This is a genomic window from Streptomyces sp. NBC_00178 (assembly GCF_036206005.1).
Lineage (GTDB): Bacteria > Actinomycetota > Actinomycetes > Streptomycetales > Streptomycetaceae > Streptomyces.
Genome location: NZ_CP108143.1, coordinates 4,442,737 through 4,499,291 on the forward strand (window position 1 = coordinate 4,442,737; position 56,555 = coordinate 4,499,291).

At 72.5% G+C, this 56,555-nt stretch carries 52 protein-coding genes and 1 riboswitch (2 of these 53 only partly in view); of the genes, 37 read left to right on the plus strand and 15 right to left on the minus strand.

Annotation, left to right across the window (positions count from 1 at the left end):
- From OHT61_RS19550 to OHT61_RS19575, 6 genes are all read left to right on the plus strand, one after another.
- Window positions 1-722 carry the end of an NAD(P)H-hydrate dehydratase gene (locus OHT61_RS19550; RefSeq protein WP_329040059.1) on the plus strand. It extends 730 nt beyond the left edge of the window, so the window shows 722 of its 1,452 coding nt (coding positions 731-1,452); the start codon falls outside the window, past its left edge; the stop codon is at window positions 720-722.
- Between the two features lie 85 nt (window positions 723-807).
- Window positions 808-1,182 (plus strand): DUF488 domain-containing protein, encoded by a 375-nt coding sequence (locus OHT61_RS19555; protein ID WP_329040060.1) that lies wholly within the window; start codon window positions 808-810, stop codon window positions 1,180-1,182.
- A gap of 61 nt (window positions 1,183-1,243) precedes the next feature.
- The gene (gene alr, locus OHT61_RS19560) at window positions 1,244-2,398 is read left to right on the plus strand and encodes an alanine racemase (protein ID WP_329040061.1); all 1,155 of its coding nucleotides are present in this window, start codon (window positions 1,244-1,246) and stop codon (window positions 2,396-2,398) included.
- Window positions 2,399-2,451: 53 nt separating this feature from the next.
- Window positions 2,452-3,660, plus strand: a complete 1,209-nt coding sequence (locus tag OHT61_RS19565) for an alpha/beta fold hydrolase (RefSeq protein ID WP_329040062.1) — start codon at window positions 2,452-2,454, stop codon at window positions 3,658-3,660.
- 19 nt (window positions 3,661-3,679) lie between these two features.
- Window positions 3,680-4,213, plus strand: coding sequence for a tRNA (adenosine(37)-N6)-threonylcarbamoyltransferase complex ATPase subunit type 1 TsaE (gene tsaE / locus OHT61_RS19570; protein ID WP_329040063.1), 534 nt, complete (start codon window positions 3,680-3,682; stop codon window positions 4,211-4,213).
- A gap of 170 nt (window positions 4,214-4,383) precedes the next feature.
- The gene (locus OHT61_RS19575; RefSeq protein WP_329040064.1) at window positions 4,384-4,569 is read left to right on the plus strand and encodes a hypothetical protein; all 186 of its coding nucleotides are present in this window, start codon (window positions 4,384-4,386) and stop codon (window positions 4,567-4,569) included.
- Between the two features lie 20 nt (window positions 4,570-4,589).
- Here OHT61_RS19575 and OHT61_RS19580 read toward each other — a convergent pair whose 3' ends face one another.
- Window positions 4,590-5,180: a hypothetical protein gene (locus tag OHT61_RS19580; RefSeq protein ID WP_329040066.1), complete on the minus strand. Its 591-nt coding sequence runs from the start codon at window positions 5,178-5,180 to the stop codon at window positions 4,590-4,592.
- A gap of 135 nt (window positions 5,181-5,315) precedes the next feature.
- On the opposite strand from OHT61_RS19580, the gene tsaB reads away from it, so the two are divergent.
- The 8 genes from tsaB (at window position 5,316) to OHT61_RS19620 (ending at window position 10,505) form a co-directional block, all read left to right on the plus strand.
- Window positions 5,316-5,954, plus strand: coding sequence for a tRNA (adenosine(37)-N6)-threonylcarbamoyltransferase complex dimerization subunit type 1 TsaB (tsaB, locus tag OHT61_RS19585; protein WP_329043322.1), 639 nt, complete (start codon window positions 5,316-5,318; stop codon window positions 5,952-5,954).
- Complete coding sequence (gene rimI, locus OHT61_RS19590; protein ID WP_329040067.1) at window positions 5,951-6,439, plus strand: ribosomal protein S18-alanine N-acetyltransferase; 489 nt, start codon at window positions 5,951-5,953, stop codon at window positions 6,437-6,439. The genes tsaB and rimI overlap by 4 nt, the downstream gene beginning before the upstream one ends.
- On the plus strand, window positions 6,439-7,539 hold the full coding sequence (gene tsaD / locus OHT61_RS19595; protein WP_329040068.1) for a tRNA (adenosine(37)-N6)-threonylcarbamoyltransferase complex transferase subunit TsaD: 1,101 nt from the start codon (window positions 6,439-6,441) through the stop codon (window positions 7,537-7,539). Before rimI ends, tsaD begins: the two co-directional genes overlap by 1 nt.
- A complete protein-coding gene (locus tag OHT61_RS19600) occupies window positions 7,536-7,805 on the plus strand; it encodes a hypothetical protein (RefSeq protein WP_329040069.1) in 270 nt (89 codons plus the stop codon). Before tsaD ends, OHT61_RS19600 begins: the two co-directional genes overlap by 4 nt.
- 145 nt (window positions 7,806-7,950) lie before the next feature.
- Complete coding sequence (locus OHT61_RS19605; RefSeq protein WP_329040070.1) at window positions 7,951-8,307, plus strand: YciI family protein; 357 nt, start codon at window positions 7,951-7,953, stop codon at window positions 8,305-8,307.
- 76 nt (window positions 8,308-8,383) lie between these two features.
- Window positions 8,384-9,625: an RNA polymerase sigma factor gene (locus OHT61_RS19610; protein WP_443049481.1), complete on the plus strand. Its 1,242-nt coding sequence runs from the start codon at window positions 8,384-8,386 to the stop codon at window positions 9,623-9,625.
- 72 nt (window positions 9,626-9,697) lie between these two features.
- Entirely contained in the window at window positions 9,698-10,159 is a 462-nt protein-coding gene (locus OHT61_RS19615; RefSeq protein WP_329040072.1) for a VOC family protein, read from the plus strand.
- 73 nt (window positions 10,160-10,232) lie between these two features.
- Complete coding sequence (locus tag OHT61_RS19620) at window positions 10,233-10,505, plus strand: DUF1876 domain-containing protein (protein WP_329040073.1); 273 nt, start codon at window positions 10,233-10,235, stop codon at window positions 10,503-10,505.
- 73 nt (window positions 10,506-10,578) lie between these two features.
- Here OHT61_RS19620 and OHT61_RS19625 read toward each other — a convergent pair whose 3' ends face one another.
- Window positions 10,579-11,802 carry a THUMP-like domain-containing protein gene (locus OHT61_RS19625; RefSeq protein ID WP_329040074.1) on the minus strand — a complete coding sequence of 408 codons (1,224 nt, stop codon included), beginning with the start codon at window positions 11,800-11,802 and terminating at the stop codon, window positions 10,579-10,581.
- Window positions 11,803-11,884: 82 nt separating this feature from the next.
- Here OHT61_RS19625 and OHT61_RS19630 point away from each other — a divergent pair, with 82 nt between their 5' ends.
- The 3 genes from OHT61_RS19630 to groL all read left to right on the plus strand — a co-directional run bounded on the left by OHT61_RS19630 (window position 11,885) and on the right by groL (window position 15,174).
- Window positions 11,885-12,823, plus strand: coding sequence for a polysaccharide deacetylase family protein (locus tag OHT61_RS19630; RefSeq protein WP_329043323.1), 939 nt, complete (start codon window positions 11,885-11,887; stop codon window positions 12,821-12,823).
- 317 nt (window positions 12,824-13,140) lie between these two features.
- Window positions 13,141-13,449: a co-chaperone GroES gene (gene groES, locus OHT61_RS19635; RefSeq protein WP_003966899.1), complete on the plus strand. Its 309-nt coding sequence runs from the start codon at window positions 13,141-13,143 to the stop codon at window positions 13,447-13,449.
- A gap of 99 nt (window positions 13,450-13,548) precedes the next feature.
- Entirely contained in the window at window positions 13,549-15,174 is a 1,626-nt protein-coding gene (gene groL / locus OHT61_RS19640) for a chaperonin GroEL (RefSeq protein ID WP_250287895.1), read from the plus strand.
- Window positions 15,175-15,260: 86 nt separating this feature from the next.
- On the opposite strand, the gene OHT61_RS19645 is transcribed toward groL, so the two are convergent.
- Complete coding sequence (locus tag OHT61_RS19645) at window positions 15,261-16,034, minus strand: SDR family NAD(P)-dependent oxidoreductase (protein WP_329040075.1); 774 nt, start codon at window positions 16,032-16,034, stop codon at window positions 15,261-15,263.
- Between the two features lie 90 nt (window positions 16,035-16,124).
- The gene (locus OHT61_RS19650) at window positions 16,125-16,820 is read right to left on the minus strand and encodes an MOSC domain-containing protein (protein WP_329040076.1); all 696 of its coding nucleotides are present in this window, start codon (window positions 16,818-16,820) and stop codon (window positions 16,125-16,127) included.
- A gap of 81 nt (window positions 16,821-16,901) precedes the next feature.
- On the opposite strand from OHT61_RS19650, the gene OHT61_RS19655 reads away from it, so the two are divergent.
- Window positions 16,902-17,795 carry a LysR family transcriptional regulator gene (locus tag OHT61_RS19655; protein ID WP_329040077.1) on the plus strand — a complete coding sequence of 298 codons (894 nt, stop codon included), beginning with the start codon at window positions 16,902-16,904 and terminating at the stop codon, window positions 17,793-17,795.
- A 93-nt stretch (window positions 17,796-17,888) separates the two neighbouring features.
- Here the strand turns inward: OHT61_RS19655 and OHT61_RS19660 are convergent, their stop codons facing one another.
- Window positions 17,889-18,218, minus strand: a complete 330-nt coding sequence (locus OHT61_RS19660; RefSeq protein ID WP_329040078.1) for a WhiB family transcriptional regulator — start codon at window positions 18,216-18,218, stop codon at window positions 17,889-17,891.
- Window positions 18,219-18,640: 422 nt separating this feature from the next.
- Here OHT61_RS19660 and OHT61_RS19665 point away from each other — a divergent pair, with 422 nt between their 5' ends.
- The 4 genes from OHT61_RS19665 to OHT61_RS19680 all read left to right on the plus strand — a co-directional run bounded on the left by OHT61_RS19665 (window position 18,641) and on the right by OHT61_RS19680 (window position 23,124).
- The gene (locus OHT61_RS19665; RefSeq protein WP_003948568.1) at window positions 18,641-19,252 is read left to right on the plus strand and encodes a response regulator transcription factor; all 612 of its coding nucleotides are present in this window, start codon (window positions 18,641-18,643) and stop codon (window positions 19,250-19,252) included.
- A 424-nt stretch (window positions 19,253-19,676) separates the two neighbouring features.
- A complete protein-coding gene (locus OHT61_RS19670) occupies window positions 19,677-20,252 on the plus strand; it encodes a sigma-70 family RNA polymerase sigma factor (RefSeq protein ID WP_030123887.1) in 576 nt (191 codons plus the stop codon).
- A gap of 137 nt (window positions 20,253-20,389) precedes the next feature.
- Entirely contained in the window at window positions 20,390-21,895 is a 1,506-nt protein-coding gene (guaB, locus tag OHT61_RS19675; RefSeq protein WP_329040079.1) for an IMP dehydrogenase, read from the plus strand.
- A gap of 104 nt (window positions 21,896-21,999) precedes the next feature.
- Window positions 22,000-23,124, plus strand: coding sequence for a GuaB3 family IMP dehydrogenase-related protein (locus tag OHT61_RS19680; RefSeq protein ID WP_329040080.1), 1,125 nt, complete (start codon window positions 22,000-22,002; stop codon window positions 23,122-23,124).
- Window positions 23,125-23,188: 64 nt separating this feature from the next.
- Here OHT61_RS19680 and OHT61_RS19685 read toward each other — a convergent pair whose 3' ends face one another.
- On the minus strand, window positions 23,189-23,782 hold the full coding sequence (locus OHT61_RS19685) for a hypothetical protein (RefSeq protein WP_329040081.1): 594 nt from the start codon (window positions 23,780-23,782) through the stop codon (window positions 23,189-23,191).
- 106 nt (window positions 23,783-23,888) lie between these two features.
- Window positions 23,889-25,151 (minus strand): nucleotide sugar dehydrogenase, encoded by a 1,263-nt coding sequence (locus tag OHT61_RS19690; RefSeq protein WP_329040082.1) that lies wholly within the window; start codon window positions 25,149-25,151, stop codon window positions 23,889-23,891.
- Window positions 25,152-25,409: 258 nt separating this feature from the next.
- Here OHT61_RS19690 and OHT61_RS19695 point away from each other — a divergent pair, with 258 nt between their 5' ends.
- Window positions 25,410-27,116, plus strand: coding sequence for a glycerol-3-phosphate dehydrogenase/oxidase (locus tag OHT61_RS19695; protein ID WP_329040083.1), 1,707 nt, complete (start codon window positions 25,410-25,412; stop codon window positions 27,114-27,116).
- A gap of 46 nt (window positions 27,117-27,162) precedes the next feature.
- Here the strand turns inward: OHT61_RS19695 and OHT61_RS19700 are convergent, their stop codons facing one another.
- Entirely contained in the window at window positions 27,163-28,284 is a 1,122-nt protein-coding gene (locus OHT61_RS19700; RefSeq protein ID WP_329040084.1) for a serine hydrolase domain-containing protein, read from the minus strand.
- Window positions 28,285-28,400: 116 nt separating this feature from the next.
- Between OHT61_RS19700 and OHT61_RS19705 the strand changes: the two genes are divergently transcribed.
- The 5 genes from OHT61_RS19705 to OHT61_RS19725 all read left to right on the plus strand — a co-directional run bounded on the left by OHT61_RS19705 (window position 28,401) and on the right by OHT61_RS19725 (window position 39,106).
- On the plus strand, window positions 28,401-30,389 hold the full coding sequence (locus tag OHT61_RS19705; protein ID WP_329040085.1) for a serine/threonine-protein kinase: 1,989 nt from the start codon (window positions 28,401-28,403) through the stop codon (window positions 30,387-30,389).
- Window positions 30,390-30,579: 190 nt separating this feature from the next.
- Window positions 30,580-33,615, plus strand: coding sequence for a protein kinase (locus OHT61_RS19710; protein WP_329040086.1), 3,036 nt, complete (start codon window positions 30,580-30,582; stop codon window positions 33,613-33,615).
- Window positions 33,616-33,732: 117 nt separating this feature from the next.
- Entirely contained in the window at window positions 33,733-35,355 is a 1,623-nt protein-coding gene (locus tag OHT61_RS19715) for a serine/threonine-protein kinase (RefSeq protein ID WP_329040087.1), read from the plus strand.
- Between the two features lie 237 nt (window positions 35,356-35,592).
- Window positions 35,593-37,221, plus strand: coding sequence for a succinic semialdehyde dehydrogenase (locus OHT61_RS19720; RefSeq protein ID WP_329040088.1), 1,629 nt, complete (start codon window positions 35,593-35,595; stop codon window positions 37,219-37,221).
- 46 nt (window positions 37,222-37,267) lie between these two features.
- On the plus strand, window positions 37,268-39,106 hold the full coding sequence (locus OHT61_RS19725; protein WP_329040089.1) for a GMC family oxidoreductase: 1,839 nt from the start codon (window positions 37,268-37,270) through the stop codon (window positions 39,104-39,106).
- A gap of 802 nt (window positions 39,107-39,908) precedes the next feature.
- Here OHT61_RS19725 and OHT61_RS19730 read toward each other — a convergent pair.
- A complete protein-coding gene (locus tag OHT61_RS19730) occupies window positions 39,909-40,211 on the minus strand; it encodes a chorismate mutase (protein ID WP_329040090.1) in 303 nt (100 codons plus the stop codon).
- Window positions 40,212-40,524: 313 nt separating this feature from the next.
- On the opposite strand from OHT61_RS19730, the gene guaA reads away from it, so the two are divergent.
- From guaA to OHT61_RS19755, 5 genes are all read left to right on the plus strand, one after another.
- Entirely contained in the window at window positions 40,525-42,111 is a 1,587-nt protein-coding gene (gene guaA / locus OHT61_RS19735; RefSeq protein ID WP_329040091.1) for a glutamine-hydrolyzing GMP synthase, read from the plus strand.
- A 115-nt stretch (window positions 42,112-42,226) separates the two neighbouring features.
- On the plus strand, window positions 42,227-42,832 hold the full coding sequence (locus OHT61_RS19740) for a Uma2 family endonuclease (RefSeq protein WP_329040092.1): 606 nt from the start codon (window positions 42,227-42,229) through the stop codon (window positions 42,830-42,832).
- 42 nt (window positions 42,833-42,874) lie between these two features.
- Window positions 42,875-43,630 (plus strand): SAM-dependent methyltransferase, encoded by a 756-nt coding sequence (locus OHT61_RS19745; RefSeq protein ID WP_329040093.1) that lies wholly within the window; start codon window positions 42,875-42,877, stop codon window positions 43,628-43,630.
- Window positions 43,631-43,759: 129 nt separating this feature from the next.
- Entirely contained in the window at window positions 43,760-45,028 is a 1,269-nt protein-coding gene (locus OHT61_RS19750) for a hypothetical protein (protein WP_329040094.1), read from the plus strand.
- A 76-nt stretch (window positions 45,029-45,104) separates the two neighbouring features.
- Window positions 45,105-45,614, plus strand: coding sequence for a DoxX family protein (locus tag OHT61_RS19755; RefSeq protein ID WP_329040095.1), 510 nt, complete (start codon window positions 45,105-45,107; stop codon window positions 45,612-45,614).
- On the opposite strand, the gene OHT61_RS19760 is transcribed toward OHT61_RS19755, so the two are convergent.
- Both OHT61_RS19760 and OHT61_RS19765 read right to left on the minus strand, forming a co-directional pair.
- Window positions 45,521-45,784: a hypothetical protein gene (locus OHT61_RS19760; RefSeq protein ID WP_329040096.1), complete on the minus strand. Its 264-nt coding sequence runs from the start codon at window positions 45,782-45,784 to the stop codon at window positions 45,521-45,523. The genes OHT61_RS19755 and OHT61_RS19760 overlap by 94 nt on opposite strands.
- Window positions 45,771-47,105 (minus strand): PspC domain-containing protein, encoded by a 1,335-nt coding sequence (locus tag OHT61_RS19765; protein ID WP_329040097.1) that lies wholly within the window; start codon window positions 47,103-47,105, stop codon window positions 45,771-45,773. The genes OHT61_RS19760 and OHT61_RS19765 overlap by 14 nt, the downstream gene beginning before the upstream one ends.
- Window positions 47,106-47,301: 196 nt before the next feature.
- Here OHT61_RS19765 and OHT61_RS19770 point away from each other — a divergent pair, with 196 nt between their 5' ends.
- Both OHT61_RS19770 and OHT61_RS19775 read left to right on the plus strand, forming a co-directional pair.
- On the plus strand, window positions 47,302-48,588 hold the full coding sequence (locus tag OHT61_RS19770; protein ID WP_329040098.1) for a PspC domain-containing protein: 1,287 nt from the start codon (window positions 47,302-47,304) through the stop codon (window positions 48,586-48,588).
- Window positions 48,585-49,280 (plus strand): response regulator transcription factor, encoded by a 696-nt coding sequence (locus OHT61_RS19775; RefSeq protein WP_327115536.1) that lies wholly within the window; start codon window positions 48,585-48,587, stop codon window positions 49,278-49,280. Before OHT61_RS19770 ends, OHT61_RS19775 begins: the two co-directional genes overlap by 4 nt.
- Window positions 49,281-49,311: 31 nt before the next feature.
- Here OHT61_RS19775 and OHT61_RS19780 read toward each other — a convergent pair whose 3' ends face one another.
- The gene (locus tag OHT61_RS19780; RefSeq protein ID WP_329040100.1) at window positions 49,312-50,067 is read right to left on the minus strand and encodes a GNAT family N-acetyltransferase; all 756 of its coding nucleotides are present in this window, start codon (window positions 50,065-50,067) and stop codon (window positions 49,312-49,314) included.
- A 12-nt stretch (window positions 50,068-50,079) separates the two neighbouring features.
- Window positions 50,080-51,150, minus strand: coding sequence for a C40 family peptidase (locus tag OHT61_RS19785; RefSeq protein WP_329040101.1), 1,071 nt, complete (start codon window positions 51,148-51,150; stop codon window positions 50,080-50,082).
- Window positions 51,151-51,508: 358 nt separating this feature from the next.
- On the opposite strand from OHT61_RS19785, the gene OHT61_RS19790 reads away from it, so the two are divergent.
- Window positions 51,509-51,862 (plus strand): hypothetical protein, encoded by a 354-nt coding sequence (locus OHT61_RS19790; protein ID WP_329040102.1) that lies wholly within the window; start codon window positions 51,509-51,511, stop codon window positions 51,860-51,862.
- 106 nt (window positions 51,863-51,968) lie between these two features.
- Here OHT61_RS19790 and OHT61_RS19795 read toward each other — a convergent pair whose 3' ends face one another.
- Complete coding sequence (locus OHT61_RS19795; RefSeq protein WP_329040103.1) at window positions 51,969-53,123, minus strand: C40 family peptidase; 1,155 nt, start codon at window positions 53,121-53,123, stop codon at window positions 51,969-51,971.
- A riboswitch (cyclic di-AMP (ydaO/yuaA leader) is annotated at window positions 53,122-53,280 on the minus strand. Its footprint overlaps the gene before it by 2 nt.
- Before the next feature lie 256 nt (window positions 53,281-53,536).
- On the opposite strand from OHT61_RS19795, the gene pcrA reads away from it, so the two are divergent.
- A complete protein-coding gene (pcrA, locus tag OHT61_RS19800; protein WP_329040104.1) occupies window positions 53,537-55,975 on the plus strand; it encodes a DNA helicase PcrA in 2,439 nt (812 codons plus the stop codon).
- 1 nt (window position 55,976) lies between these two features.
- On the opposite strand, the gene OHT61_RS19805 is transcribed toward pcrA, so the two are convergent.
- Window positions 55,977-56,555, minus strand: partial view of a M23 family metallopeptidase gene (locus tag OHT61_RS19805; protein ID WP_329040105.1) — the 3' end only. 1,143 nt of this gene lie beyond the right edge of the window; the window shows 579 of its 1,722 coding nt (coding positions 1,144-1,722); its start codon lies beyond the right edge, outside the window; the stop codon is at window positions 55,977-55,979.

Consider the following 56,555-nt stretch of genomic DNA (forward strand, 5'->3'; position numbering starts at 1 on the left):
GCGTGGCCGCCGGGTCCGAGCGGTACCCGGGGGCGGCGGTGCTCGCGGTCGCCGGGGCGCTGCACGGCGGCGCCGGAGCCGTCCGGTACGCGGGCCCGGGCGCCGACGCCGTGATCGCCCGCTTCCCGGAGGTCCTGGTCCACCCGGGGCCGCCGTCGAAGGCGGGACGGGTCCAGGCCTGGGTCGTCGGTCCCGGGCTCGGCGACTCCTCGTCGGCCGCCGGCGCGGTGGCCGACGTGCTCGCCGCGGACGTCCCGGTCCTCGTCGACGCGGACGGGCTGCGGCTGATGGACGCCGGAGCGGTCCGCGCGCGGACCGCCCCCACCGTCCTGACCCCGCACGCCGGCGAGGCCGCCGCGCTGCTCGGGGTGCCGCGCGAGGAGATCGAGGCGGGACGGCTCGCCGCCGTGCGGGAACTCGCCGCGCGCTACGACGCGACGGTGCTGCTCAAGGGGTCCACGACCCTCGTCGCCGAGGCGGGGGACGCACCCGTGCGGATCAACCCGACCGGCACGTCCTGGCTGGCCACGGCGGGCAGCGGGGACGTGCTGTCCGGGCTGACGGGTTCCCTGCTCGCGGCGGGCCTCGCGCCCCGCGACGCCGCCTCCGTCGGCGCCTATCTGCACGGCCTCGCGGCGCGCCGGGCGTCGGACGGGGCGCCGGTCGCCGCACAGGACGTCGCGGACGCCGTGCCGGCGGCGTGGCGGGATGTGCGCGCCTGATCCAGGCTTGTCCCGGGCCGGTTCACGCCGGAGAGCGGAGAGCGCCGTGGAACGCCGGGGAACCGGGAAGGGACGGTGGTCGGACATGGGCAGTGCCGTACGCGTACACAGGGTGTACGACCCGCCGGAGGACGACGACGGCACCCGGGTGCTCGTCGACCGGCTGTGGCCGCGGGGGGTCTCCAAGGAGCACGCGGCCGTCGACGTGTGGGCCAAGGACGCGACTCCCTCCAAGGAACTGCGCACCTGGTTCCACGACAACCGGGACCGCTACGACGACTTCGTGGACCGCTACCGCACCGAACTCGGCGATCCGGCCCACGCCGGGGCCGTCGGCGACCTGCTCGACCTGCTGCGCGCCGGCGGCCCGGTCACCTTCGTGACGGCGGTGAAGGACGTTCCCGCCAGCCACGTCCCGGTTCTCGTCGACCATCTGGAGCACGCCCTCGGACAGCGGTGACCGCCTCACCGGGCACGGGAGGTCGAGGGCGCGGGCCCACGCCTCTGAGAGACTGGGCGCGATGAACGAGACAGCGACCCTGAGAGCCCGTGCCGAGATCGACCTCGCCGCACTGCGCGCCAACGTGCGCGCACTGCGCGCGCGGGCGTCCGGCGCGCAGCTCATGGCCGTGGTGAAGTCCGACGCCTACGGTCACGGGGCCGTGCCCTGCGCCAGGGCCGCGCAGGAGGCGGGCGCCGCGTGGCTGGGAACCGCCACCCCGCAGGAGGCACTCGCGCTGCGGGCCGCCGGGATCGGCGGCCCGTTGATGTGCTGGCTGTGGACGCCGGGCGGCCCTTGGCGCGAGGCGGTGGAGGCCGGCATCGACGTCTCGGTGAGCGGCATGTGGGCGCTCGACGAGGTCGTCGCCGCGGCCACCGAGGCAGGGGTACCTGCCCGGGTCCAGCTCAAGGCCGACACGGGCCTGGGACGCAACGGCTGCCAGCCCGCCGACTGGCCGCAGCTCGTCTCCGCTGCCCGCGCCGCCGAGACCGCGGGCGTCCTGCGCGTCACCGGCCTGTGGTCGCACTTCGCCTGCGCCGACGAGCCCGGGCACCCCTCGATCGCCGCGCAGCTGGACGTCTTCCGGGACATGGTGGCGTACGCGGAGAAGGAGGGCGTGACGCCCGAGGTGCGGCACATCGCCAACTCCCCGGCGACGCTCACGGTGCCCGAGTCGCACTTCGACCTCGTGCGCACCGGGATCGCGATGTACGGCATCTCGCCCAGCCCCGAGCTGGGCACCCCGGCCGACTTCGGGCTGCGCCCCGTGATGACGTTCGCCGCCTCGGTCGCCCTGGTCAAGCAGGTGCCGCCGGGGCACGGCATCAGCTACGGCCACCACTACACGACCTCCGCCGAGACGACCCTCGCCCTGGTGCCCGTCGGCTACGCGGACGGCGTCCCGCGCCACGCCTCCGGCCGGGGGCCCGTGCTCGTCGGGGGTGCCGTCCGCCGGGTCGCCGGCCGCGTCGCCATGGACCAGTTCGTGGTCGACCTCGAGGGCGACAGCCTCGAAGCGGGCGCGGAGGCGGTGCTGTTCGGGCCGGGGGACCGGGGCGAGCCGAGCGCCGAGGACTGGGCGGTCGCGGCCGGCACCATCGCGTACGAGATCGTCACGCGCATCGGTGCGCGCGTCCCCCGCGTCCACCTCCACGAGGACTCCGGCCGGGGCTGACGTCCCGGCCCGGCCCGCCGACGACAACGACGACGACGAAGGAGCACGGCACGGTGAGCGAGACCAGCGCCGAGGACGTCATGGCGACCGCGGCCGTCGCGGCGGCCGGCTGGCGCCGGGCGGGCGTCGCCGGGGCGGCGATAGGCGTCATCGCCGCGGGAGCCGCCGCCGGTGTCGCCGTCGAGCGGCTCACGGTGGGCCGGGGCATGCGGAAGAAGGCCCGCCTCGCGCTGGACGCCTCCGGCCCGTACGGGTCCCTGCGCGGCCGGCCCGGCCGCGCCGTCGCCGACGACGGCACCGAGCTCTACTACGAGGTGGACGAGACCGAACCGGACACCGGCGCGGGCCGGGCGAGCGCCCCCGCTGGCAGCGGGTCGCGCCGGCGCAGGCTCTTCGGCCGCAAGGACCCCGCGGCCGTCACCGTCGTCTTCAGCCACGGCTACTGCCTGGGTCAGGACTCCTGGCACTTCCAGCGGGCGGCGCTGCGCGGACTGGTCCGCACCGTGCACTGGGACCAGCGAAGCCACGGCCGCTCCGAGCGCGGCCGGGCGCAGGCCGAGGGCGTGCCGGTGGGCATCGACCAGCTCGGCCGTGATCTCAAGGCGGTCATCGACGCTGCCGCGCCCGAGGGCCCGCTGGTGCTGGTCGGGCACTCGATGGGCGGCATGACGATAATGGCGCTCGCCGACCGCTACCCGGAGCTGATCCGCGACCGGGTGGCCGCCGTGGCGTTCGTCGGCACGTCGAGCGGGAAGCTCGGCGAGGTGAACTTCGGTCTGCCGGTGGCCGGCGTCAACGCGGTGCGCCGGGTGCTGCCCGGTGTGCTGAAGGCGCTCGGCTCGCAGGCGGAGCTGGTGGAGCGCGGCAGGCGGGCCACCGCCGATCTGTTCGCAGGGCTGATCAAGCGCTATTCGTTCGGGTCGCGGGACGTGGACCCGGCCGTCGCGCGGTTCGCGGAGCGGCTCATCGAGTCCACCCCGATCGACGTGGTCGCCGAGTTCTACCCGGCGTTCACCGAGCACGACAAGAGCGGTGCGCTGCCCGCGTTCAGCAGCCTGCCGGTCCTGATCCTGGCCGGCGACAAGGACCTGGTCACGCCCAGTTCGCACAGTGAGGCCATCGCGGACCAGCTGCCGGACGCGGAGCTGGTGATCGTGCCGGACGCCGGTCACCTGGTCATGCTGGAGCACCCGGAGACGGTCACCGACCGGCTCGCGGACCTGCTGGTACGGATCGGAGCGGTTCCGGCCGAGGCGCGCTGATCCTCTAACGTGGGTCGGCATGGAAGCAGCGCACAACGGCCCGGCGGCCGGCACCGCCGCACCGGGCACCGTCACCCTGGCTCTCGCCGTCGAGTCCCCCGAAGAGATGAAGGATCTCGGCCGCCGGATCGCCGGTGTGCTGGCCCCGGGCGACCTGGTGATGCTCACCGGCGAGCTCGGCGCGGGCAAGACCACCCTGACCCGGGGTCTCGGCGAGGGCCTCGGTGTGCGCGGCGCCGTCACCTCGCCGACCTTCGTGATCGCCCGGGTCCATCCGCCGCTGGGCGACGGGCCCGCGCTGGTCCACGTCGACGCGTACCGGCTGGGCGGCGGTCTGGACGAGATGGAGGACCTGGACCTCGACGTGTCGCTGCCCGAGTCGGTGATCGTCGTGGAGTGGGGCGACGGCAAGGTCGAGGACCTCTCCGAGGACCGGCTGCGCGTGTTGATCGACCGCGCGGTCGGCGACACGGACGACGAGCGCCGCACGGTGACCCTGGTCGGGATCGGGGAGCGCTGGGCGCGGCTGCGCGCGGAACTGGCGGCTCGCTGAGGGCGCGGGCGAACGGCTCGCGGATGCGTCCGGCGGGCCCGTGCGGGGATGCTTTCCGACAGGGCGTCGGTAAAATGTTGCGCGGGGGAGCCCCGGCGTGGTCACATGGGGTACAGGGATGGGTTAGGTGTACCTAACCACGTCTCTCACCGAGGCCCGAGGAGGCATCCATGCCGGCACCCGAGCGTGAAGTGCAGCCCCAGTCGCCGCAGGCGGAGCCGCCGTCGCCCTCCGCGGTGTCGATGAAGGACCTGCTCGCCTCCTGCGCCGCCGCGACGGCGGTCTCGACGCCGCCGCGCGAGGACCGCGAGGACGCGGAGCCGGTGAGGCCGGGCGAGGACCGCGACGCCGCCTAGGCGGGGCGCGGACCCCGGGCTCACGGGACGACGACGACCTTCGCGCCGACCGTGGCGAACGTCCACATCGCGTTCCCGTCCGTGCGCTTCATGCGCACCCCGCCCGTCCTGACGGCGGGGTCGGGGCTCTTCATCGAGTTGTCCTGGGCGGCGCTGAAGCCGACGGACACGTCGTCCACGTTCGCGAAGCGCACGACGTGCTCGATCATGACGCCGTCCGAGCCCTTGATGCTGCCGGAGCGCGAGGTCACCTGGTACACGCCGGGCAGCGGGTCCACGGTGCTCGGCATGACGGTGAAGGTCCGCAGCGCCTGCTCCTGGCTGCCGACGATCCACACCCTGCGGTCCTTCAGCGCGTACACGACGCGCGCTCCGGTGTCGGAGTCCTCGGGAACGGCCAGCGGCTGCTTCGGCGCGTCGGGCTTCCCCGAGGGCTGCGCGGACGGCCCGGAAGCCTGGGCCGAGGGGGCGACGACCGAGTCGGGCGCGTTCGCCGACGCCTGGTAGGCGAGGAAACAGACCGCGGCCAGTGCCGCGGCGGTGAGCCCGGCCACGATTCCCGAGCTTCTCCCTGCCACCTGACGTCCCCTTTCGGATGCCGTTCGTCGCATGTCGTACAAGCGTTTACGTCGTACTCGCGTATCCCGGGCGACGCTACCAGCAGCGGACGGGCGGACCGGGACGCCGAACGGGCTGCCGTGGCCGCGTCGGCGGAGCCGTAGGCTGTTTGTGTGCTGCTGCTCGCCATGGATACCGCCACCCCCGCCGTCACCGTCGCCCTCCACGACGGGTCCTCCGTCGTCGCCGAGACCGGACAGGTCGACGCCCGCAGGCACGGGGAACTCCTGCTCCCCGCCGTCCACCGGGTCCTCTCCGAGGCCGGGGTGAGCCTCGACGACGTCACCGACATCGCGGTCGGCGTCGGACCCGGCCCCTACACCGGGCTGCGCGTCGGCCTGGTGACCGCCGCGACCTTCGGGTCCGCGCTCTCGCTCCCCGTGCACGGGGTGTGCACGCTCGACGCCCTCGCCCACGCCTCCGGACTCGAAGGCCCCTTCGCCGTCGCCACCGACGCGCGGCGCAAGGAGGTCTACTGGGCGCGCTACGACGACGTCCGCACGCGGGTGGGAGAACCCGGGGTCGACCGCCCCGCCGACATCGCCGGCTCCCTCGCCGGCCTGCCCGTGGCCGGCGCCGGCGCGCTGCTCTACCCCGAGGCGTTCCCGGACGCGCGCGGACCCGAGCACGTCTCCGCCGGCGCGCTCGCCTCCCTCGCCGCCGAACGCCTCGCCGCCGGCGCCGGGCTGCTTCCGCCGCAGCCGCTCTACCTGCGCAGGCCCGACGCGCAGGTCCCGAAGAACTACAAGGTGGTCACCCCCAAGTGACCACCGCGACCGCTGTGCTCCGGGAGATGCGGTGGTGGGACATCGATCCCGTCCTGGAGCTGGAGCACGAACTGTTCCCCGACGACGCCTGGTCGGCCGGCATGTTCTGGTCGGAGCTCGCCCGCGCCCGCGGGCCCCGCGCCACCCACCGCTACGTCGTCGCCGAGGACCCCGACGGCCGGATCGTCGGCTACGCGGGACTCGCGTCGGCCGGTGACCTCGCCGACGTCCAGACCATCGCCGTGAGCCGCACCCAGTGGGGCGGCGGCCTCGGCTCCGAGCTCCTGACCGACCTCCTCCGGCACGCCACCGCCTTCGAGTGCACCGCCGTGCTCCTGGAGGTCCGCGTCGACAACACCCGCGCGCAGAAGCTCTACGAACGCTTCGGCTTCGAACCCATCGGCTTCCGCCGCGGCTACTACCAGCCGGGCAACATCGACGCACTCGTCATGCGCCTGACCGTACAAGGAACAGAGACAGACTGATGGCTGACGAACCGCTCGTACTCGGCATCGAGACCTCCTGCGACGAGACCGGCGTGGGCATCGTGCGCGGGACCACGCTCCTCGCCGACGCCGTCGCCTCCAGCGTCGACACGCACGCGCGCTTCGGCGGCGTCGTCCCGGAGATCGCGTCCCGCGCCCACCTGGAGGCCATGGTCCCCACCATCGAGCGCGCCCTGAAGGACGCCGGGATCAGCGCCCGCGACCTCGACGGCATCGCGGTCACGGCCGGTCCAGGGCTCGCCGGGGCGCTGCTCGTCGGCGTGTCGGCCGCGAAGGCCTACGCGTACGCCCTGAACAAGCCGCTGTACGGGGTGAACCACCTGGCCTCGCACATCTGCGTCGACCAGCTGGAGCACGGCCCGCTGCCGGAGCCCACGATGGCCCTGCTGGTCAGCGGCGGGCACTCCTCGCTGCTGCTGGCCCCGGACATCACCAACGACGTACGGCCGCTCGGCGCGACCATCGACGACGCCGCCGGTGAGGCCTTCGACAAGATCGCCCGGGTGCTCGACCTCGGTTTCCCCGGCGGCCCGGTCATCGACCGGCTGGCCAGGGAGGGCGACCCGAAGGCGATCGCCTTCCCGCGCGGACTGAGCGGCTCGCGCGACCCCGCGTACGACTTCTCCTTCTCCGGGCTCAAGACGTCCGTGGCGCGCTGGATCGAGGCGAAGCGCGCGGCCGGCGAGGACGTGCCCGTACGGGACGTCGCCGCCTCCTTCCAGGAGGCCGTCGTCGACGTCCTCACCCGCAAGGCCGTCCGCGCCTGCAAGGACGAGGGCGTCGACCACCTGATGATCGGCGGCGGCGTCGCGGCCAACTCGCGGCTCCGGGCGCTCGCCGAGGAGCGCTGCGAGAAGGCGGGGATCCGGCTGCGGGTCCCCAGGCCCGGACTGTGCACCGACAACGGCGCCATGGTCGCCGCGCTCGGCGCCGAGATGGTCGCCCGCAACCGCCCCGCCTCGGACTGGGAGCTGTCCGCGGACTCCTCGCTGCCGGTCACCGAGACGCACGTGCCGGGCGCGCACGGCCACGACCACGACCACATCCACGAGGTCAGCAAGGACAACCTCTACTCATGACCGTCGCGCTGATGTGGGAGGCCCGCGCCGCGGAGGGCAGGGGCGCGGAGCTGCTGGAGTGGGCGCGGGCCAGGGCGGCCGGGCTGACCCGCGAGCCGCTGCGCAGCGAACTGCTGCGCGCGCCCGGCGACCGGGTCCTCGTGCTGACCTGGTGGGACGCGGCGTACGACGACGAGCTGCCGGAGCTGCCGGAGCCGGACGCCGGGCTGATCACCCGCGCCGTCCACCGGTGGCGCTTCGAGTCCCTCGGCCCCGCCGGCGGCTGATCCGGACCCGCCGGCCGCCGGACCGGGCACCCGCCGGAAAAGAAATCCGGGAAAAGCTCCCGGAGGTGTCGATCCAGGCCCCTCCCGTTCGACGCAGGAGTGAGAGGCGGGGAACGGCCCCGCTTCCCGAGTCCGAGGAGACACCATGCCGCGCTATCTGACGATGGTCCGCATCGACGAGCGGAACACCCCGCCCGGGGGCCCCAGCGAAGCGCTGCTGGAGCGCATGGGGGCGCTCATCGAGGAGATGACCAAGGCCGGTGTCCTGCTGGACACCGCGGGCCTCACCCCGACCTCGGAGGGCACCAGGGTCACCTGGTCGAACGGCGAGTTCACCGTCACCGACGGGCCGTTCACCGAGACCAAGGAGGTCATCGGGGGCTACGCGCTCATCCAGGCCAAGGACAGGGCCGAGATCCTGGAGTGGACCAAGCGCTTCCTCGCCGTCCACGAGCCGTACTGGACGATCACCTCCGAGATCCGCGAGATCGCCGAAGGCTGACCGGCACGGACGGCGGCGACCGGGGCGGGCGGCGGATCCTTGCCGCGCCCGCCCCCGGCTGCTCTGATGGGTGCCCGTGACAGCAACGAGCAGCGCCGTCGAGGCCGTGTACCGGATCGAATCGGCCAGGATCATCGCCGGCACGGCGCGCATCGTGCGGGACGTGGGCATCGCCGAGGAGATCGCGCAGGACGCCCTCGTCGCCGCGCTGGAGCAGTGGCCCGAGACCGGAGTACCGGACCGCCCCGGGGCCTGGCTCATGGCCACCGCCAAGCACCGCGCGATCGACCTCGTACGCCGCAGGGAGACCTACGCCCGCAAGCTGGCCGAGGTGGGCAGGGCGCTGGAGGACGTGCCGCCGCCCGAACCGGCCGGCCCGGACGACATCGACGACGACGTGCTCCGGCTGATCTTCACCTCGTGCCATCCGGTGCTCTCCACCGGGGCGCGCGTCGCCCTCACCCTGCGCCTCCTCGGCGGCCTGCGCACCGACGAGATCGCCCGCGCGTTCCTGGCCGGGGAGCCGGCCGTCGCCCAGCGCATCGTCCGGGCCAAGCGGACCCTGGGGCGCGCGGGCGTGCCCTTCGAGGTGCCGTCGGGGCCCGAGCTCTCCGCCCGGCTCGGCTCCGTGCTCGACGTGATCTACCTGATCTTCAACGAGGGGTACGCGGCCACCGCCGGGGACGACCTGCTGCGCCCCGCGCTCTGCGAGGACGCGCTGCGGCTCGCACGGCTGCTGGCCGGCCTGATGGACGGGGAACCCGAGGTCCACGGACTGGTGGCGCTCCTGGAACTGCAGGCGTCGCGCACCCGCGCCAGGACCGGCGCCGACGGCACTCCGCTCCTGCTGGCCGAGCAGAACCGCGCGCGCTGGGACCAGTTGCTGATCCGGCGGGGCTTCGCCGCCCTGGAACGTGCGCACGCGCTGGGCGGTGCCCCCGGTCCGTACACACTGCAGGCCGCGATCGCCGCCTGCCACGCCCGCGCCGTGAGCTGGTCCGACACCGACTGGCCGGCGATCGCCACGCTCTACGGCCGGCTGGTCAGGGCCGCCCCGTCGCCGGTGGTGGAGCTGAACCGGGCGGTGGCCGTCTCGATGGCCGAGGGGCCGGAGGCGGGCCTCGCCCTGACCGACGCGCTGCTGGACGAACCGTCCCTCGCGGGATACCACCTGATGCCCAGCGTGCGGGGCGACCTGCTGGAGCGGCTGGGGCGCGGGGAGGAGGCGCGAGCCGCGTTCGTCCGGGCGTCCGAGCTGACCCGTAACGCGCGGGAGCGGGAGCTGCTGCTCGCACGGGCCGAGCGCGTGTCCCGATGAGTTCCGGGTCCCGCCGCGGTCTACCGTGCACAGCGTCCTGAGGAGCGGCGCGGTGCACGGAGGAGAGAGACCATGCAGAAGATCAGGCCCTGTCTGTGGTTCGACGACCAGGCCGAGGAGGCGGCCGCCTTCTACGTCTCGGTGTTCGGCGGTGATTCCCGCATCGAGGACGTCACCCGCTGGCCCGAGGGGACGGAACTGGCCGGATCGGTCCTGACCGTCGACTTCGTGCTCGCCGGCCAGGAGTACGTGGGCCTCAACGGCGGCCCGCAGTTCACCTTCGACGAGGCCGTGTCGCTGAGCGTGGACTGCGCGGACCAGGAGGAGGTCGACCGGCTGTGGGAGAAGTTCACCGAAGCCGGTGAGGAGAGCCAGTGCGGCTGGCTGAAGGACAAGTACGGGCTGTCCTGGCAGATCGTGCCGCGCGAGCTCCCGGAGCTGCTGGCCGGCCCCGACCGGGCCCGCGCGCAACGGGCGATGAAGGCCATGATGGGCATGCGGAAGCTGGACATCCAGGCGCTCCGGGACGCCTGACCCCCCGGCCACGCCGTGCGCGGGCCGGGGAAGGAGCGCACCCTGGAAACAGGGACTCCGGGAGGTGACCGTCATGATGGAGACCACCGTCGGATGGCATGTCGAGCTGGAATTCGAGGAGGACACCCACCGCACCCGCGCGGCGGCCCTCGTACGGCTCAGCGACGGGACCGAGGTACGGGCCCACGGATACGCCAGCCGCCACCCCTCCGACGCGGAGCAGCCGCGGGTGGGCGAGGAGATCGCCGGTGCCCGCGCGCTGAACGAACTCGCGATGAAGCTGCTCACCAAGGCGCACGACGAGATCGACGACGCGTCCGGCCGCACGTCGTACCCGCTGACCTGACCGTCCGCACACGCGGGTGCCGGGCCCCGGCCGGCCGCTTTCGGTGACGCGGGACGCGTCCCCGGTGGAGCCCTCAGGAAGGCTTCACCGGGTGCCCGATCAGCATCGTCGGGGCCCCGGCCACCCGGGTCAGGAAGACGGTGGCCGAGTGCGGCCCCTGGAGCTTCATCCTGCGGCGCAGCTCCTCGGGTTCGACCGCGGAACCCCGCTTCTTGACCGTCAGGACGCCGACCTGACGCTCCCTCAGCAGTGCTTTGAGCTTCTTCATGTTGAAGGGCATTTGGTCGGTGATCTCGTACGCGGCCGTGGCGTCGGACGTGTACGGGACGTCGCTCGTGACGTAGGCGATCGTCTCGTCGATGAGCCTGCCGCCGCACCGCTCGACGATGTCGGCCACGAGGTGTGCGCGGATCACGGCGCCGTCCGGCTCGTACAGGTACCGGCCGACGGGACCGACCGGCGGGGAGGGGAGCGGGCCGGCGGAGGTGAGGGTCGCGCGTGACGGCAGGAGGGTGGCCCGGTAGGCGCCGGGAGTGAAGCCCTCGCCGAACCAGAGCACGGCCTCCTTCACGTCTCCGCCGTCCGAGATCCACTCGGCCTCGGCCTGCGGGCCGATCGCCTCGTGCGGGACCCCCGGGGCGATCTTCAGCGCCGCGCGGGGGGCCTTCAGCGCGGCCTCCGTCGCCCAGGAGAGGGGCGGCGAGTAGGCCTCCGGGTCGAAGATCCGGCCGCGCCCGCCGCGACGCGCCGGGTCGACGAAGACCGCGTCGTACGGCGAGGTGTCGATCCCGGTGACGTCGGCGCACCGCACCTCGACGAGATCCTGGAGGCCGAGCGCCTCGGCGTTGGCGCGCGCCACCAGCGCGGTCAACGGGTCGCGGTCCACGGCCAGCACGCTCATGCCCGCGCGGGCCAGGGCGATCGCGTCACCACCGATCCCGCAGCACAGGTCGGCCACACTGCGCACGCCGCGCTCCGCGAACCGCTCCGCGCGGTAGGAGGCGACGGAGGTGCGGGTCGCCTGCTCCACGCCGTCGGGGGTGAAGAACATGCGGAACGCGTCCTCGGCCCCGAACTTCGCCATCGCGCGCTGCCGCAGCCGCGCCTGGCCGAGGGCCGCCGACACCAGGGCGGCGGGGTGGGAGCGCCGCAGACGGGTCGCCGTCGCCAGTTCGCGGGCGGGGTCGTGGTCGCGGAGCTCCTCCAGGAGGGCCGCCCCCTGCGGGGTGCGCAGGGCGGCGAAGGAGGCGAGCGGGTCGGCCGGGCCGGCGGGGGGAAGGGCGTTCACACGATCCATTGTGAGCCAGCCGGGGGACCCGGCGGGCCGGGTGGAGGTGTCGCCGGAGGCGGCCGGGGTGCTGCTGGCAGGATGCGGCGCCATGCAGCTAGTACGACAAAAAGAAGAATCTGCCGCGAAGCGGTACAGACCGGCTTGCGCCGTCCTGGCCGCACTGCTGGCCGCCGCCGTCGCCTCCGGGTGCGCGGGTACGGACGGGGAGACCGCGGACCACGGGAGACCGGCCGCCGGGCAGCCGGGGGCCGCCGCCCGGCCGGGGCCCGCCGCCGAGGCCGCCGCACGCGCCGAACGGCTGGAGCGGCAGCAGGCCGCCAGGGTCGCGGTCGCGAAGAAGTGGGGCCTGGCGAAGGTCCCGCTCGTCGCACCGGCACCGCCGGCCCGTAAGCCGCACATCACCACCCGCGAGGGCTTCGAGGTGGAGGGCGGGGAGGCGCTTCCCCCCGTCTTCACCACCGTTCCCACCAAGGAACGGATCGTCTTCCTGACGATGGACGACGGGGCGGAGAAGGACCCCGAACTCCTGCGCATGATGACGGAGCTGAAGATCCCCTACAGCGCCTTCCTCAGCGACTACGTGGTCAGCGACGACTACGGCTACTTCAAGGACATGCAGGCCCGCGGGGTCACCCTCAGCAACCACACGCTGAACCACCGCTATCTGCCCGGCCTCTCGAAGTCCGAGCAGCGGCGGGAGATCTGCGGCGAGCAGGACAAGATCGAGAAGTACTTCGGGAAGAGGCCCACCCTCTTCAGGCCGCCGTACGGCAACTACAACGGGGACACCCTGCGCGTCGCGAAGTCCTGCGGCATCGAGGCCGTCCCGCTGTGGGCGGCCGAGGCGTTCCCCGACCACATGGAGTGGCGCGAGTGGGACCAGGACCTGCACCCCGGCGACATCGTCCTCACCCACTTCCGCGGACGCGAGGACTGGGAGGGGTCCATGGCCGACATGATCCGCCGGGTCATGAAGACGATCACGGACAAGGGCTACGCCGTGGCCCGGCTGGAGGACTACGTCTGACGGGTCGGGCGGTCAGGGGCTCCGGTGACCGGGGGTGCGGAGGGGCCGGCGGGACGGCGCGCCGCCGGAACACCGCGGTGGTCTCCCTCGTTGTCCGGGCGTGAGCGGTCCCGCGACGCCACGCGAGGGTGGTGAATTGGCACTCCGCTTGACCGAGTGCTAATCGCGGTCATAGTCTCTGTGCTGGCACTCACCGATGGAGAGTGCCAGCACAACCGCGCGACAGGACAGGTCCGGCACCCGCGACGACGGATCGGCCCGGTCGCCACCCACAGACTGTTAAACCCCGTGAGATCTCCGAAGGGGGAGACCGGATCGTGTCGACCACCAGCTCCAAGGTTGCGATCAAGCCGCTCGAGGACCGCATTGTGGTCCAGCCGCTCGACGCCGAGCAGACCACGGCTTCCGGCCTGGTCATTCCGGACACCGCCAAGGAGAAGCCCCAGGAGGGCGTCGTCCTGGCCGTGGGCCCGGGCCGCTTCGAGAACGGCGAGCGCCTTCCGCTCGACGTCAAGACCGGCGATGTCGTCCTGTACAGCAAGTACGGCGGCACCGAGGTGAAGTACAACGGCGAGGAGTACCTCGTCCTTTCGGCCCGCGACGTTCTCGCGATCGTCGAGAAGTAATTCACTTAACGTTTGCTTCCGTTCTGCGCCCCTGGCCCCCTGCGAGATCACTAGCCGGGCGGCGAGGGGCGCAGTTCGTTTGAGAGGACAGCTCAGCCCATGGCGAAGATCCTGAAGTTCGACGAGGACGCCCGTCGCGCCCTTGAGCGCGGCGTCAACAAGCTTGCCGACACGGTGAAGGTGACGATCGGCCCCAAGGGCCGCAACGTCGTCATCGACAAGAAGTTCGGCGCCCCCACCATCACCAACGACGGTGTCACCATCGCGCGCGAGGTCGAGCTCGACGACCCGTACGAGAACCTCGGTGCCCAGCTGGTGAAGGAGGTGGCCACCAAGACCAACGACGTCGCGGGCGACGGCACCACCACCGCCACCGTGCTCGCCCAGGCCCTCGTCCGCGAAGGTCTGCGCAACGTCGCCGCGGGTGCCTCCCCGGCCGCCCTGAAGAAGGGCATCGACGCCGCCGTCAAGGCCGTGTCCGAGGAGCTCCTCGCGACCGCCCGCCCGATCGACGACAAGGCCGACATCGCCGCCGTGGCCGCGCTCTCCGCGCAGGACCCGCAGGTCGGCGAGCTCATCGCGGACGCGATGGACAAGGTCGGCAAGGACGGTGTCATCACCGTCGAGGAGTCCAACACCTTCGGTCTGGACCTCGAGTTCACCGAGGGCATGGCCTTCGACAAGGGCTACCTGTCGCCGTACATGGTGACCGACCAGGAGCGTATGGAGGCCGTCCTCGACGACCCGTACATCCTGATCCACCAGGGCAAGATCGGCTCCATCCAGGAGCTGCTCCCGCTGCTGGAGAAGGTCATCCAGGCCGGTGCCTCCAAGCCGCTCCTGATCATCGCCGAGGACGTCGAGGGCGAGGCGCTCTCCACCCTCGTCGTCAACAAGATCCGTGGCACCTTCAACGCCGTCGCGGTGAAGGCCCCCGGCTTCGGTGACCGCCGCAAGGCCATGCTCGGCGACATCGCCACCCTCACCGGTGCGACCGTCATCGCCGAGGAGGTCGGCCTCAAGCTCGACCAGGCCGGTCTGGACGTGCTGGGCACCGCCCGCCGCGTCACCGTCTCGAAGGACGACACGACCATCGTCGACGGCGGCGGCGACTCCGCCGACGTCAAGGGCCGCGTCAACCAGATCAAGGCCGAGATCGAGTCCACGGACTCCGACTGGGACCGCGAGAAGCTCCAGGAGCGCCTCGCGAAGCTGGCCGGCGGTGTGTGCGTGATCCGTGTCGGTGCCGCCACCGAGGTGGAGCTCAAGGAGAAGAAGCACCGTCTGGAGGACGCCATCTCCGCGACCCGCGCCGCGGTCGAGGAGGGCATCGTCTCCGGTGGTGGCTCCGCTCTGGTCCACGCCGTCAAGGTCCTCGAGGGCAACCTCGGCAAGACCGGCGACGAGGCCACGGGTGTCGCGGTCGTGCGCCGCGCCGCCGTCGAGCCGCTCCGCTGGATCGCCGAGAACGCAGGCCTCGAGGGCTACGTCATCACCTCGAAGGTCTCCGAGCTCGACAAGGGCCAGGGCTTCAACGCCGCGACCGGTGAGTACGGCGACCTGGTGAAGGCCGGCGTCATCGACCCGGTCAAGGTCACCCGCTCCGCCCTGGAGAACGCCGCGTCCATCGCGTCGCTGCTCCTCACGACCGAGACCCTGGTCGTCGAGAAGCCGGCCGAGGAAGAGGCCGACGCCGGTCACGGCGGCCACGGCCACTCCCACTAGTACCGCTCCGTACGCGGCCGAGGCCCGGTACCCCCGTCGCGGGGGCACCGGGCCTCGGTGCGTCGGCGCCCCGGTGACCCGCGGCGCTACTTCGGGCCGTACGTGCGCCCCGCGCGGGTGGTCACGCCGCTCAGCAGGCTCCGGGGCGTCAGCTTCACCAGCCCCATCAGGGCCTTGTACCGGGGATCCGGGACGGACACCGACCTGCCCCGGGCCAGATCGGCCAGGGCGGCGGTCACCAGCTTGTCCGCGTCGAGCCACATCCAGGCCGGGATGTCGCCGGTTCCCATCCCGGCCCGCTCGTGGAACTCGGTCCGCACGAAGCCGGGGCACAGCGCCATCAGGCGGACGCCCGAACCCGCCAGGTCCTTCGCGGCGCCCTGGGTGAACTGCACGACCCACGCCTTAGACGCCCCGTACGTCCCCCGGGGGAGGAAGGCGGCCACGGAGGCCACGTTGACGACACCGCCGCGGCCGCGCTCGCGCATGGGACCCGTGGCGGCCGAGGTCAGGCGCAGCACCGCCTCGCAGTGGACCTTGAGCATCGTCAGCTCGTCGGCGACGGAGACGTCGAGATAGCGGCCCTTGTTGCCGAAACCGGCGTTGTTGACCAGGAGGTCGACCGGGCTGTGACGGTCCGTCAGCCTCGCCTCGACCGCCTCGATTCCGGCGTCCGCCGACAGGTCGGCCGTCAGTACCTCGGCCTCGATGCCGTGCCGGTCGTGCAGCTCCGTCGCCTGGGTCCGCAGCCGCTCCGTGTCACGGGCCACCAGCACCAGGTTGTGTCCGTCACTCGCGAGCCGCCGCGCGAAGGCGGCCCCGATCCCCGCGGTCGCGCCCGTAATCAGTGCAGTCGTCATACGCGGCACGTTAGTGCCCCGCGCGGACGCGCCACCGGTCAGCCCGGTGGTGCTCCGGGACGCGGGACCGGCGGCGGGCCGGCGGACGGGTCAGGAGGCGGGGGCGCCCTCGGCGGGGGCCGGGCCGTTCCTGGCCAGGTACGCCCGCGCGGCCCGCAGCGTCTCCCCGTGCAGCGCGTCACCGGCCTCCAGCAGACGCGGCAGCAGATGGCGCTCCGTCGTCGTCGCCCTGAACTCCATTGCGGCCGTGATGTCGTGGGCCGGGCGGTGCACGATCTCCACGGCGTCACCCGCGCGGATCGTCCCCGGCCGGATCACGCGCAGGTACGCGCCCGTGGCGGCCTCCCGGGTGAACCGCCTCACCCAGCCGCGCTCGCCCATGTGCCCGGCGAAGGTCCGGCACGGGATGCGGCCCGAGGTGACCTCCAGGACCAGCTCCCCGCCGACCCGCCACCGCTCCCCGATCCTGGCGTGGCTGACGACGACGCCCGACGTCGTCAGGTTCTCGCCGAACGCACCGTTGGGCAGGGGCCTGCCGAGCGTCTTCTCCCAGACGTCGAGCTCCTCGCGGGCATAGGCGTACACCGCCTGGTCCGTGCCGCCGTGGTGCCGGAGGTCGCACACGGCGTCCCCGGCGAGCCCGCTGCCGCCGCTGCCCTTGGGGCCCGGGTCGGACACCCGCACCGGCGCGTCGGCCGGCTGCTTGCCGATCCCGGTCAGTCCCGAGGCCGAGTCGGTGTGCGACGACGGGGTGGGGAGGCCGAGGTTCACGGTGAGGACCTTCATGCCGTACACGGTAGCCGCGCGGCACTCAAAGCCGCTCATGATTTATCGGATCATCATGCAAGCGTCGCTTATGGTTGGAGGGTGATCGAAGCTCGTCATCTCCGCGTCCTGCGCGCCGTCGCCACCAGCGGATCGTTCTCCGCCGCCGCGCGCGACCTCGGCTGCACCCAGCCCGCCGTCAGCCAGCAGATGAAAGCCCTGGAGAACTCCGCCGGCACCCCCCTCCTGATCCGTACGGGGCGGGAGATGCGGCTCACCCAGGCGGGCGAGGCGCTGGTGCGCCACGCGTCGGGCATCCTCGCCGGCCTCACCGCCGCCGAGGAGGAGATCGCCGCGATCGCCGGACTCCGCGCGGGCCGGGTCCGGCTCGTGTCCTTCCCGAGCGGCAGCTCCACCCTGGTTCCGGGCGCCCTCGCGGCGCTGCGGGCCGCGCACCCCGGCACGCAGGTGTCGCTCGTGGAGGCGGAGCCGCCCCGCTCGGTGGAGATGCTGCGCGACGGTGACGTCGACATCGCCCTCGCCTTCCGCTACGGCACCACCGGTGGCGAATGGGACGACCTGGTCGTGCGCCCGCTGCTCACGGACCGGCTGATCGGTCTCGTACCCGAGGGGCACCGGCTGGCCGGCGCCGCCGCGGTGGACATCGCCGAGCTGACGGACGAGCCGTGGATCGCGGGCTGCCCCCGGTGCAGGCGCCAGCTGGTCGAGGTCTGCGAGGAGGCCGGGTTCACCCCCCGGATCGACTTCGCCACCGACGACTATCCGGCGGTGGTCGGTCTCGTCGGTGCCGGCCTCGGCATCGCCGTCCTGCCCGAGCTCGCCCTGGAGTCCGTACGGGCCAAGGGGGCGCGCACGGTGACCGTGGAGCCGGCCGTCGAGCGGGAGATCGTCGCGCTCACCCTGCCCGACCTCGCCCGGGTTCCCGCGGTGGCGGCCACCCTGGACCAGCTGGCCGTGGCCGCCGCACGCTGCTGACGGGCGCACCGCGGTACTCCCGGCACACGCCCGCGGAGGGATGCGCCGGGTGAAGGGAGAAACGTTTCTGCGTTCGATTGGGCCCGCAGGGTGTCAGGTGGGGTCCGATCCCTCGGACGGCGCCGAGTGGGCGGAGATCAGCCGGTTGCGGGCGCGGCCCATGAGCTCCTCGCGCTCGTCCTCGGTCAGGCCGCCCCACACGCCGTAGGGCTCCCGGACCGCGAGTGCGTGCGCCGCGCACTCGGCGCGTACCGGGCAGCGCATGCAGACCTCTTTCGCCGAGGTCTCACGGGCGCTCCGGGCCGCTCCGCGTTCTCCCTCGGGGTGGAAGAAGAGCGAGCTGTCGACCCCGCGGCAGGCGGCCAGCAGCTGCCAGTCCCACAGATCCGCGTTGGGTCCTGGAAGGCGGGAGAAATCTGCCATTGCGTGTCCCCTCGAAACCTTGCTGAGTCGGAATCTGCATCTCGACCGTTGGTGCTCGTCGGTGACCTGAGTCCCGACCGTACATCTACGGTGTTAGTAGATGTAAATATGACTTCTTGCGAATCTAGCCTCAGACGCCAGCAAAAGGGAAGAAAACCCGCTAAATGGGGCAGGTCAACGGGTGAGGGGCCGATCGGGGAGCGTGTGATTCCGTGTCGCTCTTCTCCGTGCGCGGGCCCTCACTTAGAGTGCCGAACCGGACGCTTCGGACCGTAACTCTTTCGAGTGACCGTCGTTGATGAGGGGGAAGCGGTTGACGCAGAACGAGCTCGGGCAGATGTCCGAGGGGGTCGACCGCTCAGGTGACGACTTGTATCAGCCTGGAGGCTCAAGGTGACGCGCAACAGCTGCGGAGGTCGGGCATGACATCCGTCCTCGTCTGCGACGACTCCCCGCTTGCCCGAGAAGCGCTCCGCCGCGCGGTTGCGACCGTGCCCGGCGTCGAGCGTGTGACGACGGCGGCCAACGGCGAGGAAGTCCTCCGCCGTTGGGGGGCCGATCGTTCGGATCTGATTCTGATGGACGTACGCATGCCCGGTCTGGGGGGTGTGGAGACGGTCCGGCGGCTGCTCTCGGCGGACCCCGGCGCCCGGATCATCATGCTGACCGTCGCGGAGGACCTGGACGGTGTCGCGCTCGCGGTCGCCGCCGGGGCCCGTGGATATCTGCACAAGGACGCCTCCCGCGCCGAGCTGCGCGCGACCGTCACCCAGGCGCTGGCCGATCCGACGTGGCGGCTCGCCCCGCGCCGGCTGCGGTCCGCGGAGATGGGTGCGGCCCCGACGCTCACCGCCCGGGAGATCCAGGTGCTCGAAGGCATGAGCCACGGCCGTTCCAACGCGGAGATCGGGCGCGAGCTCTTCCTCTCGGAGGACACGGTGAAGACGCACGCGAGGCGCCTGTTCAAGAAGCTCGGGGCCTCGGACCGGGCGCACGCCGTCGCGCTCGGCTTCCGCTGGGGCCTGGTCCGCTGATGCCGCCGCGCGACCGGTAGCCGTGCGATCCCGTCCGCACGCCGGCGGACGGGGCGGCGGTGGCGGCGGACCTGCGGCCGGGCCCTCCCCACCAGCGGTATGTGACGCTTCCCGGCCGATGCCGCATCCTTGAGTGTGGAGCCCCCGCGGGGGACATTCGGTCGAGCGGAAGGGGAGGGCGCAGGACATGACATCCGGCGCACCCGCTCAACACGCTGGAGCACCCGCTCGCAGCGCCGACGACACGCGGACCGACGCACGGGCGGCCCGTGCGGAGGTGCCGGCCGGGGGTGTTGAACCGCCTGCGGACGGGACGCCGGCCCTCGACGCCGGCGGCATCCCGCGGCACCACGCTGATAACGCTTCGGTGCACAACTCGGGACGCGATGCATCGGACCGGACGGTGTCAAGGCACCATGGTCCGATGCGCGAGGACGGGACGACGGTGATCGGTGCTCTGGTGCACCGTGCCGTCGACGGCGACGCGCAGGCCACCCACGATCTGCTGGCGCACGTCCACCCCCTCGCCCTGCGCTACTGCAGGTCCCGGCTGAACAGGCTTCCGGGTGATGCCCGTCACTTCGTCGAGGACCTCGCGCAGGAGGTCTGCGTCGCCGTGCTGATGGCGCTGCCGCGCTACAAGGACACCGGCAGACCCTTCGAGGCCTTCGTCTTCGCCATCGCGGGACACAAGGTCGCCGACCTCCAGCGCGCCGCGATGCGGCACCCCGGATCGACGGCAGTCCCCTCCGACGAGATGCCCGAGCGGCCGGACGACTCGCTGGGACCGGAGGAGCGCGCCCTGCTCAGCAGCGACGCGGCCTGGGCCAAGAAGCTTCTCGCCAATCTTCCGGAGAACCAGCGTGAGCTGCTGGTCCTCCGCGTCGCGGTCGGACTGACCGCCGAGGAGACCGGGCAGATGCTCGGGATGTCCCCGGGCGCGGTCCGTGTCGCGCAGCACCGTGCGCTGAGCAGGCTGCGCGCACTCGCGGGCCAGTAGGGCACGGTTCCGGCGCATCCCCTTCCGCTTGTGGGAAGCCACAGAAACCCGGTGTGATCTTGCTCGTGGAATGAGACACCCCGCGAGGCCGTTAGCATGGACATCCGCACCGATCAAGGCCATTTGGGGAAGGTGTCATGACTGCAAACGTCGACGGAGTGCCCGAGAAATTCGCGACGCTCGGGCTGACATACGACGACGTGCTGCTGCTGCCCGGCGCGTCCGACATGGCGCCCGATCAGATCGATACCGCCTCGCACATCTCGAAGAACGTGCGGGTGAACATCCCGCTGCTCTCGGCGGCGATGGACAAGGTCACCGAGGCGCGCATGGCCATCGCCATGGCCCGGCAGGGCGGCGCGGGTGTCCTGCACCGCAATCTCTCCATCGCCGACCAGGCGAACCAGGTCGACCTGGTGAAGCGCTCCGAGTCCGGGATGGTCACCGACCCGATCACGGTGCACCCGGACGCGACCCTCCGCGAGGCCGACGAGCTCTGCGCGAAGTTCCGCATCAGCGGTGTGCCCGTGACCGACCCGGCGGGCAAGCTGCTCGGCATCGTCACCAACCGCGACATGGCCTTCGAGTCGGACCGCACCCGCCAGGTGCGCGAGGTCATGACGCCGATGCCGCTCGTCACGGGCAAGGTCGGCATCTCCGGCGTCGACGCCATGGAGCTGCTGCGCCGCCACAAGATCGAGAAGCTCCCCCTGGTCGACGACGCCGGGATCCTCAAGGGCCTCATCACCGTCAAGGACTTCGTCAAGGCGGAGAAGTACCCGAACGCCGCCAAGGACAAGGGCGGCCGGCTGATCGTCGGCGCGGCGGTCGGCGTCGCCGGTGACGCCTTCGAGCGCGCCCAGGCGCTGGTCGAGGCGGGCGTCGACTTCATCGTCGTCGACACCGCCCACGGCCACTCCCGCCTCGTCGGCGACATGGTCGCCAAGATCAAGTCGAACGCCTCCGGAGTCGACGTCATCGGCGGCAACATCGCCACCCGTGACGGCGCCCAGGCGCTCATCGACGCGGGTGTCGACGGCATCAAGGTCGGCGTCGGCCCCGGCTCCATCTGCACCACGCGTGTGGTCGCCGGCATCGGCGTCCCGCAGGTCACCGCGATCTACGAGGCGTCGCTCGCCGCGAAGGCGGCCGGAGTCCCGGTCATCGGCGACGGCGGTCTGCAGTACTCCGGTGACATCGCCAAGGCCCTGGTGGCCGGCGCGGACACCGTGATGCTCGGCTCGCTGCTCGCGGGCTGCGAGGAGTCCCCGGGCGAGTTGCTCTTCATCAACGGCAAGCAGTTCAAGTCGTACCGCGGCATGGGCTCGCTCGCCGCCATGCAGACCCGTGGCGACCAGCGCTCGTACTCCAAGGACCGCTACTTCCAGGAGGGCGTCGCCTCCGACGAGAAGCTGGTCCCCGAGGGCATCGAGGGCCAGGTTCCCTACCGCGGCCCGCTGTCCGCGGTGGTCCACCAGCTCACCGGCGGTCTCCGCCAGTCGATGTTCTACGTCGGCGGCAGGACCGTCCCGGAGCTGCAGACGAACGGCCGCTTCGTCCGGATCACCTCGGCGGGCCTCAAGGAGAGTCACCCGCACGACATCCAGATGACGGTCGAAGCGCCGAACTACAGCAGGAAGTAAGGCATCAGCGCAGGTGAGGGGCGGACCGGGGTTCCCGGGACCGCCCCTCACGTGTGTGTCGGGGATACTGGTCAGCGCAGACGTAGAGGAAAGGCCACATCATCGTGACTGAGATCGAGATCGGGCGCGGCAAGCGCGGTCGGCGCGCATACGCGTTCGACGACATCGCCGTAGTGCCGAGCCGGCGCACCCGTGACCCGAAGGAGGTCTCGATCGCCTGGCAGATCGACGCCTACCGTTTCGAGCTGCCCTTCCTGGCCGCGCCGATGGACTCGGTGGTCTCCCCGCAGACCGCCATCCGCATCGGTGAGCTGGGCGGCCTCGGTGTCCTCAACCTCGAAGGGCTGTGGACCCGGCACGAGGACCCGCAGGCGCTCCTCGACGAGATCGCCGAGATGCCCGTCGAGACCGCCACGCCGCGGCTCCAGGAGATCTACTCCGCGCCCATCCAGGAGGAGCTGATCGGCCGGCGCATCAAGGAGGTGCGCGACTCCGGTGTCGTCACCGCCGCCGCGCTCTCGCCGCAGCGCACCGCCCAGTTCTCGAAGGCCGTCGTCGACGCGGGCGTGGACATCTTCGTCATCCGCGGCACGACGGTCTCCGCCGAGCACGTCTCGGGCGCCGCCGAGCCGCTCAACCTGAAGCAGTTCATCTACGAGCTGGACGTCCCCGTCATCGTCGGCGGCTGCGCCACCTACACGGCGGCCCTGCACCTCATGCGGACCGGCGCGGCCGGTGTCCTGGTCGGCTTCGGCGGCGGCGCCGCGCACACCACGCGCAACGTCTTCGGCATCCAGGTCCCGATGGCGACCGCGGTCGCCGACGTCGCCGGCGCCCGACGTGACTACATGGACGAGTCCGGTGGCCGGTACGTGCACGTCATCGCGGACGGTGGCGTCGGCTGGTCGGGCGACCTCCCGAAGGCCATCGCCTGTGGTGCGGACGCCGTGATGATGGGCTCCCCGCTGGCCCGTGCGACCGACGCGCCGGGCCGCGGCCGCCACTGGGGCATGGAGGCCGTCCACGAGGACGTCCCGCGCGGCAAGCTGGTCGACCTGGGTTCCGTGGGCACGACGGAGGAGGTCCTCACCGGCCCCTCGCACAACCCCGACGGCTCGATGAACATCTTCGGCGCCCTGCGCCGGGCGATGGCGACCACCGGCTACAGCGACCTCAAGGAGTTCCAGCGGGTCGAGGTGACGGTGGCGGACTCGCAGCACCGCCGCTGACCTTCCGTACGCAGGACGGCCCGGACCACTTCCATGGTCCGGGCCGTCCTGCGTGTGCGCGCTGTCAGCCGGCCTTCCGGGCGCCGGCGAAGGCGCCGACGGGGCCCAGGACGAGGAAGACGTACGTCATGAAGTCGGACCCCGCCTTCCAGGTGCTGAAGAGGTCGCCGAAGTGGTCGAAGAACACCTCGGAGAAGCCGATTCCCCGGACGTCCGCGATGATCACCGCCATCCCGATGAGCTGGCCGAGGAGGACGGCACCCACGGAGACGACGGCGGCGGCGATGCCGACGACGGGGAGCGGCCCGCCCACCTTGCTCGCGGCGAAGCCGATCAGGAAGCCGACGCCGACGGCCGCGTAGCCGACCTCGCGCTCGATGGAGCCGGCGATCACGCCGTAGAGGACCGCCGCGACGACCGCCGCGCCGAGAGCGGCCAGCAGACCGAGGCCCGCGTTGGCGCGCGCCGGGGCCTGCGGCGGGACCGGGGCGTACGGGACGCCGGCCTGGCCCGCGAACGGGTTGCCCGGAGGGGTGCCGGGCTGCTGTCCGGCGAAGGGATTGCCCGTGGGCGCCGGCTGGGAGGCGTACGGGTTCCCGCTGACGGGCTGTCCGCCCTGCGGCTGCGGCGGCTGGCTGGGCGGTACGGGCTGGGTCATGGTGGTGCTCCCCCTGGGCAATGCGCACGGCTGTGCGAGAAGTGACGCCGCAGGCTAGCAGCCGCCGCCGACACCGCCCATGGGATTCCGGGGGATCCCCGGGCGGCTACAGCCGGTGCGCCGCTCCGGCGGGCGTGGCTCCCCGCGTGTCCAGGAGCAGTTGGGCCTTGACCGCCAGCCCCTGGAGGTCGTAGGTGCGGTGGTGCTGGAGAAGCACCGTCAGATCGGCCCCGGCGGCGGCCTCGTAGAGCGAGTCGGCCCGCGTCACGGGCAGGTCGCGCACGCGCCAGTCCAGGACGTGGGGGTCGTGGTAGCCGATCTGTGCGCCCATGTCCATGAGCCGGGTCGCGATCTCGCGGGCGGGCGCGGCCTCCTGGTCGGCGAGGTCGGGCTTGTAGGTGACGCCGAGCAGCAGGACCCTGGCGCCCCGGACGGACTTGCCGTGCTCGTTGAGCAGGGTCGCGCAGCGCTGGATCACGTAGCCGGGCATCCGGTCGTTGATCTCCTTGGCCAGCGAGACCATGCGCAGCGGATGCCCGGGGGTGCGGCTGTTGTACGGGAAGTAGCCGGGGTCGACCGGCGCGCCGTGGCCGCCGACGCCGGGTCCGGGACGGAACGGCTGGAATCCGAACGGCTTGGTCTCGGCGCACCGGATGACGTCCCAGAGGTCGACGCCCAGGTCGTGGCAGAGCACCGCCATCTCGTTGACCAGCGCGATGTTGACGTGCCGGAAGTTCGTTTCGAGGACCTTGGTCATCTCCGCCTCGCGCGGGCCCCTGGCCCGGACGACCTTGTCGGTGAGCCGTCCGTAGAAGGCGGCAGCCGACTCGGTGCACGCGGGGGTGAGGCCGCCGATGACCTTCGGGGTGTGGGCGTAGACGTGGGTGCGGTTGCCCGGGTCGAGACGGCCGGGGGAGTGGGCGAGGTGGAAGTCGCGCCCGGCGCGCAGCCCGGAGCCCTCCTCCAGGAGCGGACGGACGACGTTCTCCGTGGTGCCCGGCGGCACCGCCGACTCCACCAGGACGGTGGTGTGGGGCCTCAGCCGGGCGGCGAGCGCGCGGGCCGCGTCGGTGACGGCGCGGAGGTCGGGCATGCGGTCCGGCCCGAGCGGGGCGGGGGCGCAGATCGCGGCGGTGCGGACCCGGCCCAGCTCGGCCGGGTCCGCGGTGGGCCGGAAGCCGCCCGCGACCATCCTGCGGATGTCCGAGGCGCTGAGGGATCCCTCGACCGGCGTACGGCCGGCCGAGAGTTCCGCGAAGGGCCGGGGGTCCGTGTCGTAGCCGACGGTGTGGATGCCCACGCCGACGGCCGCCTGGGCGAGGGGCAGGCCGAGATGGCCGAGTCCGATGACAGCGAGGTCTGCGGGCATGGGGAGAGCCGTCCTTTCCCTAAGACCAAGAGGCGGAGAGTGCAACTGCTGGGGACAGCGCTATGTCAGACTAGGGTTAAATATGACCTATATGTCGCATTCCGCGGGTCGCGTGAGCCGGGTGTTGTCCACAGGCGGTGGCTGAAGTCGCGGACCGCGGACAGAATCGAAGGGTGGGCACGGGCGCCCGGCCCCCCGGCCGGACCCGCTCTTTCGTGCCGTGTCACCCCGATCCACCGGGAATACCGGGAGGCAGCAGTGAGGACAGCGACACTGGGACCCGCGGAGCGCACCGAGGCGCTGGCCGCGATGGCCGAGCGCGAACTGGACGTGCTGGTCGTGGGGGCGGGCGTGGTCGGCGCCGGGACCGCGCTCGACGCGGCCACGAGAGGACTTTCCACCGGTCTGGTCGAGGGGCGGGACTGGGCCTCCGGCACCTCCAGCAGGTCGAGCAAGCTGATCCACGGCGGGCTGCGCTATCTGGAGATGCTGGACTTCGCGCTCGTCCGCGAGGCGCTCAAGGAGCGGGGGCTGCTGCTGGGACGGCTGGCGCCGCACCTCGTGAAGCCCGTGCCCTTCCTCTACCCCTTGCAGCACAAGGGCTGGGAGCGGCTGTACGCCGGTTCCGGCGTCGCCCTGTACGACGCGATGTCGGTGTCCTCCGGCCACGGGCGGGGACTGCCCGTGCACCGGCACCTCACCCGGCGCCACGCACTGCGGGTCGCCCCGGCCCTGCGCAAGGACGCCCTGGTCGGAGCCCTCCAGTACTACGACGCCCAGATGGACGACGCCCGTTTCGTCGCGACCCTGGTGCGCACGGCCGCGAGCTACGGCGCGCGCGTGGCGAACGGCGCGCGGGTGACCGCGTTCCTCAAGGAGGGCGAGCGGGTCGTCGGCGCGCGCGTGGAGGACGTCGAGGGCGGCGGCGAGTACGAGATCAGGGCCAAGCAGGTGGTCAACGCCACCGGTGTGTGGACGGACGACACCCAGGCGCTCATCGGCGAGCGCGGGCAGTTCCACGTCCGGGCCTCGAAGGGCGTCCATCTCGTGGTGCCCAAGGACCGCATCCACTCCACGACCGGTCTCATCCTGCGCACCGAGAAGTCCGTGCTCTTCGTCATCCCCTGGGGACGGCACTGGATCATCGGCACGACGGACACCGACTGGGACCTCGACAAGTCCCATCCGGCCGCGTCCAGCGCCGACATCGACTACGTCCTCGAACACGTCAACTCGGTGCTGAACACCCCGCTCGGCAGGGACGACGTCGAAGGGGTCTACGCCGGACTGCGGCCGCTGCTGGCCGGTGAGTCGGACGCCACGAGCAAGCTGTCCCGTGAGCACACCGTCGCGCACCCGGCACCGGGCATCGTCGTCGTGGCGGGCGGCAAGTACACGACGTACCGGGTGATGGCCAAGGACGCCGTCGACGAGGCCGTGCACGGGCTGGACCAGCGGGTCGCGGACTGCGTCACCGAGAACATCCCGCTGCTGGGCGCCGAGGGCTACCAGGCCCTATGGAACTCGCGTGCCCGGCTCGCGGCCAGGACGGGACTGCACGTGGTGCGGGTCGAGCACCTGCTGAACCGCTACGGCTCCATGACCGAGGAACTCCTCGAGCTCATCGCGGTGGACCCCACGCTCGGCGAACCGCTGACCGGCGCCGACGACTACCTCCGTGCGGAGATCGTCTACGCCGCCTCGCACGAGGGCGCCCGGCACCTCGACGACGTCCTGACCCGGCGTACCCGGATCTCCATCGAGACGTTCGACCGGGGTACCCGGTCGGCCCGCGAGTGCGCCGACCTGATGGCACCGGTCCTGGGCTGGGACACGGCCCAGGTCGAACGCGAGGTGGAGCACTACACCAAGCGCGTGGAGGCAGAGCGGGAGTCGCAGCGGCAGCCCGACGACCTGACGGCGGACGCCGCCCGGCTCGGAGCGCCGGACATCTCGCCCCTCTAGGAGGCGAGCGGGAGGGGCGGTGCGGGCAGGAGGCTGTGCCCGGAGGTCAGGAGGACCCCCGGGTGCAGAACTCCGCCTCCAGGAGCGCCGTTTCCAGGTCCGGGCCGACGGGTGAGTCGGTGTCGACCCGGAAGGTGAAGACGTGCCGCCCGTCGCGGGTCGCGGCGGACCGGACGCGGCTTCCCGAGATGCGTCCGCCGTGGCCCCAGACGGTCGTGCCGCAGGACAGCCGCTGCGGATGGATGCCCATGCCGTACGCGCCGCCGGCGGCCCGGGTGTCGAGCATGGCCGACAGCTCGGCGGGCCCCAGCAGCCGGCCGCCCAGCAGGGCCGCGTAGAAGCGGTCGAGGTCGTCCAGGGTGGAGACCAGTTCCCCCGCGGCCCCGGCGACGCGGGGGTCGATGGACGTGACGTCGCGCAGCGTCCCGTCGACCGCGCGGTGGTAGGCGGGCGAGTGGGGGAGGGGCAGGGTGGTGCGGGCCCCGGGCAGCGACGTACCGGTCAGCCGGAGCGGGGTGATGATGCGGCGCCTGATCTCGGCCCCGTACGTGTGCCCGGTGACGCGCAGGACGACCATGCCGAGCAGGACGTAGTTGGTGCTGGAGTACACGTAGGAGCCCCGCGCGGCGGCCGGAGGGTGGGAGACCGCCAGGCGGACGGCGGCACCGGGGCTCAGGGGCTGGGCGGACGGACCGGCAACTCCCGTGAGGGCGGGGTCGGTGGCGGGCAGGGCGCCCATGTAGTCGTAGAGGCCGCTGGTGTGGGTGAGCAGGTCGCGCAGGGTGATGAGGTCACCGGCGTTCCCGTGGTCGCGGACCACTCCCGGGAGGTGGTCCTCGACGCTGTCGTCCAGCCGGAGCGCGCTCTCCGCGGCGAGTTGGAGGACGACCGTCGCGACGAAGGACTTCGTGATGCTGCCCGCCCGGAAATGGTCGAAGGCGCCGATCCCGGTCCCCTCGGAGTCGTAGTAACCCTTGTCTGCACCGGTGTTGCCGCGGCCGTCGTGACGTGCCAGAAAGGCGGCCGCCGGGGCCCGGCCCTCGACGACGAGCCGGGGGAGGTAGGACGATGCGGGCGTGAGGTGTGGTTCGCTGGGCAGGCTGGTGGATCCCAGCGCGAGCACGGACAACACCAGAAGGGCGACGAGCAGCGCCCTTGAAATCGGCATGGCGGGGGGCACCTCCTCCGGCCACATCATGGCGGACCCGACCCGGCACCACGACCGGTCCCGGGGTGAGGGACAATGAACGCTCTGCCAGGGCGGGTTGATCGCAGAGGGGACGCATGTCGGAGGCGGAGCAGGCACAGGAGCCCCAACGGGACAAGGACGGACGTCTCCTCGCGGGGCGCTACCGGCTCGGGGATGTGCTCGGCCGGGGTGGCATGGGCACGGTCTGGCGGGCTGCCGACGAGACGCTGGGCCGCACGGTGGCGGTCAAGGAACTGCGGTTCCCGTCCTCCATCGACGATGACGAGAAGCGCCGCCTGATCACGCGCACCCTGCGCGAGGCGAAGGCGATCGCGAGGATCCGCAACACCAGCGCGGTGACGGTCTACGACGTCGTCGACGAGGACGACCGGCCGTGGATCGTCATGGAGCTCATCGAGGGCAAGTCCCTCGCCGAGGTGATCCGTGAGGACGGGACGCTCACCCCGCGGCGGGCGGCGGAGGTCGGCCTGGCCATCCTCGACGTGCTGCGCTCGGCGCACCGCGAGGGCATCCTGCACCGGGACGTGAAGCCGTCGAACGTGCTCATCTCCGAGGACGGCCGGGTCGTCCTGACGGACTTCGGGATCGCGCAGGTCGAGGGCGACCCCTCCGTCACCTCGACGGGCATGCTCGTCGGTGCCCCCTCCTACATCTCCCCCGAGCGTGCCCGGGGGCACAAGCCGGGCCCGCCCGCCGACCTGTGGTCGCTGGGCGGACTGCTGTACGCGAGCGTCGAGGGCCGCCCGCCCTACGACAAGGGCTCCGCCATCGCCACCCTGACGGCCGTGATGACCGAGCCGGTCGAGCCGCCGGAGCACGCGGGCGGGCTGGAGGAGGTCATCTACGGCCTGCTGGCCAGGGACCCCGACCAGCGGCTGGACGACGCGGGTGCCCGCGTCCTGCTCAACGCCGTGATCAACGCTCCCGAGGCGCCCGTGACGCCCCCGGCCGAGCGCACGCAGGTCATGGCGCTGCCCGGCACCGGTGACTCCAAGAACGGCAGGAACGGCGACAAGCGGGACAAGGGCGGAGCGGGGAGCGGTGCCGCGAAGCCCGCGGCCGCGGCAGCCGCCGCGGCCGCCGCCGGCGCCGTTCCGGCGGCGCAGGCATCCGGCACCGCGGCCACGGCGGGGCTGTCCCGGACCACGGAGAGCACCCGGGACCGGCTGCGCGGGGCGCTGAAGTCCGTGCGCAACGCCAAGGCCACGGCGCCCTCGCGCGCCTCCGGCACCACGGCGGCCTCGGCGTCCGTCGGCGGCCCGGCGCGGCCCGGCCAGGCCCGTGCGTCCATCACCGACGTCGTGCCGCGCCGCACCCTGGCGATCATCGCCGGAGTCGTCGTGCTGGCCATCCTCGGTACGGTCCTCGCCATCACCCTCGGAGACGGTGACGCGGGCAGCGACGGTGCGAAGGACGGCACCTCGGCGTCGGCCGGCGCCCAGGGCGGCGGCGGAACCGAGCCCGCTGGCGGCGGCTCGGGCAAGGACGACGCCTCCGGGGACGGCGGCAAGGACGGTCAGGGGGAGGACAAGGGGCAGGCGTCCGGCGACCCGACGCCCTCGCCCTCGCCGAAGACCGGCGAACCGGCCCCGGGCCCCGACGCCGTGCCCGCCGGGTTCAAGAAGGTCACCAACAAGCAGTTCCACTTCTCCATGGCGATGCCCGAGAACTTCAGGTTCGACGACATAGCGGGACGGAACTCGGGTGCCATCTACAACGCCGGCGGCGGCTTCCCGCGCGTCCAGGTCGACTACAACTCCAAGCCCGGGAGCGACGCGGCGGCGGCCTGGGCCGGGGCGGTCGCGAGCGCCAAGAGCCTCAGCAACGGCTACCAGCACATCGGGATAAAGAAGGTCGAGTACAACGGCTACCCGACCGTCGCCGACTGGGAGTTCACGCGCAACCAGCAGGGGATGCGGGTCCGGGTGCTCAACCGGGGCTTCAAAGCGGACTCCGACCACGGTTTCTCGATCATGATCAGCTGCAAGGCGTCCGAGTGGGACGGCAAGGAGTGCAAGGCGCTGCGCGACACGGCCTTCGCCACGTTCGAGATCGCCGACTGACCCGCGCGCGGGAACGACGGGGCGGCCGGGTTGCGTTGACCCGGCCGCACAGCCGTGACTTGCCACGTATGGTGAGAGACCGAGGACCGTACGCAGCCGAAAACATGGGGCGAATGCCCAGCAAGTGACCGCAATTGACGGAATCATGCGGTTTCCGTGACCGGGGGACAGCGCGCTCTGGGGAGGCGACGTGGACGACTACGCGGGTCGGGTGCTCGCCGACCGTTACCGCCTGCCGCTGCCCCCGTCCGACGCCTTCGAACTGGCCGAGACAAGAGCGTTCGACACGTACAGCGGGCAGGAGGTCCTGGTCCGCCAGGTGCCGTTGCCCGAGGTCGTGGACGCCGAGGTGCTCGACGCCGACGGGCTGCCCTCCGGGGCCAGACGCGCGACCGGACGGGCGGTGCGCCGGCCCACCGACCCGGCGGTCCGCAGGGCGATCGAGGCGGCCCAGGCCGCCGCGCAGGTCCCCGACCACCCTCGCCTCGACCAGGTCTTCGACGTGTTCGCCGAGGCCGGTTCGCTGTGGATAGTGAGCGAGCTGGTCGCCGCCAGGCCCCTCGCCGCGCTGCTCGCGGAGCGGCCCCTCAACCCCTACCGGGCGGCCGAGATCGGCTCGGACGTGCTCACGGCACTGGCGGTGCTGCACGCCCACGGCTGGACGCACCGCAACATCACGGTCCGCACGGTGCTGGTCTGCGACGACGGCCGGGTCGTGCTGACCGGCCTGGCGGCGGGCGCGGCCGAGGAGGCGCTGTGCGGATACGTTCCCGCGCCCCAGCCGGACGGCGAGGACGCCTACGGCCCCCCGGCGGTCGAATCGGGACCGACCGGACCCTACGACCCGCCGGAGCTGCGCGGCCCGTACGAGCCCTCCGCCTCCTACGCGCCGCCCGTCCTGGAGAACCCGTACGAGGACCCGGGGCCCTACGCGCTCGCGGAACTGCCGAGCCCCTACCGGCCGTCCGGTGCCCACGGACAGCAGGAGCCGCCCGGTGCCCGTGAGGCGTACGGACAGCTGGAGGCGCCGGACCCGTCCGGCGCTTACGCGCGGCACGACGCCGACGACCCGTCCGGCGCCTACGCGCGGCACGACGCCGACGACCCGTCCGGCCGCTACGAGCCGGAACCGGGCGAAACGGCCGGGGAGGCCGCGCCGCAGGGCCCGTCCTACGGCCCCCCGGAGCAGTCCGACCCGCACGCGCCCTACAGGCGGCCGTCGTCCGACGAGGGCGCGCCGTCCGGGCCCGAGACCCTGCCCGCGCCCAGGGCCGCCTCCGACGGTGTCCCCGCGCCCGGTCCCCGCGCCGGGGCCGACGCGGCGCCGCCGGTCCTGCCCGCTCCGCCCGGAGCGGGGAGCCCGGCGCAGCTGCGTGCCGCCCGGGCCGGTGCCATCGCCGCCTACCGCGCGGGGGCGCGTGCCGCGGCCCGTGCGGGCGAGGAGCAGAGGCGCGCGGAGCGTGAAGCCGGTGCGGGCCCGGACGGGCAGGAGGAGCCCGCCACGCAGGCCGCCGGGGAGCCGGAGCGCCCCGGGCCCGGCCCCGCGAGGCCCCCGCAGCTGACCGGCGGCTGGGGCGGACCGGGCGACGGCCCGTACCCGGACCTCGACGATGACGACGACGAGAACGACGACGACGGCGATCCCGGGCCCCGGCCGCCCGGCCGGCGCGTCCACCTCGCCGGTACCTGGGGCGACACCCCGGGCTCCGGCCGCCCCGTGCCCGCGGGCGGTTCGCGCGGCTACGGCGAGGACGCGCTGCGCGCCGACGCCCGGCGTCAGGGCGGCGGCCCCGCGGAGCGCCCCGACCGGCTGCCGCAGCCGGTCACCGCGCGCGCCCCCGTCGGCGGCTGGGACGAGGTGGTCGCCGGCAGTGGCAGCGCCCCCGCCTACCGCGGTCCCGCCACACCGCTCGCCGCCGAGCGCGCCCGGCAGGCCCGTATCGCGGTCGTCGGGGCCGTCACCGAGCGGTGGGCGCCCGAGCAGGCCGGCCCGGTCCACGACAACTGGCAACTGGCCCCGCCCATCGGCCCGTCCACCGACCTCTGGGCGCTCGGCGCGCTCCTCTACCGCGCGGTCCAGGGACACGCCCCGTATCCCGAGGAGAGCGCGGCCGAACTCGTGCAGATGGTCTGCGGTGAGCCCCCGGCCTTCGCCGAGGAGTGCGGTCCGCTGCGGCCCGTCGTCGAGTCGCTGCTGCGTCAGGACCCGACGGAACGCCCCGACTTCGAGGAGCTCCGCGGCTGGCTGCGCTCCCTCGTGCGCTCGGCCCCCGAACCGGAGGCCGGCGCCGACGTCGTCACCCTGCCCCCCGCCGACGCCACCCGCCTGCCCGTCGTACGCCGCCGGGGCGAGCTGGTCCGCAGGCGCCGTGGCCGCGGCGCGGCCCACGGACGGCACCGGCAGGGGAGGGCGCAGCGCCAGGAGGTCCCGCCGCAGAGGTACGAGAAGCCCCCCCGCGCCCCGCGCGAACCCAAGGGCCCCAAGGTGCTGCGCCAGCCGCCGCCCGGTGGCAGGGCGCCGCGCAGGCTCGGACGGCTGCTCCTCGTGCTCGTCCTGCTGCTGATGGCCGCCGCCGTCGCCTATGCCGTGATGTTCATGCCCAAGCAGGGCTCGGGTGACGGCGCGGGCCCGGCGCCCTCGGACTCCGCCGCGCCGCGGGAGCAGGAGACCGGCAGCCCGTCCGCCGGGGCCACCGCATCGGCCGGCGCCGGGGGTCCCTCGCGTCCGCCGGGCTCCCAGAAGCCGCAGACGAGCCGCTCGGCCGTCGCCCTCGCGTCGGGTTACGTCCTGCGGAAGGACCCCGAGGGCTTCGAGATCGGCGTGCCGAAGGGCTGGCAGCGCAGTCCCGCCAACTCCGACCGTCAGGTGCGGTACGGCAGCGACGGGTTCAGTGTCCTCGTCGTCCCGGGCCGGGACACGGTCAAGGCCAACGGGAGCGATCCGCTGGACTACCAGCGGTCGGCGGAGCCCGAGCTGAAGCCGTTCCGCGAGTCCAGCTGGGCGACGTCCACGGGTCTGCGCCGCGTCGACGTCGGCAAGCAGGCGATGGCCGAGGGGCAGTTCACCTGGCAGGAGAGCAGCGGGCGGCAGGTCTACGTCCGCAACCTGGTCATGATCGTGGGCGGCAGGTACCACATCGTCCAGGTCGTCGGCCCGGAGAACGACCGCGACCGGGTCTCCGAGATCTACGAACAGGCCATCTCCAGTTACCGGGTGTCCTCCTGACTGGTCGTCGGCGTGACGCGACAAGCATCACAGTGCGATTTCGTGGGCGGTGCGAGGTTCCGTGCGGCGGCCTCCCCTCCGTAACCTGTCGTCCCGAGGAACGGGGCGGGGACACACGTGGAACACGCGCAGGGTACGGACGCGGAGATCGTACTGGCCGGGCGGTACCGGCTGGGCGACGTCCTGGGCCGCGGCGGCATGGGCAAGGTGTGGCGGGCCCATGACGAGGTCCTCCACCGGACGGTCGCCGTCAAGGAGTTGACCGCCGGTCTCTACGCCACGGAGGCGGACCGCGCGGTGCTGCACGCCCGCACCCAGAAGGAGGCGCGCGCCGCCGCCCGGATCACCCACCCGGGAGTCGTGACCGTCCACGACGTCATCGAGTACGACAACCGCCCCTGGATCGTCATGCAGTACGTCGACGGCCCGTCGCTCGCCGACGCCGCCAAGGAGACCGGCGAGGTCGAGCCCCGCGAGGCGGCGAGGATCGGGCTCCACGTGCTGAGCGCCCTGCGGGCCGCGCACGGCGCCGGGGTGCTGCACCGCGACGTCAAGCCCGCCAACGTCCTGCTCGCCCGGGACGGCCAGGTGCTGCTGACGGACTTTGGGATCGCGGCGATCGAGGGCGACTCGACCATCACCAGGACGGGTGAACTGGTCGGCTCCATCGACTACCTGGCCCCCGAGCGGGTGCGCGGCGGCGATCCGGGCCCCGCGTCCGACCTGTGGTCGCTGGGCGCCACGCTCTACACGGCGGTCGAGGGGACCTCGCCCTTCCGCCGCACGTCCCCGATCTCCACCATGCAGGCCGTCGTCACCGAGGAGCCGCCGCCGCCCCGGCGCGGAGGCGCGCTGGAGCCGGTGATCACCGCGCTGCTGCGCAAGGACCCCGCCGATCGCCCGACGGCCGAGGAGACCGAACGGATGCTGCTGGCCGCCATGGAGGGGCGGCGGCCCAGCGCCGCCCAGGCCCATGTGCCCACGCAGCGCGTGTCCGAGGAGGAACTGCTCGCCCTCACCGCCCCGGACGGATCGACGGCACGGCTTTCGCGGACCCCGGCCCCCTCCGCGCCCGGCGCCCCGCGCGGACGGTGGCGTACCGCTCTGCTGGTCCTGGCGGTGGCGGCCCTGCTCGGCGGCGCGGCCGGTATCGCCGCGATGGAGTTCGCGGACCGCGACGGCCGCACGGACGGGCGCTCCCAGGGGCAGCACACGAGCGGACCGTCCGCCTCCTCGTCACCCTCCGCGAGCGAGGACCCGGCGGGTGACACGAACGGAGTACCGGCCGGCTGGAAGACCGTCCACGATCCCGAGGGCTTCAGCCTCCTCGTCCCGGAGGGATGGGAGCGGCAGGAGGAGAACGGGCAGATCGACTACACCCCGGACGGCGGCGGGCACCGCATCCGGATCAGCCTCGATCCGAACCCCGACTTCGACAATTCGTACGCCCACATGGAGAGCATCGAGAAGGACCTGGCGAAGCGGCTACCGGCCTACGAGCGGCTGTCCCTGGAGTCGAACATCTTCCGCGACCGCCCCGGCTCGCGCTGGGAGTTCACCTGGGACGAGGCCAAGGACCACCCGGGCCCGCGCCACGGCATCGACCAGATGTACCTCGCCGAGCCCGGCGGCCCCGAGTACGCGCTCTACATGACGGGGCCCGACACCGACCGGGCCGAGACCCTGCGGCTCTTCGAGACGATGCTGCGCAGCTGGAAGCCGCCGGCGCCGACGGGCTGAAGCGTGCACCGGCAGCCGCACCGGCACCCGGGTGGCCGAGCGGCCGAACATTCACGATTCCCGACCGCCGCTCCCCGCCGCTTCCCGTCGCGGACACTGGATCACCCCTGATCAGCGGTTATGCAGCCAGTGATCACTGGCTGCATGGCCGAGTGCGGCGGAATGCCCGGGCGGGGTCTGTGAAAACCTGTTACCCACGGGTACCCAAAGCGGGCGCGTGGACATACTCTCGCCCTCATGACGGACTCGCAGGCCTCCACGACCGCCCCCGCCGCCCGGGTGGGCACCAACCCGGTGGCCGCCGCCCCCGCGGGCGCGCGCACCGCCGCCGACGTGGTCACCGCGGAGGTGATCGCCCAGCTGACCCGCGGCGTCGCCGGTTCCGGCCGTACGGCGAACCACAGCCCCTTCACCGGGGAGAAGCTGGCCGACCTGCCCGAGTCCACCCCCGAGGACGTCGAGGCCGCCTTCGGCCGCGCCCGGGCCGCCCAGCCCGCCTGGGCCGCGACCCCCGTCCGTGCGCGGGCCGCCGTCCTGCTCCGCTTCCACGACCTGGTCCTGCAGCGCCAGTCCGAGGTGCTCGACCTCATCCAGCTGGAGACGGGCAAGGCCAGGCTGCACGCCCACGAGGAGGTCCTGGCCGTCGCCGTCTCGGCGCGCCACTACGGGCGCAGGGCCGCCTCCTACCTCAAGCCCAAGCGGCACACCGGGGTCGTCCCGACCCTCACCAAGGTCACCGAACTGCGCCAGCCGCGCGGCGTGATCGGCCAGATCGCCCCCTGGAACTACCCGCTCGAACTCTCCGTCGGGGACGCGCTGCCCGCCTTCGTGTCCGGCAACGCCGTCGTCATGAAGCCCGACACCGAGACCGCGCTGACCGCCCTGTGGGCCCGCGACCTGCTGATCGAGGCCGGACTGCCCGCCGAGGTGTTCCAGATCGTCATCGGCGAGGGCCCCGTCGTCGGCCCCGAGGTGGTCTCCCGCGCCGACTACGTCTCCTTCACCGGCTCCACCCGCACCGGCCGTGAGGTCGCCCAGGGCGCCGCGGCCCGGCTGGTCGGCGTCTCGCTGGAACTCGGCGGCAAGAACGCCATGCTCGTCCTCGACGACGCGGACGTGGAGAAGGCCGCCCAGGGCGCCGTCCGCGCCTGCTTCTCCTCCGCCGGGCAGCTCTGCATCTCCATCGAGCGGCTGTACGTCCACGAGTCCGTCGCCGACGACTTCGTGGCCCGCTTCGCCGCCCGCACGAAGGCCATGCGCCTGGGCAACTCCCTCGCGTACGGCGCCGACATGGGTTCCCTCGTCGGCGAACGGCAGCTGGAGACCGTCAGCAGGCACGTGGCCGAGGCCGTCGAGAAGGGCGCGACGCTCGTCGCGGGCGGCGTCGCCCGCCCCGACATCGGCCCGCTCTTCTACGAGCCGACCATCCTCGACGGTGTCGAGGCCCCCATGGCCGTCTGCGGCGAGGAGACCTTCGGTCCGGTCGTCTCCCTCTACCGCTTCGCCGACGACGACGAGGCGGTCGCACTCGCCAACGCCACGCCGTACGGCCTCAACTCCAGTGTCTGGACCCGGAACGCCCGGCGCGGACACCGCGTCGCAGCCCGGCTGCGGACCGGCACGGTCAACATCAACGAGGGGTACGCGCCGGCGTACGGCAGCGTCCAGTCGCCGATGGGCGGCATGAAGGACTCCGGTCTCGGCAGGCGCCACGGCTCCGAGGGCATCCTGAAGTTCACCGAGGCCCAGACGGTCGCCCACCAGCGGCTGATGCCGCTGGCGCCGTCCTTCGGGATGGACGACGAGAAGTACGCCGCCTTCATGAGCGGGAGCCTCAAGGTGATGAAGGCCTTCCGGCTGCGCTGACGCGCCCGACGCCCCAGATTCCCGCCCTTCCGCACCGAGGAGAGCCATGTCCCAGGACAGCCCTGCCCAGAACCAGGCCGCACCGGCCGCCCAGGCGGCGGACGACGACGCGTACGACTACGACGTGCTCGTCGTCGGCTCGGGCTTCGGCGGCGCGGTCTCGGCCCTCCGGCTGAGCGAGAAGGGGTACCGCGTCGGCGTCCTGGAGGCGGGCCGCCGCTTCACACCGGAGACGCTCCCCAAGAACTCCTGGGACATCAGGAACTACCTGTGGGCGCCGGCCCTCGGCCTCTTCGGCATCCAGCGCGTACACCTGCTGGGCAAGGTGATGGTGCTGGCCGGCGCGGGTGTCGGCGGGGGCTCGCTGAACTACGCGAACACGCTCTACGTGCCGCCCGCGCCGTTCTTCGAGGACCGCCAGTGGGCCGGCATCACCGACTGGCAGGCGGAGCTCGCGCCGTACTACGACCAGGCGAAGCGGATGCTCGGCGTGCGCCTCAACCCGACCATGACCCCGGCCGACGTCCACCTCAAGGCCGTCGCCGAGACCATGGGCGTCGGCGGCAGCTTCCACCTCGCCCCGGTCGGCGTGTTCTTCGGGGACGGGCAGGACGCCGACGGGTCGGTGCGCGCGAAGCCCGGGGGAGAGGTCGCCGACCCGTACTTCGGCGGCGCCGGCCCCGCCCGAAGGGCGTGCTCCGAGTGCGGCGAGTGCATGACGGGCTGCCGCCACGGCGCGAAGAACACCCTCAACGAGAACTACCTCCACCTCGCCGAGAAGGCGGGCGCCGTCATCCACCCGATGACCTCCGTCGTCGCCGTCACCGACGCCCCGGAGGGCGGCTACCAGGTGTCGGCCGTGCCCACGGACCGGCGCCGCAAGGCGCCGCCGTCCGTGCTGCGGGCCCGCGAGGTGATCGTCGCTGCGGGGACGTACGGCACGCAGACCCTGCTGCACCGGATGAAGGACGAAGGGCTGCTGCCCCGGCTCTCCGACCGGCTCGGCGAACTGACGCGCACCAACTCCGAGGGGCTGGTGGGCGCGCAGACCAGCGACCGCCGCTACCGCAGGAAGCACGGCGGCGCCAAGGCCGACTTCACCAAGGGGGTGGCCATCACCTCGTCCATCCACCCCGACGAGAACACCCACATCGAGCCGGTGCGCTACGGCAAGGGCTCGAACGCCATGGGGGCGCTGACCATCCTCCAGGTCCCCTACAGCACGCACCGGGTACTGAGCTGGTTCGGCAGCGTGGTCAGGCACCCCCTGCTGACGATGCGCTCGCTGTCCAACCGGCGCTGGTCGGAGCGGACGATCATCGGCCTCGTCATGCAGTCGCTGGACAACTCGCTGATCGCGTACCGGAAGCCCGGAGGCGTCGGCAAGGGGCTGCTCACCGCACGGCAGGGCCACGGGGCGCCCAACCCGACCCAGATCGCCGAGGCGACCCGGGGGGCGACGCTGCTCGCGCAGGAGATCAACGGCTTCGCCGGATCGAACGTCGGCGAGCTCATGGGCACCCCGCTCACCGCGCACTTCCTCGGCGGCTGCGCGATCGGAGCCGGCCCCGACGAGGGCGTCATCGACCCCTACCACCGGCTGTACGGCCACCCGGGCATCTCCGTGGTCGACGGCTCCGCGGTCTCCGCGAACCTCGGCGTCAACCCCTCGCTGACCATCACGGCGCAGGCCGAGCGCGCGATGTCCTTCTGGCCCAACAAGGGCGAGGACGACCCGCGCCCCGCGCAGGGTGAGGCGTACCAGCGGCTGACGGCGGTCGAGCCGGTGGCGCCGGCCGTGCCCGAGAAGGCGTTCGGCGCGCTGAGGCTGCCGTTCCTCGCGATCCCCGCGATACCGCCGAAGGCCGCCGCCGACGAGGCGTGAGCCCGGGAACGCCGAGGGGCTGCACCCCCCTCCGAGTGCAGCCCCTCCACGTACCTACCGGTGGCGCGCGCCGTGCGACGGCGGCGCGGAACGTGTGCCGTGCCCGTCCCGAAGGAAGGAGACCTCCTTCTCGCGGGCACGCGACGTGCCGGTGTGTTCGCCATGCATGACCCGCGAGTCCGGATAACGGTTGCCCTCGGCTTCACCACATCTTCATGTGGCGCTCGTCACACCCGCGGGGTGCGCCCGATCGTGCGCGGGTTCCCGGCACACCTCGGGCGGGCGGGTCACGCGTCGTCGACGGGCACGGGAGGCGTCCTGGCCTCGACCGGTACGGCGGCTCCGGCGGACGCGCCCGCCGGAGCGGGCACGCTGCCCGCGGGCGGGATGCCGTGTGTGATGGCCCGGCGCGGGGCCGGGCGGGGCGACCGGCCCGGGTCCGGAGGACGGGCGCGAAGGTCGAGGGCGGCCGGCCCCGGGCGTCCCCAGAGGCCGGCCGCACATCGGTGACCGGGCTGCTGTCCCCTGCCGACCGGTCACACGCGCCGGAACGCGGTCCCACGACGCACCTGCGGTGCGTCACACGTTCCGGCGGAGCCACGTGTGGATTCCCGCCATTGCCGCCTCTGGCCGACGCGGACACACGGACCAACGAAGCCGCCGGGCGGCCGGTCACGCGCCGTACGAGTGAGACGGGGCCCGAACGCCGGTGCGGCCGTACACCCCTCCCGGCGGCACACCCCCGGGCCGTACACCCCTCCCGGCGTACGGCCCGTCCCGGCCCGCGCGCCTCTCCCGGCCGTCACACCCTGCCGCGGCCCAGCTCCAGCAGTGCCATGGCGAGGGCCGTGCCCGGCTTGCCCAGAGCCTCGCTGTAGTGGCCGATGACGTCCATCTCCCGGGAGAGGTTCACCCGGCGTCCTCCCGACGTGATCCTGGCCTCCTGGATGACGGCCGAGACGGCCATCCGTTCCTGGACGAGGCCGATGATCCGGTCGTCCAGCGCGTCGATGCGCGTCCTCGCGCCGCCGATCAGGGACGCGGCCTCGTCGGTGTGCGCGCCGGTGCGCTCGGCGGCCGTCTTCGTGGGTGCGGTGCTGTTCATCCGTGACTCCCGGTGGGTCCGTGGCCCGGGTCCCACAGGCCGGGAACGCCACAGCGCCCCGGGCCTGTGGCCCGGGGCGCTGTGGAAAGTGTGCTCGTCAGTAGCTCAAGCAGCACGACCATGGCAGCCGGCGGGCCGGGTGCCATAGGTAAAGACGAAGGTCGTGTGCTGACGCATGCGGCCAGTATGGCCCCCCGCGGAGACGGGGGTCACGCCGGGCCCGGATGGTGAGACGGGAGCCCGGCGGGGCGGTGCTCCACGGCCGGTAGAATTGGGAGGACCGACCCCCTCTCCACCGCCGGAAGGCCGCCCCGTGCCAGCAGCACCCCCCGCCGCCCCCGACACCGCGACCGACGTCGTCCTGGTTGTCGACTTCGGCGCCCAGTACGCCCAGCTCATCGCCCGCCGTGTCCGTGAGGCGCGGGTCTACAGCGAGATCGTCCCGTCCACGATGCCGGTCGCGGAGATGCTGGCCAAGAACCCCGCGGCGATCATCCTGTCCGGCGGCCCGTCGTCGGTGTACGCGGAGGGCGCGCCCGGCATCGACCGTTCGCTCTTCGAGGCCGGGATCCCGGTCTTCGGCATGTGCTACGGCTTCCAGCTGATGGCCACCACCCTCGGCGGCACGGTCGACGACAACGGTGCGCGCGAGTACGGCCGCACCCCGCTGGCCGTGTCCAAGGCGGGCTCCACCCTCTTCGAGGGCACGCCCACCGAGCAGCCGGTGTGGATGTCCCACGGCGACGCCTGCTCCGCGGCCCCCGAGGGCTTCACCGTCACCGCGTCCACGGACGTCGTGCCGGTCGCCGCCTTCGAGAACGACGAGAAGAAGCTGTACGGCGTCCAGTACCACCCGGAGGTCATGCACTCGACCTACGGCCAGCAGGTCCTGGAGCACTTCCTCTACCGCGGCGCGGGCATCGAGCCGACCTGGACGACCACGAACGTCGTCGAGGAGCAGATCGCCCTGATCCGCGAGCAGGTCGGCGACAAGCGCGCGATCTGCGGCCTCTCCGGCGGTGTGGACTCCGCGGTCGCCGCGGCCCTCGTCCAGAAGGCCATCGGCTCCCAGCTCACCTGCGTGTACGTCGACCACGGTCTGATGCGCAAGGGCGAGACCGAGCAGGTGGAGAAGGACTTCGTCGCCGCGACCGGCGCGAAGCTGAAGGTCGTCGACGCGGAGAAGCGCTTCCTCGACGCCCTGGCCGGCGTGTCCGACCCGGAGCAGAAGCGGAAGATCATCGGCCGCGAGTTCATCCGCGTCTTCGAGCAGGCCCAGCTGGAGATCCTCCAGGAGGACGGCCCCGAGGTCGCCTTCCTCGTCCAGGGCACCCTCTACCCGGACGTCGTCGAGTCCGGCGGCGGCACCGGCACCGCCAACATCAAGTCCCACCACAACGTGGGCGGGCTCCCCGACGACATCGAGTTCCAGCTCGTCGAGCCGCTGCGCCAGCTGTTCAAGGACGAGGTCCGGATGGTCGGCCAGGAGCTCGGCCTGCCGGAGGAGATCGTCCAGCGCCAGCCCTTCCCCGGCCCCGGCCTCGGCATCCGGATCGTCGGCGAGGTCACCAAGGACCGGCTCGACCTGCTCCGTGAGGCCGACGCCATCGCCCGCGAGGAGCTGACCGCGGCCGGCCTGGACCGTGACATCTGGCAGTGCCCCGTGGTCCTGCTCGCGGACGTCCGCAGCGTCGGAGTCCAGGGTGACGGCCGCACGTACGGCCACCCGATCGTGCTGCGCCCGGTCTCCTCGGAGGACGCCATGACGGCCGACTGGTCGCGCCTGCCGTACGAGACGCTGGCCCGGATCTCCACCCGCATCACCAACGAGGTCGCCGAGGTCAACCGCGTGGTGCTCGACGTGACGAGCAAGCCGCCGGGGACGATCGAGTGGGAGTGACCCCCGCTCCCTGAGGTCAATGCCGATGCCGTCGCTCATTCGTCTGGGCGGCGGCATCGTCGTATCCGCTGGGTACGCTGGCCGAGGAGACGAGCTCAGCCCCATGGGAGCAATCATGAGTGCCGCACCCGACGACGAGCCGACCGAGTACTGCTACCACTATCCCGTGCCTCCGCCTCAGGGCTGGGTGGCGGAGGATCTCGACCGGCTTCCGGACCTGCCGCGGCACACCGAGCTGATCGACGGGAGTCTCGTCTTCGTGCGTCCGCAGACCCGGTTTCACATGCGGACCATGCGTCTGCTGGAGAACCGTCTTCTCGACCAAGCGCCGGACGAACTCGATGTCTTTCGAGAGTTCAGCATCAGGTTGGACAGTCGGAACCGCCCCGAGCCGGACGTGCTCGTGGTCTTGGCGGACGCGGATACCGGGTCCAGGGAGACGTGCCTGCGACCGGAGGACGTCCTTCTGGCCGTGGAGGTGGTGTCGGAGGAGTCCGCGGTCAGGGACAGGGACGCCAAACCCCGGAAGTACGCCGCTGCCGGAGTCACGCACTTCTGGCGGGTCGAGCAGGGGGCCGACGGTCTGCCCGTCGTCTACGTGTACGAGCTCGACCCCGCTCTCAGGGCGTACACCGCAACGGGCATTTATCACAACACCCTCAAACTCGACGTGCCCTTCCCCCTCGACATCGATCTCACGGCCGTCCACCGCCGCCGCTAATCCGGTGGTGACGCGCCGTCGCCCGTGGAATGGTCTCTCGCCATGTCCGCCGACGAGATCAGAACCCTCATGTCCGCCCCCGGCAACGACCGCCTCACCTGGAACACCCCGCTGTCCGAGGACCACGCCGACCGGCTGGTCGCGGCCTGCGCCCCCGAGCCCGGCGCCCGCATCGCCGACTTCGGCAGCGGCTGGGGGGAGCTCCTGATGCGCCTGGTCGAGGCGGCGCCCGGTTCCACCGGGGACGGCATCGAGACCGACCCGGAAGCCGTCGCGCGCGGTGTGCGGCTGGCGCGGGAGCGGGGGCTCGGTGCCCGGGTGCGGTTCCACGAGGTGCCCGCGGCCGGGTACCCCGGTGACGGTTACGACCTCGCCGTCTCGATCGGCTCCGCGCACGCGTGGCCGGGCGGTACCCCCGAGGCGCTGAAGGCACTGCGTTCCGCGGTGCGCCCCGGCGGCCGGGTGCTGTTCGGGGACGGGTTCTGGGAGCGGGAGCCCTCGTCAGCGGCCCTGGAGGGGCTGGGCGCGGAACCGGATGACTTCGGTTCGCTCCTGGATCTGGTCCGGCAGGCGGAGGCCGCCGGTCTGCGCCCGCTCCAGGTGACCGTCGCCGATCAGCGGGAGTGGGACCTGTTCGAGTCGGCCGCCAACATCGGGCGCGGTGAGCGGTGGGCGCTGGCCAACCCGGGGCATCCGCTGCACGCGGAGGTGACCGCTGCCGTGGACGCCCGCCGCACCGGTTACTACGGGGGATACCGAGGCACGCTGGGTCTCGCCTACCTCGTCCTCGGCTCCTGACATTCGCACATGTGGACGACATGTACGCGCAGCCCGCCCCGATGTGGGACGGGCCCGCTCCGTACGGCACAATTCGCAGGAATCAGAGGCGAGTTGGTTGGACCAGGGCGGGAAAGGGCGGCGTTCTCCGTGGCGTTGGACGAGGCGAGGGCGAGCAGCACGCACGGCGGTGGCTGTACGTGCGGCGACTGCCCGCACGGAGCGAACGCGGGGCACCGCCGCGCGGTGGCGGCCTTCCTTACGAAACGGGACGAACTCGCCGCCGGTCAGGGCCTGCCCGCCGGGGTCGCCCAGTCCGTCTCGGCCTCCCGCCAATGGGTCTCGGACGAACTGACCGAGTCGGCGCGCGCCGTCGCCGACCGCAGCCGCGAGGCGGGTGACGCCTGGCTCCACACGCTGTGGACGCGCACGCTCGTCGTGGTCTGGGGCGGTGTCGCCCTGCTGGTCGTCGCCGAGGCCGCCACGGCCATCGGCGCGGGCTGGTCCACCGCCCGCACGGCGGGGCTGATCGCGGCTCTCGTCACCGCGGGCCTGCTCACCGGCGCCGCCCGCGTGCACCGGGCCCGCGGCGGCCTCCTGGCCCCGCTCATCGGCGAGGACAACCGGCTCTCCACCTCCCGCACGGTCGCCGCCTCCTGGGTGCTGCTCGCCGTCTTCGCTGTACTCGTCCTCGCGCTCCAGCTCGCCGGCGCGTCCGGGCACGCCGACCGCGACGCGCTCATCGAGGGCCTGGACCTGGTCCGCTCGGCCGGTGTGCTGACCGTCCTCGCGCTGGTCTGCGCCGTCGCGGTCCTGGTGCGCCGGGTGGTGACCGTACGGGTGCTCGCGCAGCGGCTGCAGAAGCTGCGCGCCGACCGGCCCCGCGCCGCCGACCTGCTGACGGACGACTCCGGCCGCGGCAGCTTCACCGACGTGCAGTACGTGCTGGTCAGCGCCGTCGCCGTGCTGTTCGCCGCGGTCCGGCTGGCGCGCCGCCCCGAGCAGCTGCCCGACCTCCCGTGGGGGCTCGCGGTCCTGGTCGCCGTCTCGGCGGCGACGTACTTCGCCGGGAAGTACGCCGAGGGCGGCAGGCCGGTCGTCCTGTCGGTCGTCCGTGCCAGGGAGGCCGGGGACCTCGACGCCCCGATCCGCACCGGCGACGACATCGAGATCCGCGGCGCGGGGTTCGTCCCGCCCGGGGCCGGCAGCCCCGACCGGCTGGCGCGGGTGGTGGTCAGGATCGGGCGCGTCCACGTCCACGTGCCGCTGATCCCGGTCACCGGCGGCTTCGCCAATCCCTCGGACACCGTGCTCACCGTGCCCGTGCCCGTGGAGGTCGAACCCGGCACCGTCGAGGTGCAGGTGATCACCGCCGCCGGTGTGGAGACCAACCCCTGCGTCATCGACGTGACGGACTGAACCGCGGCCCCGGTGAGCGGAGGCGGACCGGCGTACGTATGGTCTGTCGAAGGTCCGGACGGAAGGCGGGGCAGTGATGCGCGGGTACAGGGGCGGTTCGTACGGGCTGGACGAGCCGAGGAGTCTCGGGGACCGGGCACGGCGGTACGCCCTGCTTCCTCTGCGGATCTTCCTCGGCGTCACCTTCGTCTACGCGGGCCTGGACAAGCTCACCGACAGCGCCTTCCTGTCGGCGGACGGAGCCGGTTCCATCGGCGAGATGATGCGCGCGGTCCGCGACAGCGCGGCGATCCCCGGTCTCGTCGACCTGGCACTCAAGAGCCCCGAGGGCTTCGGCTACGCCATCGCGATCGGTGAACTCCTCGTCGGCCTCGGCACGCTCGTGGGGCTCTGGTCACGGCTCGCCGCCCTCGGGGGCGCCCTGATCTCCCTGAGTCTGTGGCTCACCGTCAGCTGGCAGACCGAGCCGTACTACTACGGCAACGACCTGGTCTACCTCATGGCCTGGCTGCCGCTGCTGCTCGGCGGCGCAGCCGACTTCTCCGCCGACGCCTTCCTCGCCTCGCGGCGCCGGCGCAGCCGGTAGTTCACCCAGGCGGCCGTGGCCGCCAGCGACAGCCCGCCGGCGAGCACGGGCGCGAAGAACGCCGACGGGGCGTGCCAGACGCCCGCCGCGTCCGCCGCGTAACCCCCGGCCAGAGCCAGCATGACCAGGCCCGCCACCGCGCGGCCGGGGCGGAAATCATGACGCAGCACGGGTGACCTCCAGTTGTCCGATGCCGACTCCCATGCCCAGCTCCAGGGTGCCCGCGGGTTTGTCGTCCCCGGGCGGCGCGAGGGTCCGCCGCACGTGCCGGTCGGGGCCGACGTCCACGCCCTTGCGCCGGTCCGAGCTGAACCTGATGTCCCCGAGGCCCGCCTCGGCGTCCACCCGCACGGTCACCCCGGCGGGCACGACGACGTGCGCGCGGCCCGCCCCGACCTCGATACGGGTCCTCAGGGTGCCGCCCTTCGGCACGGCCACTTCCGACAGATCCAGCGTGGCCACCCCCGTGCCCAGCTTGTACACGGGCCTGACCTCGGCGGCCGACGCGGGGCTCCACTCCCTGCGCACCCAGTCGGTCCCGATGTCGTGCGGCACGGTGGAGGCGCCGGCCAGGAGCCCCGCGGTCACCACGGCCAGCACGATCGTGCCGAAGCCGGTCCTGCCGATGACCGAGGCGACCAGCAGTCCGAGGCCGAACACCCCGAGCGCGGCGGCCAGCCCGATCTGCAGGCTCGGCCCGAGCGGGTGGCTCTCCCAGCTCAGCCCCGTGCCCAGACCGCCCGCGACCAGCGCGAGGAGGAAGACGAGACCGCTGATCGAACGCGGCCCCCGGGTCCCCGTCGAGCGGTAGGGGGCTCGGTACGGGGCGTCGGGCGTCGCCCGCTGCCCGGCGAGCGCCGCCGCGTCGGTCGCCGCGCTCGCCGGACCCCACAGATAGCCGGTGCCGGCCGGGCCCGTCGTGCCGTCCTTGACGATCGGGTCCCGCCACCAGGACGGCCCGGCGGGCGTGGGCGGGGCCTTGACCTCGGGCGGCGCCCCGTGGCCCGGGGCGGGCGAGGCACCCCCGGGGGCGTGCGGCGCGGCCCCGGGCGCGTCCTCGGGGGGAGCCGTCCTGCGGTGCTGGGTCCAGACCGCGAAACCGATCGTGGTCACCGTCAGCATCGCGGCGAAGGCGAGCATGCCGCCGTTGTGAAGCATCGACAGCAGCAGGCCGCAGCCCACCAGCGCCAGCAGCAGGGCGATCAGCGACGGGCCCTCGACCCGGCCCGACAGCAGCCTGCGCGCCTCGTTCTCGTCCTCGCCCTCCAGCGGGAGCAGCAGCCACGCGAAGCCGTAGAAGATCAGGCCGATGCCGCCCGTCACCGCGAGGACGCCGAGCACGATCCGGAAGATGACCGGGTCCACGTCGCAGTACCGGCCGAGCCCGCCGCACACCCCGGCCACCACCTTCTGGCGCGGGCTGCGCTCCAGGCGCGGTACCGGCGCGGGGGGCGGAGTGACGCCGGGCGGGGCGTCCTGGGGAACGGTCATGGCTCCATGGTGACGGCCCGCACGCCCCCGTGGGACCCGCGACGACCCTGGCCGGTCCCTGATATTGCGTCCCGGGCCCCCTGCGGGCCCGCCCAGGAGGCCGTGCCGTGGAACCGGGAGCGGCACGAGGCAATCAGGGTCGAGTCCGGGGCCGACCCTGATGCCAGGACCCGCCGGGACGTGTGACGATCGGTCCATGCCAGCAGCCACGACCCGCGCCCCGGGCCCGCACGCCCCGGACCAGGAGGAGCCGGCGCCGCGCAAGCTGTACCGCAGCGCGGACGGCCGGATGCTCGGCGGCGTGGCACGCGGGCTCGCCGGACACCTCGGCCTGCCCGTCGCCTGGGTCCGGTTCGTGTTCCTCGGACTGTTCTTCGCCGACGGCCTCGGCGCCCTGCTCTACGCCGTGTTCTGGATCGTCGTACCGCTCGGCGTCGGCGGCGTCGAGACCACCCGGTCCGTCTTCGAGACCGCCCCCGACGGCCGCCGCAGGCTCCGCAAGCCCGACAAGGGCCAGGTCTTCGCCCTGATCGCGCTGCTCGTCGGCGCCGTGGTCTTCGTCGGCAACGTCGACATGGGCAGCAAGACGGACCGCTACGTCTGGCCCGCGCTGCTGATCGGCGCCGGGTCCGTCCTCGTGTGGCGCCAGGCCGACAACGCGCGGCGGGCCCGCTGGATCGAGGTCGGCCGCCGCCGCCGCGTGCTGCACCTGGCCCGGGGACTCGCGGGCGTCGCCCTGGTCGGCCTCGGCCTCGCGGTGTTCCTGGTGGTGCGCGGCTCCGCCGCCCAGCTCGGGAACGCCCTGACCGCCGCCGTCGCCGTACTCACCGGCATCGCCCTGCTCGCGGGCCCCTACCTGGCCCGCATGATGCAGGACCTCTCCGAGGAACGCCTGATGCGCATCAGGGCGCAGGAACGCGCCGAGGTGGCCGCCCACGTCCACGACTCCGTCCTGCACACCCTCACCCTGATCCAGCGCAACGCCGACGACGCAGGCGAGGTCCGCAGGCTCGCCCGAGCCCAGGAACGCGAGCTGCGCAACTGGCTGTACGACCCGTCGGGCACCGGCCGCGACGAGGACGACGAGCCCACGAACCTGGCCGACGCGGTCAAGCGTGCCGCCGCCGAGGTCGAGGACAAGCACGGCGTCCCGCTGGAGGTCGTCGTCGTCGGCGACTGCCCGCTGGACGAGAAGCTGACCGCACAGATGCAGGCCGCACGCGAGGCGATGGTCAACGCCGCCAAGTACGGTGGCGAGGGCGGCGCCGTCCAGGTCTACGCGGAGGTCGAGGGCCGCACGGTCTTCGTCTCCGTACGGGACCGGGGGCCGGGATTCGACCTGGACGCCGTCCCGGACGACAGGATGGGCGTACGGGAGTCGATCATCGGCCGGATGCAGCGCAACGGTGGTACGGCGCGCCTGCGTTCGGTGCCCGGCGGGGGCACGGAAGTCGAGCTGGAGATGGAGAGGGCGAGCGAATGACCGAGAACACCGAAGCGACCGGGGGTCCGGAGCGCCGGGTACGGGTCGTGCTCGTCGACGACCACCGCATGTTCCGCACCGGGGTGCAGGCCGAGATCGGCCGCACCGAGGAGACCGGCGTCGAGGTCGTCGGCGAGGCCGCCGACGTCGAACAGGCGGTCACGGTGATCACCGCGACCCGCCCCGAGGTCGTCCTCCTCGACGTCCACCTCCCCGGGGGCGGCGGCGTCGAGGTGCTGCGGCGCTGCGCCCCGATGATGGGCGCGGTGGAGAACCCGGTGCGCTTCCTGGCACTGTCCGTGTCGGACGCCGCCGAGGATGTCATCGGGGTCATCCGCGGCGGCGCCCGCGGCTACGTCACCAAGACCATCACCGGCACCGATCTGGTCGACTCCGTCTTCCGGGTCCAGGACGGCGACGCGGTGTTCTCTCCGAGGCTGGCCGGCTTCGTCCTCGACGCGTTCGCCTCGACGGACGCCCCGCCGGTCGACGAGGACCTGGACCGGCTCACCCAGCGTGAGCGGGAGGTGCTGCGGCTGATCGCGCGGGGATACGCGTACAAGGAGATCGCCAAGCAGCTGTTCATCTCGGTGAAGACGGTCGAGTCCCACGTCTCGGCGGTGCTGCGCAAGCTCCAGCTGTCCAACCGGCACGAGCTGACCCGCTGGGCGACGGCGCGGCGGCTGGTCTGACTCGACGGGCGGGCGCGAGTGTCCGGACCCGTCAGGCGGGATCGAGTGAGATGTCGAGCTTCTCGCCCACCCTGCGGTAGCCGATGGCCGCGTAGATCCGCTCGACGTCCGGGCCGCCCGGCTCCAGCCAGACCGCGTCGAAGCCCCGGTCGAAGGCGGTGCGGGTCAGCCAGGCGGAGAGGGCGGCGCCGACACCCCGGCGGCGGAAGGTGCCGGCGACGGCCAGGCCGGCCAGTTCGCCGATGCCGTCGACCGGGGCCGAGCAGCCGCCCGCGCCGGCGGGCACACCGTCCACGGTGGCGAGGGCGGAAACGCCACCGCCCTCCGCCGCCGCGCGCAGCCAGGCGATCTCGCCGTCGTCCGGGCCGCCCTCGCCGCCGAAACCCGTGTGCTGCACGGCCGCGGCCGCGGTGAACTCGGCGTCGGTGGCGGGTTCGGCGACCCGGAGCCCGTCCACGGGCTTGGGCGCGAGCAGCCCTCCGGCGGGGCAGGCCATGACCGGGGCGCGGTTCTCCACGGTGAACCCCGCGGCCAGCAGGGCCGGTTCGACGGCCGGTGCCCACGCGGGCAGGAACTCCAGCCGGGGCAGCCGGTCGCGCTCCCGGAACGCCGCGACCAGGTCGGCGATCTCACCGGCGGTGGGTTCGGCATCCTGGTCGGGCATGGCGTAGTTGGCGTACTTCAGCTCCCACCCCGGGTTGTGCCGCACCGTGAAGGGTCCCACCCGGTAGTGGTCGGGGGAGCGGAGCGTGTGTGCGCGGGCGTAGTTCTGGATGGCTGTGTCCATGGGCCCGGGAGCCTATGCGACGCGGGTCGCTCCGGCGAACGGCATTTCCGTGATCGGCGCGATTCGGACGGGGGCGCCCGGACGCGGCGCGTGGATCATCTGTCCGCCGCCGATGTAGAGCCCGACATGGGTGACCCCGGAGTAGAAGAACACCAGGTCCCCCGGGGCGAGTTCGGAGCGGGATACGCGCTGTCCCGCGTTGATCTGTGTGTACGTCGTGCGCGGCAGGGACACGCCCGCGGCACGCCAGGCGGCCTGGGTGAGGCCGGAACAGTCGTAGGCGGACGGCCCGGTCGCCCCCCAGACGTAGGGCTTGCCCAGAGCGCCGTAGGCGAAGTCGACGGCCTGCGCCGCGCGGGCGTTGGGGGCGCTCACGGCGCCGCGCGGGGTGCTGCGGTCCGCGCGTACGGCGCCGCCGCCGTGGGACGCGTCGGCGGAGCGCTCGTAGTCGGCACGCTGCGCGGCGGTGAGGGTGGCGAGGAGCTTGCGGGCGTCGGACAGCTTGGTGCGGACCGCGTTCTTGTGCTTCTCCAGTTCGGCCCGGCGGGTGGCGAGGACCGAGAGCTCGTCCTCCGCCTCGGCCCGCAGCTGCGCGATGTCGTCGATCTGGCGGCGTACCCCGTTGATCGCGCCCGCCTGGCGGTCTCCCACCCGGTCCTCGAAGGAGGCGCGCTCCAGGTATTCGTCGGGGTCCGACGAGAGGGCCAGCCGGACGGCCGGGTCGATGCCGGCGCTGCGGTACTGGGCGGCGGCGTACGAACCCAGGGCGTCGCGGGCGGCGTTGAGGCGCTCGGTCCTGCGGGCCGCCTCGTCGCGCAGGGCGTCCAGGGACTTCTCCGACGCCGCGGCCTCCTCCTTCGCTCCGTTGTACCGCTCGGTGGCGGTCTCGGCGTCGTGGTACAGCCGGTCCACCTTGCTCCTGACCTGGGCCGGGGTCAGCTGGGGATCGGCCTGGGCGGCACCCTCGAGGGCGGTGGCGGACGCCGCGCCGGCGAGGGCGAGGGTGGCGGCGGTGCGGGCAGCAGGCCCGGTGAACAGGCGCTGCTTGGGCTTGCGGTGAGCGGCGGTGCGATGGGCGGCCACGGGGGTGGTGCGTCCTTCCGTTCGACTGCCCGCCGGGGAGACCGTCGGGCCCGCCCGGGTCCGGCGGCGGGCCACCACAGGGGGGAGTGGCCCGCCGCCGGATTTCCTGGCGGGGTGACCGGGGTGCCGCCCGGTACGGGGGCGGCGGTAACGAATCGGTCACCTGGGACGTGACGCTAAACCCGGGGCACGGGGAAGAGGCGTAATGACAGCTATTGCCCTCAGATGCAGTTTCGTTTCCATGGAATGACCGGGAAATCCAACCGGAGTCCGGCAATTCGCGCAGTCCTCGCGTCAACTCATCGTTAAGTCATACCTGGCTGAAGAGTGCTGATATGGCCGGGGCTAGGCTGCGGCCATGGACGTACTCATCAATGTCTTCGTGGCCTTGCACATCATCGGAATCGCCTCCCTGCTGGGCGGATTCCTCACCCAGATGAAGGCCATGGAGGCGGGCACGGCCCGCTTCGTCCCCGCCATGCTGCACGGCGCGCTCACCATGCTCGTCACCGGTATCGCCCTCGTCGGGCTGAACCAGGCCGACGACCAGCACGTGAACAACGTCAAGATCGGGATCAAGCTCCTGATCCTGGTCGCGATCCTCGCGGTGGTCTACGTGAAGCGCGACGACGAGAAGGCCGGCAAGGGCGCCTTCGCCGCGGTCGGCGGGCTGACCGTCGCCAACATCTTCATCGCCACGCTCTGGACCTGAGCGTCCGCGCGGACGCGGGAGGGGCCCGGGGGATCGTCCCCGGGCCCCTCCCGCGTGTGCGGCCTCCGCGAGCCGTGCGACCGTCGCGCTCCCGCAGGAGCGTGCCTCAGGCCGGGCGCACGCTTCCGTAGATCGGCATGTAGTAGATCGACTCCTCGCGGACGTTCGCACCCGGCTTGGGTGCGTGGATCATCATGCCGTCGCCCTTGTAGATGCCGACGTGGCTGATGTCGTCGTAGAAGAACACCAGGTCACCGGGTTTCAGGTTCGCCGTCGCCACCCGGGTGCCCACCTCGACCTGGTCCCACGTCGTGCGGGGCAGATTCACCCCGGCCGCCTTCCAGGCCGCCTGGGTGAGCCCGGAGCAGTCGTACGAGGACGGGCCCGTCGCCCCCCAGACGTACGGCTTGCCGATCTGGGCGCGAGCGAAGGCCAGGACCTTCTCGGCCTTCGAGGCATAGCCGCTGTCCGAGCCGGTGCCGGAGCCCGAGCCGGCGGCGGTGCCCTGCCCCGCGGTCTCCTCCTTGGCGCGCTCGGACTCCGCCTTGTCGGCGGCGGCCTGCTTCCGGGCCAGGTCCTCGGCCTTGCGCTTGGCCTCCGCCTCCTTCTTGCGCTCCAGCTCGGCGAGCCGCGCCTTCTCCTCGGCGGTCAGCTTCGACAGCAGCGACCGGGCCTCGGTCAGCTTCGTCTGCACCTGCTGCTTGCTGGTGCGCAGCGAGGCCTGCGACTCGGTCAGCGTCTCCAGGCTCTTCGTCGCCTCGACGCGCTTCGCGGCGGCTTCCTTCTGCTGCGTGCGGAACTCGTTGACCGTCTTCTGCTGCTGGCTGGTCATCCGTGCCATCAGCTGGTCCTGGTCGAAGTACGACTGCGGGTCGTCCGCCAGGAAGAACGTCGCCGTCGGGGCGATCGCGCCGCTGCGGTACTGGGCGGCGGCGTAACTGCCCAGCTCGCGGCGCGTCTCGTTCAGCTTGTCGGCGCGCTGGGCCGCCGCCTCCAGGAGCGCGTCCACCTTGGAGCGCTGCTCGGCGGACGCGGACTTCGCCCGGTTGTACTCCTGCGTCGCGGTACCGGCCTGCCGGTAGAGGGCGTCGACCTTCTTCTGTACTTCCTCGATGCTGGGCTTGGGCTCCGCCGGGGCCGCCGTCGCGCTCTGGGTGGAGAGCAGGGTGACGGAGGCGAGCGCCGCGGTCGTGAGACCGACGGCAGGGGTGGTCGTGCGCACCCGGGTGCGCGGCTTGCGATGCGACGCCAAGGCCGGCATCTCCTTCCGTGGACCGCCTACCGGGTTAGCTGTCGGGTTCGGGCGGAACGGAAGGCTGCCCTACGGCCCGGTGGAGACGGGCCGATTCACCCCGGTGATGCGTGTGGGTCCCCGGTTCCGGGCACCTCGCGGAGCACGGATTCGGCGGGGGTGCCCGTGCGGCGTGGTTCGCCTGAAGTGGGTTCGGGACACCCGTCGGAGCACGCTAACCAACCCGTGGTGCTCCTGTGAAGGTTGATGGCCGATATGCCCGATACATTTCCGTGACCTTCTGCGCCGGCCGGTCCGTCGGGCCGGTACAGCCCTCCGGAACTCACGCACCGTGGGCGAGCCGTGCCGGTGAGCGCACGGTGGGGGTCCGTGCGGCCGATCCGGCCCGGGCTGTCGGTGCGGCCGCCTAGACTCGTGAAGCGATGAGCAGCCTCTTTGACGACAGTTTCCTGACCGGCCTCCAGAACGCTGAGGAAGGCCCCCCACCGCCCCCCGAGGAGCACGCGCCCGAGGCGGTGCCGGAGGGCCTGTTCAAGGACGTCTTCGACAGCCCGCCGCCGCCCCGTGACGCGTACTACCGCGACGGTGCCCCGCGGCCCGTCGTCGACTCCGCGGCGCTGCTCGACGGGCTGAACACCGAACAGCGTGCCGCCGTCGTGCACGCCGGGTCCCCGCTGCTCATCGTCGCCGGGGCCGGGTCGGGCAAGACCAGGGTGCTCACGCACCGGATCGCGCACCTGCTCGCCGAGCGCGGGGTCCACCCGGGCCAGATCCTCGCGATCACCTTCACCAACAAGGCCGCGGGCGAGATGAAGGAGCGTGTCGAGGACCTCGTGGGCCCGCGCGCGAACGCCATGTGGGTCATGACGTTCCACAGCGCCTGCGTGCGGATCCTGCGGCGCGAGTCCAAGCTCCTCGGCTTCACCTCGTCGTTCTCGATCTACGACGCCGCCGACTCCAAGCGGCTCATGGCGCTGGTCTGCCGTGATCTCGACCTCGACCCGAAGCGCTACCCGCCGAAGTCGTTCACGGCGAAGGTCTCGAACCTGAAGAACGAGCTGATCGACGAGGAGACCTTCGCCGGTCAGGCCGCCGACGGCTTCGAGAAGACGCTGGCCCAGGCCTACGCGCTCTACCAGGCGCGGCTGCGCGAGGCCAACGCTCTGGACTTCGACGACATCATCATGACGACGGTGCACCTGCTCCAGGCGTTCCCCGACGTCGCCGAGCACTACCGCCGGCGCTTCCGCCACGTCATGGTCGACGAGTACCAGGACACGAACCACGCCCAGTACACCCTGGTGCGCGAGCTGGTCGGCCCCGCCGGTGAGGCCGACGCCCCGGGTGAGCTCTGTGTCGTGGGTGACGCGGACCAGTCGATCTACGCCTTCCGCGGCGCGACCATCCGCAACATCCTCCAGTTCGAGGAGGACTACCCGGACGCCAGGACGATCATGCTGGAGCAGAACTACCGCTCCACCCAGACGATCCTCTCCGCCGCCAACGCCGTCATCGAGCGCAACGAGAGCCGCCGTCCCAAGAACCTCTGGACGAACGCCGGCGCCGGCACCCGGATCGCCGGCTACGTCGCCGACACCGAACACGACGAGGCGCAGTTCGTCGCCGACGAGATCGACCGGCTGACGGACGCCGGGGAGGCGAAGGCGGGAGACGTCGCCGTCTTCTACCGGACGAACGCCCAGTCCCGGGTCTTCGAGGAGATCTTCATCCGTGTCGGGCTGCCCTACAAGGTCGTCGGCGGAGTGCGCTTCTACGAGCGCAAGGAGGTCAGGGACGTCCTGGCCTACCTCCGGGTCCTCTCCAACCCCGAGGACACCGTCCCGCTGCGCCGCATCCTCAACGTGCCCAAGCGCGGCATCGGCGACCGGGCCGAGGCGATGATCGACGCACTGTCCCTGCGCGAGAAGATCTCCTTCCCGCAGGCGCTGCGCCGGGTCGACGAGGCGTACGGGATGGCGGCGCGCTCGGCCAACGCCGTGAAGCGGTTCAACACGCTCATGGAGGAGCTCCGCACGATCGTGGAGTCCGGCGCGGGACCGGCGGTCGTGCTGGAGGCGGTCATGGAGCGCACCGGCTACCTCGCCGAGCTCCAGGCCTCCACCGACCCGCAGGACGAGACGCGTATCGAGAACCTCCAGGAACTCGCCTCCGTCGCCCTTGAGTTCGAGCAGGAGCGGGCCGAGGACGAGGGCTCCGGGACGCTCGCGGAGTTCCTGGAGAAGGTCGCGCTGGTCGCCGACGCCGACCAGATCCCCGACGAGGACGAGGACGGCTCCGGCGTCGTCACGCTGATGACGCTGCACACCGCCAAGGGCCTCGAATTCCCGGTGGTCTTCCTGACCGGCATGGAGGACGGCGTCTTCCCGCACATGCGCGCGCTGGGGCAGGTGAAGGAGCTGGAGGAGGAGCGCCGGCTCGCCTACGTGGGCATCACGCGCGCCCGCGAGCGCCTCTTCCTCACCCGGGCGGCGATGCGGAGCGCCTGGGGCCAGCCCGCGTACAACCCGCCCTCGCGCTTCCTGGAGGAGATCCCCGACCAGCACCTGGAATGGAAGCGCAAGGGGCCGATGGCCGCTCCGGCGGGCCCCACTTCGGGGATCACGTCGTCGCTGTCCTCGTCGCGCTCGAAGTCCGGGCCGTCGGGATTCGCGACGCGGCGCACGTCGGAGAAGCCCGTGGTCACCCTTGTGGCGGGGGACCGGGTCACGCACGACCAGTTCGGGCTGGGCACGGTGACCGCCGTCGAGGGGTTCGGCGACCAGGCCAAGGCGACGGTCGACTTCGGCGACGAGCGGCCGAAGAAGCTCCTGCTGCGCTACGCGCCGGTCGAGAAGCTCTGACTCAGTTCGGGTTGAGGCCGTGGCTGCGGAGCCACGGCATCGGGTCGATCGCCGAGCCGCCACCGGGCCGTACCTCGAAGTGCAGGTGCGGGCCGGTGGAGTTGCCGGAGCTGCCCGAATAGGCGATGACGTCGCCCGCCTTGACCGAACCCGACCGGATCTTGGTCGTGCTGAGGTGGCAGTACCAGGTCTCCGTGCCGTCGGCGGCGGTGACGATGGCCATGTTGCCGTAGGCGCTGTTCCACTGGGTGCGCACGGTGCCGTCGGTGGCCGCCATCACGGGCGTGCCGAAGGTCACCGGGAAGTCGATACCGGTGTGGACGGACATCCAGTTCACCCCGGCCTGGCCGTAGGTGGCGCTGAGGCCGTGCTGCGAGACGGGCAGCGCGAACTTGGGACGCAGGGCCTCGCGGCGGGCAGCCTCCTCCTCGCGCTTCTTCTTCTCCGCCGCCTGGCGCTCCTTCAGGTCGAGGCGCTCCTGGGTGCGGCTGGCACGGTCGGCGAAGTTCTCGGCGTCGGCGTTGAGCGCGGCCAGCTGGGTGTCCAGCGCGTTGTTGGCGACGGCGGTCCGGGTGGTGGC

Coding starts and splice junctions, on each gene's coding strand:
- OHT61_RS19555 (WP_329040060.1), top strand. CDS start 808: ATGGGCAGTGCCGTACGCGTACACAGGGTGTACGACCCGCCGGAGGAC.
- alr (WP_329040061.1), top strand. CDS start 1,244: ATGAACGAGACAGCGACCCTGAGAGCCCGTGCCGAGATCGACCTCGCC.
- tsaE (WP_329040063.1), top strand. CDS start 3,680: ATGGAAGCAGCGCACAACGGCCCGGCGGCCGGCACCGCCGCACCGGGC.
- OHT61_RS19575 (WP_329040064.1), top strand. CDS start 4,384: ATGCCGGCACCCGAGCGTGAAGTGCAGCCCCAGTCGCCGCAGGCGGAG.
- OHT61_RS19580 (WP_329040066.1), bottom strand. CDS start 5,180: ATGCGACGAACGGCATCCGAAAGGGGACGTCAGGTGGCAGGGAGAAGC.
- tsaB (WP_329043322.1), top strand. CDS start 5,316: ATGGATACCGCCACCCCCGCCGTCACCGTCGCCCTCCACGACGGGTCC.
- tsaD (WP_329040068.1), top strand. CDS start 6,439: ATGGCTGACGAACCGCTCGTACTCGGCATCGAGACCTCCTGCGACGAG.
- OHT61_RS19600 (WP_329040069.1), top strand. CDS start 7,536: ATGACCGTCGCGCTGATGTGGGAGGCCCGCGCCGCGGAGGGCAGGGGC.
- OHT61_RS19605 (WP_329040070.1), top strand. CDS start 7,951: ATGCCGCGCTATCTGACGATGGTCCGCATCGACGAGCGGAACACCCCG.
- OHT61_RS19615 (WP_329040072.1), top strand. CDS start 9,698: ATGCAGAAGATCAGGCCCTGTCTGTGGTTCGACGACCAGGCCGAGGAG.
- OHT61_RS19620 (WP_329040073.1), top strand. CDS start 10,233: ATGATGGAGACCACCGTCGGATGGCATGTCGAGCTGGAATTCGAGGAG.
- OHT61_RS19625 (WP_329040074.1), bottom strand. CDS start 11,802: ATGGATCGTGTGAACGCCCTTCCCCCCGCCGGCCCGGCCGACCCGCTC.
- OHT61_RS19630 (WP_329043323.1), top strand. CDS start 11,885: ATGCAGCTAGTACGACAAAAAGAAGAATCTGCCGCGAAGCGGTACAGA.
- groL (WP_250287895.1), top strand. CDS start 13,549: ATGGCGAAGATCCTGAAGTTCGACGAGGACGCCCGTCGCGCCCTTGAG.
- OHT61_RS19645 (WP_329040075.1), bottom strand. CDS start 16,034: ATGACGACTGCACTGATTACGGGCGCGACCGCGGGGATCGGGGCCGCC.
- OHT61_RS19650 (WP_329040076.1), bottom strand. CDS start 16,820: ATGAAGGTCCTCACCGTGAACCTCGGCCTCCCCACCCCGTCGTCGCAC.
- OHT61_RS19660 (WP_329040078.1), bottom strand. CDS start 18,218: ATGGCAGATTTCTCCCGCCTTCCAGGACCCAACGCGGATCTGTGGGAC.
- OHT61_RS19665 (WP_003948568.1), top strand. CDS start 18,641: ATGACATCCGTCCTCGTCTGCGACGACTCCCCGCTTGCCCGAGAAGCG.
- OHT61_RS19670 (WP_030123887.1), top strand. CDS start 19,677: ATGCGCGAGGACGGGACGACGGTGATCGGTGCTCTGGTGCACCGTGCC.
- guaB (WP_329040079.1), top strand. CDS start 20,390: ATGACTGCAAACGTCGACGGAGTGCCCGAGAAATTCGCGACGCTCGGG.
- OHT61_RS19685 (WP_329040081.1), bottom strand. CDS start 23,782: ATGACCCAGCCCGTACCGCCCAGCCAGCCGCCGCAGCCGCAGGGCGGA.
- OHT61_RS19690 (WP_329040082.1), bottom strand. CDS start 25,151: ATGCCCGCAGACCTCGCTGTCATCGGACTCGGCCATCTCGGCCTGCCC.
- OHT61_RS19700 (WP_329040084.1), bottom strand. CDS start 28,284: ATGCCGATTTCAAGGGCGCTGCTCGTCGCCCTTCTGGTGTTGTCCGTG.
- OHT61_RS19705 (WP_329040085.1), top strand. CDS start 28,401: ATGTCGGAGGCGGAGCAGGCACAGGAGCCCCAACGGGACAAGGACGGA.
- OHT61_RS19720 (WP_329040088.1), top strand. CDS start 35,593: ATGACGGACTCGCAGGCCTCCACGACCGCCCCCGCCGCCCGGGTGGGC.
- OHT61_RS19725 (WP_329040089.1), top strand. CDS start 37,268: ATGTCCCAGGACAGCCCTGCCCAGAACCAGGCCGCACCGGCCGCCCAG.
- OHT61_RS19730 (WP_329040090.1), bottom strand. CDS start 40,211: ATGAACAGCACCGCACCCACGAAGACGGCCGCCGAGCGCACCGGCGCG.
- OHT61_RS19740 (WP_329040092.1), top strand. CDS start 42,227: ATGAGTGCCGCACCCGACGACGAGCCGACCGAGTACTGCTACCACTAT.
- OHT61_RS19745 (WP_329040093.1), top strand. CDS start 42,875: ATGTCCGCCGACGAGATCAGAACCCTCATGTCCGCCCCCGGCAACGAC.
- OHT61_RS19755 (WP_329040095.1), top strand. CDS start 45,105: ATGCGCGGGTACAGGGGCGGTTCGTACGGGCTGGACGAGCCGAGGAGT.
- OHT61_RS19765 (WP_329040097.1), bottom strand. CDS start 47,105: ATGACCGTTCCCCAGGACGCCCCGCCCGGCGTCACTCCGCCCCCCGCG.
- OHT61_RS19770 (WP_329040098.1), top strand. CDS start 47,302: ATGCCAGCAGCCACGACCCGCGCCCCGGGCCCGCACGCCCCGGACCAG.
- OHT61_RS19775 (WP_327115536.1), top strand. CDS start 48,585: ATGACCGAGAACACCGAAGCGACCGGGGGTCCGGAGCGCCGGGTACGG.
- OHT61_RS19780 (WP_329040100.1), bottom strand. CDS start 50,067: ATGGACACAGCCATCCAGAACTACGCCCGCGCACACACGCTCCGCTCC.
- OHT61_RS19790 (WP_329040102.1), top strand. CDS start 51,509: ATGGACGTACTCATCAATGTCTTCGTGGCCTTGCACATCATCGGAATC.
- OHT61_RS19795 (WP_329040103.1), bottom strand. CDS start 53,123: ATGCCGGCCTTGGCGTCGCATCGCAAGCCGCGCACCCGGGTGCGCACG.
- pcrA (WP_329040104.1), top strand. CDS start 53,537: ATGAGCAGCCTCTTTGACGACAGTTTCCTGACCGGCCTCCAGAACGCT.